The sequence below is a fragment of the Actinospineispora spinosispora DSM 44797 genome (assembly GCF_000429025.1).
Classification (GTDB): domain Bacteria; phylum Actinomycetota; class Actinomycetes; order Mycobacteriales; family Pseudonocardiaceae; genus Pseudonocardia; species Pseudonocardia spinosispora.
This window is the reverse complement of sequence record NZ_KE386835.1, coordinates 344724-400150: the sequence shown is the minus strand read 5'-3', so window position 1 is coordinate 400150 and position 55427 is coordinate 344724. Positions and strand designations below refer to the sequence as shown.

Annotated in this window: 62 protein-coding genes, 1 tRNA gene and 1 other RNA gene (2 of these 64 cut by a window edge); 37 read left to right on the top strand and 27 right to left on the bottom strand. The window is 69.3% G+C overall.

Annotation, left to right across the window (positions count from 1 at the left end; all coding sequences use genetic code 11):
• The 6 genes from G406_RS0135545 to ftsX all read left to right on the top strand — a co-directional run.
• On the top strand, positions 1-421 hold the 3' portion of the coding sequence (locus G406_RS0135545; RefSeq protein WP_028937515.1) for a PadR family transcriptional regulator. Its footprint begins 98 nt before the window's first position; the window shows 421 of its 519 coding nt (coding positions 99-519); its start codon lies beyond the left edge, outside the window; it ends in the stop codon at positions 419-421.
• Between the two features lie 35 nt (positions 422-456).
• Positions 457-1545, top strand: a complete 1089-nt coding sequence (locus G406_RS0135540) for a quinone-dependent dihydroorotate dehydrogenase (RefSeq protein WP_028937514.1) — start codon at positions 457-459, stop codon at positions 1543-1545.
• Positions 1546-1635: 90 nt separating this feature from the next.
• On the top strand, positions 1636-2751 hold the full coding sequence (gene prfB, locus G406_RS0135535; protein WP_028937513.1) for a peptide chain release factor 2: 1116 nt from the start codon (positions 1636-1638) through the stop codon (positions 2749-2751).
• A 60-nt stretch (positions 2752-2811) separates the two neighbouring features.
• Positions 2812-3033 (top strand): hypothetical protein, encoded by a 222-nt coding sequence (locus G406_RS0135530; protein ID WP_028937512.1) that lies wholly within the window; start codon positions 2812-2814, stop codon positions 3031-3033.
• 117 nt (positions 3034-3150) lie between these two features.
• Complete coding sequence (gene ftsE, locus G406_RS0135525) at positions 3151-3840, top strand: cell division ATP-binding protein FtsE (protein ID WP_028937511.1); 690 nt, start codon at positions 3151-3153, stop codon at positions 3838-3840.
• Positions 3841-4740, top strand: coding sequence for a permease-like cell division protein FtsX (ftsX, locus tag G406_RS0135520; RefSeq protein WP_028937510.1), 900 nt, complete (start codon positions 3841-3843; stop codon positions 4738-4740). It begins immediately after the preceding gene.
• On the opposite strand, the gene G406_RS54875 is transcribed toward ftsX, so the two are convergent.
• From G406_RS54875 to G406_RS54870, 3 genes are read right to left on the bottom strand one after another with little or no spacing between them, the layout of a single operon-like run.
• Positions 4737-6332, bottom strand: a complete 1596-nt coding sequence (locus tag G406_RS54875) for a serine/threonine-protein kinase (RefSeq protein ID WP_156935327.1) — start codon at positions 6330-6332, stop codon at positions 4737-4739. The two genes, ftsX and G406_RS54875, sit on opposite strands and share 4 nt — an antisense overlap.
• A 60-nt stretch (positions 6333-6392) precedes the next feature.
• Positions 6393-7229: a hypothetical protein gene (locus G406_RS0135510; protein ID WP_028937509.1), complete on the bottom strand. Its 837-nt coding sequence runs from the start codon at positions 7227-7229 to the stop codon at positions 6393-6395.
• Positions 7230-8027, bottom strand: a complete 798-nt coding sequence (locus G406_RS54870; protein WP_028937508.1) for a hypothetical protein — start codon at positions 8025-8027, stop codon at positions 7230-7232.
• Between the two features lie 83 nt (positions 8028-8110).
• On the opposite strand from G406_RS54870, the gene smpB reads away from it, so the two are divergent.
• From smpB to ssrA, 4 genes are all read left to right on the top strand, one after another.
• Complete coding sequence (smpB, locus tag G406_RS0135500; protein WP_037080241.1) at positions 8111-8584, top strand: SsrA-binding protein SmpB; 474 nt, start codon at positions 8111-8113, stop codon at positions 8582-8584.
• Complete coding sequence (locus tag G406_RS0135495; protein ID WP_037080238.1) at positions 8581-9495, top strand: amidohydrolase family protein; 915 nt, start codon at positions 8581-8583, stop codon at positions 9493-9495. The genes smpB and G406_RS0135495 overlap by 4 nt, the downstream gene beginning before the upstream one ends.
• 6 nt (positions 9496-9501) lie before the next feature.
• Complete coding sequence (locus G406_RS51945; protein ID WP_051343129.1) at positions 9502-10158, top strand: RNA polymerase sigma factor; 657 nt, start codon at positions 9502-9504, stop codon at positions 10156-10158.
• 67 nt (positions 10159-10225) lie between these two features.
• Positions 10226-10608: a transfer-messenger RNA gene (gene ssrA / locus G406_RS55310) on the top strand.
• A 1043-nt stretch (positions 10609-11651) separates the two neighbouring features.
• Here ssrA and G406_RS0135480 read toward each other — a convergent pair.
• The gene (locus tag G406_RS0135480) at positions 11652-12671 is read right to left on the bottom strand and encodes a zinc-binding dehydrogenase (RefSeq protein WP_245607329.1); all 1020 of its coding nucleotides are present in this window, start codon (positions 12669-12671) and stop codon (positions 11652-11654) included.
• 97 nt (positions 12672-12768) lie between these two features.
• Between G406_RS0135480 and G406_RS0135475 the strand changes: the two genes are divergently transcribed.
• On the top strand, positions 12769-13470 hold the full coding sequence (locus G406_RS0135475; protein WP_028937504.1) for an SDR family oxidoreductase: 702 nt from the start codon (positions 12769-12771) through the stop codon (positions 13468-13470).
• Here G406_RS0135475 and G406_RS0135470 read toward each other — a convergent pair.
• Positions 13467-14135: a response regulator gene (locus tag G406_RS0135470; protein WP_028937503.1), complete on the bottom strand. Its 669-nt coding sequence runs from the start codon at positions 14133-14135 to the stop codon at positions 13467-13469. The genes G406_RS0135475 and G406_RS0135470 overlap by 4 nt on opposite strands.
• A 7-nt stretch (positions 14136-14142) precedes the next feature.
• A complete protein-coding gene (locus G406_RS51940; RefSeq protein WP_037080484.1) occupies positions 14143-15312 on the bottom strand; it encodes a sensor histidine kinase in 1170 nt (389 codons plus the stop codon).
• A gap of 187 nt (positions 15313-15499) precedes the next feature.
• Here G406_RS51940 and mshB point away from each other — a divergent pair, with 187 nt between their 5' ends.
• The 5 genes from mshB (at position 15500) to G406_RS0135440 (ending at position 19421) form a co-directional block, all read left to right on the top strand.
• On the top strand, positions 15500-16348 hold the full coding sequence (mshB, locus tag G406_RS0135460; RefSeq protein WP_037080483.1) for an N-acetyl-1-D-myo-inositol-2-amino-2-deoxy-alpha-D-glucopyranoside deacetylase: 849 nt from the start codon (positions 15500-15502) through the stop codon (positions 16346-16348).
• Positions 16349-16391: 43 nt separating this feature from the next.
• On the top strand, positions 16392-16913 hold the full coding sequence (locus G406_RS0135455; RefSeq protein ID WP_245607328.1) for a MauE/DoxX family redox-associated membrane protein: 522 nt from the start codon (positions 16392-16394) through the stop codon (positions 16911-16913).
• Between the two features lies 1 nt (position 16914).
• Positions 16915-17598: a DsbA family protein gene (locus G406_RS54865; protein ID WP_156935326.1), complete on the top strand. Its 684-nt coding sequence runs from the start codon at positions 16915-16917 to the stop codon at positions 17596-17598.
• 148 nt (positions 17599-17746) lie between these two features.
• Positions 17747-17819 (top strand) — tRNA-Ala (locus G406_RS0135445).
• A gap of 372 nt (positions 17820-18191) precedes the next feature.
• Complete coding sequence (locus G406_RS0135440; RefSeq protein ID WP_211241367.1) at positions 18192-19421, top strand: cytochrome P450; 1230 nt, start codon at positions 18192-18194, stop codon at positions 19419-19421.
• A gap of 193 nt (positions 19422-19614) precedes the next feature.
• Here G406_RS0135440 and G406_RS57495 read toward each other — a convergent pair whose 3' ends face one another.
• The gene (locus G406_RS57495) at positions 19615-20238 is read right to left on the bottom strand and encodes a TetR/AcrR family transcriptional regulator (protein ID WP_037080235.1); all 624 of its coding nucleotides are present in this window, start codon (positions 20236-20238) and stop codon (positions 19615-19617) included.
• A gap of 83 nt (positions 20239-20321) precedes the next feature.
• Between G406_RS57495 and G406_RS51930 the strand changes: the two genes are divergently transcribed.
• Together G406_RS51930 and G406_RS0135425 are read left to right on the top strand one after the other, a co-directional pair.
• Positions 20322-21206, top strand: a complete 885-nt coding sequence (locus G406_RS51930) for an oxygenase MpaB family protein (protein ID WP_064743133.1) — start codon at positions 20322-20324, stop codon at positions 21204-21206.
• Positions 21203-22507, top strand: a complete 1305-nt coding sequence (locus G406_RS0135425) for a cytochrome P450 (RefSeq protein ID WP_051343183.1) — start codon at positions 21203-21205, stop codon at positions 22505-22507. Before G406_RS51930 ends, G406_RS0135425 begins: the two co-directional genes overlap by 4 nt.
• Before the next feature lies 1 nt (position 22508).
• Here G406_RS0135425 and G406_RS0135420 read toward each other — a convergent pair whose 3' ends face one another.
• On the bottom strand, positions 22509-23048 hold the full coding sequence (locus tag G406_RS0135420; protein ID WP_028937497.1) for a YceI family protein: 540 nt from the start codon (positions 23046-23048) through the stop codon (positions 22509-22511).
• Entirely contained in the window at positions 23045-23602 is a 558-nt protein-coding gene (locus G406_RS0135415; protein WP_028937496.1) for a TetR/AcrR family transcriptional regulator, read from the bottom strand. The genes G406_RS0135420 and G406_RS0135415 overlap by 4 nt, the downstream gene beginning before the upstream one ends.
• Before the next feature lie 55 nt (positions 23603-23657).
• Here G406_RS0135415 and G406_RS0135410 point away from each other — a divergent pair, with 55 nt between their 5' ends.
• Entirely contained in the window at positions 23658-24158 is a 501-nt protein-coding gene (locus G406_RS0135410; RefSeq protein ID WP_245607327.1) for an AAA family ATPase, read from the top strand.
• On the opposite strand, the gene G406_RS0135405 is transcribed toward G406_RS0135410, so the two are convergent.
• On the bottom strand, positions 24130-24873 hold the full coding sequence (locus tag G406_RS0135405; protein ID WP_051343126.1) for a GNAT family N-acetyltransferase: 744 nt from the start codon (positions 24871-24873) through the stop codon (positions 24130-24132). The two genes, G406_RS0135410 and G406_RS0135405, sit on opposite strands and share 29 nt — an antisense overlap.
• Positions 24874-25154: 281 nt before the next feature.
• Here G406_RS0135405 and G406_RS0135400 point away from each other — a divergent pair, with 281 nt between their 5' ends.
• The 3 genes from G406_RS0135400 (at position 25155) to G406_RS0135390 (ending at position 27125) form a co-directional block, all read left to right on the top strand.
• Positions 25155-26021: an SCO6745 family protein gene (locus G406_RS0135400; RefSeq protein ID WP_425414662.1), complete on the top strand. Its 867-nt coding sequence runs from the start codon at positions 25155-25157 to the stop codon at positions 26019-26021.
• An 88-nt stretch (positions 26022-26109) separates the two neighbouring features.
• Positions 26110-26760 (top strand): DUF899 domain-containing protein, encoded by a 651-nt coding sequence (locus G406_RS0135395; RefSeq protein ID WP_028937492.1) that lies wholly within the window; start codon positions 26110-26112, stop codon positions 26758-26760.
• Positions 26761-26825: 65 nt separating this feature from the next.
• Positions 26826-27125 (top strand): PASTA domain-containing protein, encoded by a 300-nt coding sequence (locus G406_RS0135390; RefSeq protein WP_028937491.1) that lies wholly within the window; start codon positions 26826-26828, stop codon positions 27123-27125.
• A gap of 5 nt (positions 27126-27130) precedes the next feature.
• Here G406_RS0135390 and G406_RS0135385 read toward each other — a convergent pair whose 3' ends face one another.
• Both G406_RS0135385 and G406_RS51925 read right to left on the bottom strand, forming a co-directional pair.
• Complete coding sequence (locus G406_RS0135385) at positions 27131-27790, bottom strand: TetR/AcrR family transcriptional regulator (protein ID WP_028937490.1); 660 nt, start codon at positions 27788-27790, stop codon at positions 27131-27133.
• Complete coding sequence (locus G406_RS51925) at positions 27787-28164, bottom strand: hypothetical protein (RefSeq protein ID WP_051343125.1); 378 nt, start codon at positions 28162-28164, stop codon at positions 27787-27789. Before G406_RS51925 ends, G406_RS0135385 begins: the two co-directional genes overlap by 4 nt.
• A gap of 144 nt (positions 28165-28308) precedes the next feature.
• Here G406_RS51925 and G406_RS57490 point away from each other — a divergent pair, with 144 nt between their 5' ends.
• A complete protein-coding gene (locus G406_RS57490) occupies positions 28309-29640 on the top strand; it encodes a hypothetical protein (RefSeq protein WP_156935323.1) in 1332 nt (443 codons plus the stop codon).
• 79 nt (positions 29641-29719) lie between these two features.
• Here the strand turns inward: G406_RS57490 and G406_RS51915 are convergent, their stop codons facing one another.
• The 5 genes from G406_RS51915 to G406_RS51910 form a co-directional block, all read right to left on the bottom strand.
• On the bottom strand, positions 29720-30544 hold the full coding sequence (locus G406_RS51915) for an ABC transporter ATP-binding protein (RefSeq protein ID WP_037080228.1): 825 nt from the start codon (positions 30542-30544) through the stop codon (positions 29720-29722).
• Positions 30541-31656, bottom strand: coding sequence for a FecCD family ABC transporter permease (locus G406_RS0135370; RefSeq protein ID WP_342666267.1), 1116 nt, complete (start codon positions 31654-31656; stop codon positions 30541-30543). The genes G406_RS51915 and G406_RS0135370 overlap by 4 nt, the downstream gene beginning before the upstream one ends.
• Positions 31653-32669 (bottom strand): FecCD family ABC transporter permease, encoded by a 1017-nt coding sequence (locus G406_RS0135365; RefSeq protein WP_028937488.1) that lies wholly within the window; start codon positions 32667-32669, stop codon positions 31653-31655. Before G406_RS0135365 ends, G406_RS0135370 begins: the two co-directional genes overlap by 4 nt.
• 69 nt (positions 32670-32738) lie before the next feature.
• Entirely contained in the window at positions 32739-33488 is a 750-nt protein-coding gene (locus G406_RS0135360; RefSeq protein ID WP_425414661.1) for a cache domain-containing protein, read from the bottom strand.
• Positions 33481-34251 (bottom strand): FadR/GntR family transcriptional regulator, encoded by a 771-nt coding sequence (locus tag G406_RS51910; RefSeq protein ID WP_051343123.1) that lies wholly within the window; start codon positions 34249-34251, stop codon positions 33481-33483. Before G406_RS51910 ends, G406_RS0135360 begins: the two co-directional genes overlap by 8 nt.
• A gap of 120 nt (positions 34252-34371) precedes the next feature.
• Between G406_RS51910 and G406_RS0135350 the strand changes: the two genes are divergently transcribed.
• The 5 genes from G406_RS0135350 to G406_RS0135330 all read left to right on the top strand — a co-directional run bounded on the left by G406_RS0135350 (position 34372) and on the right by G406_RS0135330 (position 39924).
• On the top strand, positions 34372-35793 hold the full coding sequence (locus G406_RS0135350) for a gamma-aminobutyraldehyde dehydrogenase (protein ID WP_028937486.1): 1422 nt from the start codon (positions 34372-34374) through the stop codon (positions 35791-35793).
• A 9-nt stretch (positions 35794-35802) separates the two neighbouring features.
• Positions 35803-36879, top strand: coding sequence for an ABC transporter ATP-binding protein (locus tag G406_RS0135345; RefSeq protein WP_028937485.1), 1077 nt, complete (start codon positions 35803-35805; stop codon positions 36877-36879).
• A 10-nt stretch (positions 36880-36889) separates the two neighbouring features.
• Positions 36890-38098: an ABC transporter substrate-binding protein gene (locus G406_RS0135340; protein ID WP_028937484.1), complete on the top strand. Its 1209-nt coding sequence runs from the start codon at positions 36890-36892 to the stop codon at positions 38096-38098.
• Positions 38099-38244: 146 nt separating this feature from the next.
• Positions 38245-39108, top strand: a complete 864-nt coding sequence (locus G406_RS0135335; protein WP_028937483.1) for an ABC transporter permease — start codon at positions 38245-38247, stop codon at positions 39106-39108.
• A 9-nt stretch (positions 39109-39117) separates the two neighbouring features.
• Entirely contained in the window at positions 39118-39924 is an 807-nt protein-coding gene (locus G406_RS0135330) for an ABC transporter permease (RefSeq protein WP_028937482.1), read from the top strand.
• A 40-nt stretch (positions 39925-39964) separates the two neighbouring features.
• Here the strand turns inward: G406_RS0135330 and G406_RS0135325 are convergent, their stop codons facing one another.
• Entirely contained in the window at positions 39965-40201 is a 237-nt protein-coding gene (locus tag G406_RS0135325; protein ID WP_028937481.1) for a hypothetical protein, read from the bottom strand.
• A 165-nt stretch (positions 40202-40366) separates the two neighbouring features.
• On the opposite strand from G406_RS0135325, the gene G406_RS0135320 reads away from it, so the two are divergent.
• From G406_RS0135320 to G406_RS0135305, 4 genes are all read left to right on the top strand, one after another.
• Positions 40367-40744 carry a hypothetical protein gene (locus tag G406_RS0135320; protein ID WP_028937480.1) on the top strand — a complete coding sequence of 126 codons (378 nt, stop codon included), beginning with the start codon at positions 40367-40369 and terminating at the stop codon, positions 40742-40744.
• The gene (locus tag G406_RS0135315; protein WP_028937479.1) at positions 40744-41301 is read left to right on the top strand and encodes a DUF6879 family protein; all 558 of its coding nucleotides are present in this window, start codon (positions 40744-40746) and stop codon (positions 41299-41301) included. Before G406_RS0135320 ends, G406_RS0135315 begins: the two co-directional genes overlap by 1 nt.
• Positions 41302-41307: 6 nt before the next feature.
• Entirely contained in the window at positions 41308-42183 is an 876-nt protein-coding gene (locus G406_RS51905; protein WP_037080221.1) for a helix-turn-helix domain-containing protein, read from the top strand.
• Positions 42184-42350: 167 nt separating this feature from the next.
• The gene (locus G406_RS0135305; protein ID WP_028937478.1) at positions 42351-43247 is read left to right on the top strand and encodes a hypothetical protein; all 897 of its coding nucleotides are present in this window, start codon (positions 42351-42353) and stop codon (positions 43245-43247) included.
• Positions 43248-43320: 73 nt separating this feature from the next.
• Here G406_RS0135305 and G406_RS51900 read toward each other — a convergent pair whose 3' ends face one another.
• The gene (locus tag G406_RS51900; protein WP_156935322.1) at positions 43321-44316 is read right to left on the bottom strand and encodes a right-handed parallel beta-helix repeat-containing protein; all 996 of its coding nucleotides are present in this window, start codon (positions 44314-44316) and stop codon (positions 43321-43323) included.
• An 88-nt stretch (positions 44317-44404) separates the two neighbouring features.
• Between G406_RS51900 and G406_RS0135295 the strand changes: the two genes are divergently transcribed.
• Positions 44405-45235 carry an MBL fold metallo-hydrolase gene (locus tag G406_RS0135295; protein ID WP_028937476.1) on the top strand — a complete coding sequence of 277 codons (831 nt, stop codon included), beginning with the start codon at positions 44405-44407 and terminating at the stop codon, positions 45233-45235.
• Here the strand turns inward: G406_RS0135295 and G406_RS0135290 are convergent.
• The 3 genes from G406_RS0135290 to G406_RS0135280 are packed head-to-tail and all read right to left on the bottom strand — an operon-like array spanning position 45218 to position 48608.
• On the bottom strand, positions 45218-47440 hold the full coding sequence (locus G406_RS0135290; protein WP_028937475.1) for a heavy metal translocating P-type ATPase: 2223 nt from the start codon (positions 47438-47440) through the stop codon (positions 45218-45220). The two genes, G406_RS0135295 and G406_RS0135290, sit on opposite strands and share 18 nt — an antisense overlap.
• Positions 47437-48318, bottom strand: coding sequence for a hypothetical protein (locus G406_RS0135285; RefSeq protein WP_028937474.1), 882 nt, complete (start codon positions 48316-48318; stop codon positions 47437-47439). The genes G406_RS0135290 and G406_RS0135285 overlap by 4 nt, the downstream gene beginning before the upstream one ends.
• Before the next feature lie 8 nt (positions 48319-48326).
• Positions 48327-48608: a metal-sensitive transcriptional regulator gene (locus G406_RS0135280; protein WP_028937473.1), complete on the bottom strand. Its 282-nt coding sequence runs from the start codon at positions 48606-48608 to the stop codon at positions 48327-48329.
• Positions 48609-48788: 180 nt separating this feature from the next.
• On the opposite strand from G406_RS0135280, the gene G406_RS0135275 reads away from it, so the two are divergent.
• Entirely contained in the window at positions 48789-49751 is a 963-nt protein-coding gene (locus tag G406_RS0135275; protein ID WP_169736857.1) for an SIS domain-containing protein, read from the top strand.
• A 126-nt stretch (positions 49752-49877) separates the two neighbouring features.
• Here G406_RS0135275 and dmpI read toward each other — a convergent pair whose 3' ends face one another.
• From dmpI to G406_RS51895, 5 genes are all read right to left on the bottom strand, one after another.
• Positions 49878-50060 carry a 4-oxalocrotonate tautomerase DmpI gene (dmpI, locus tag G406_RS0135270; protein WP_028937471.1) on the bottom strand — a complete coding sequence of 61 codons (183 nt, stop codon included), beginning with the start codon at positions 50058-50060 and terminating at the stop codon, positions 49878-49880.
• A gap of 92 nt (positions 50061-50152) precedes the next feature.
• Complete coding sequence (locus G406_RS0135265; RefSeq protein ID WP_028937470.1) at positions 50153-51022, bottom strand: LysR family transcriptional regulator; 870 nt, start codon at positions 51020-51022, stop codon at positions 50153-50155.
• Positions 51023-51177: 155 nt separating this feature from the next.
• Positions 51178-51990 carry an alpha/beta fold hydrolase gene (locus tag G406_RS0135260; protein WP_084216619.1) on the bottom strand — a complete coding sequence of 271 codons (813 nt, stop codon included), beginning with the start codon at positions 51988-51990 and terminating at the stop codon, positions 51178-51180.
• 30 nt (positions 51991-52020) lie between these two features.
• Positions 52021-52545, bottom strand: a complete 525-nt coding sequence (locus G406_RS0135255; RefSeq protein WP_028937468.1) for a hypothetical protein — start codon at positions 52543-52545, stop codon at positions 52021-52023.
• 91 nt (positions 52546-52636) lie between these two features.
• Positions 52637-53533 (bottom strand): LysR family transcriptional regulator, encoded by an 897-nt coding sequence (locus G406_RS51895; protein WP_037080218.1) that lies wholly within the window; start codon positions 53531-53533, stop codon positions 52637-52639.
• A gap of 79 nt (positions 53534-53612) precedes the next feature.
• Here G406_RS51895 and G406_RS0135245 point away from each other — a divergent pair, with 79 nt between their 5' ends.
• The 3 genes from G406_RS0135245 to G406_RS51890 all read left to right on the top strand — a co-directional run.
• Positions 53613-54452 carry an SDR family oxidoreductase gene (locus G406_RS0135245; RefSeq protein ID WP_028937467.1) on the top strand — a complete coding sequence of 280 codons (840 nt, stop codon included), beginning with the start codon at positions 53613-53615 and terminating at the stop codon, positions 54450-54452.
• 70 nt (positions 54453-54522) lie between these two features.
• Entirely contained in the window at positions 54523-54957 is a 435-nt protein-coding gene (locus G406_RS0135240; RefSeq protein WP_037080215.1) for a MarR family winged helix-turn-helix transcriptional regulator, read from the top strand.
• Positions 54954-55427, top strand: partial view of an ABC transporter ATP-binding protein gene (locus tag G406_RS51890; protein WP_051343120.1) — the beginning only. It continues 1305 nt past the right edge of the window; the window shows 474 of its 1779 coding nt (coding positions 1-474); its start codon is at positions 54954-54956; its stop codon lies off the right edge, out of view. The genes G406_RS0135240 and G406_RS51890 overlap by 4 nt, the downstream gene beginning before the upstream one ends.

Sequence of the window (55427 nt, the reverse complement as noted above, 5' to 3'; positions counted from 1 at the left end):
ATTCGGCACGTTCTTCTCGGTCACCCGCAGCCAGGTGTACCGGGAGCTGCCGGCTCTCGCCGAGGAAGGACTGCTCAAGCTGGGCGAACAGGGTCCGAGGGCGTCGCAGCAGTACGTGATCACCCCGGCCGGCAAGCGTGCGTTCAAGACCTGGTTACTCGCCGGGGACGGGGCTGACCAGCTGCGCAGCCCGTTGATCCTGCGGCTGCAACACGCCGGTTCGTTGACCACGCGGCAGCGTCGGACGCTCGTCTCGAAGGGGCTCGAGGCGTACTCGGCGCGGCTCGCCGTGGCGGAGCTGGCGGTCAAGGAAGCCGCCGAACGCAGCAAACCGGCGCCGTACGACCAGGCGATCGCCGAGTTCGCGGTAGCGCACAATAGAGCGGTACTTGCCCTGCTGGACGCGATACCGATCGACTAGCCGTCAGGCTGCTCAGGAAGCGACGAGAGAGTTCCGTGTACAGAGTCCTGTTCTCACTCGTCGTCCGGCGAATCTCCGCCGAGACCGCGCACCACTGGGGTTTCGCCCTGATCCGGTTCGCCGGGATGCTCGCGCCGCTGCGGATGCTGCTCGCCCGGTGGTTGACGCCGCGCGACCCGATCCTGCGGGTGCACGCGCTCGGCATGGACCTGCCCGGCCCGCTCGGTCTCGCCGCCGGTTTCGACAAGGACGGCGTCGGCGTCGACGGCCTCGGCGCGCTGGGTTTCGCGTTCGTCGAGGTCGGGACGGTCACCGCGCAGGCGCAGCCGGGCAACCCGCTGCCCCGCCTGTTCCGGCTCACGTCCGATCGCGCGCTGCTCAATCGGATGGGCTTCAACAACGCGGGCGCGGCAGCCGCCGCGGCGCGGCTTGCCGCCCGGGACCAGGGCCGAGGTGTCGTGGTCGGGGTCAACATCGGCAAGACGAAGGTCGTGCCGGAGGACGAGGCGGTCGCCGACTACGTGATCAGCGCGGCGATGCTCGCCGACGTCGCCGAGTACCTGGTGGTCAACGTCAGCTCGCCGAACACACCGGGCCTGCGCAACCTGCAGTCGGTCCACCACCTGCGCCCGCTGCTCGCCGCCGTGCGCAAGACACTCGACGACGCGGGGCCGCGCCGGGTCCCGCTGCTGGTCAAGATCGCGCCCGACCTGGCCGACGACGACATCGACGCGGTGGCCGACCTCGCCGTGGAGCTCGGTCTCGACGGCATCATCGCCACGAACACCACCATCTCCCGTGCCGGGCTCGCTGCCGGCGTCGAGGACCTGGGCGCGGGCGGGGTGTCGGGTGCTCCGCTCAAGGCGCGTTCGCTGGAGGTGCTGACCCGGCTGCGCGCGCGGGTGGGTGATCGGCTGGTGCTGGTCGCCGCCGGGGGGATCGAGGACGCCGAGGACGCCTTCGCCCGCATCCGGGCCGGTGCGACGCTCGTGCAGGCCTATACGGCGTTCATCTACGGCGGCCCGCTGTGGCCGCGCACCCTGCACCGCGACCTGGCCCGCCTGACCCGTGAGGCGGGCTACACCTCGATCGCCGACGCCGTAGGCACCCAGCCCACCTCGTGAGTGTTGAGTATGGCTATAGCCACACTCAACACTCACGAGCCTGAACACCGCTTGCCACTCGGCGGGACGTCGCATATACCCTGAATCGTTGTGAACCTCGATGTTTCGGCAGAACTCAAGAACCTGAGCGGCACCCTCGACGGGATCGAAGCGGTGCTCGACATCGCGAAGCTGCGTGCCGACGTCGAGGAACTCTCCGAGCAGGCCGGCGCGCCCGACCTGTGGAACGACCAGGAGAACGCCCAGGCGGTGACCAGCCGGTTGTCCAGGGCCCAGGCCCAGCTGCGGCACATCACCGGCATCCGGCGTCGGCTCGACGACCTGCCGGTCCTGTACGAGCTGGCCGAGGAGACCGACGGCGCCGAGGGTGAGTCCGCGCTCGCCGACGCCGACGCCGAGCGTGAGTCGCTGCGCAAGGACATCGAGTCGCTCGAGGTCCGCACCTTGCTGTCCGGCGAGTACGACCCGCGTGACGCGCTCGTCACGATCCGCTCCGAGGCGGGCGGGGTGGACGCCGCCGACTTCGCCGAGATGCTCATGCGAATGTACCTGCGCTGGGCCGAGCGCCACGAGTACCCGGTCGACGTCTACGACACCTCACACGCGGAAGAGGCAGGCATCAAGTCCGCCACCTTCGCCGTACACGCCCCGTTCGCCTACGGCACGTTGTCCGTCGAGCAGGGCACCCACCGGCTCGTCCGCATCTCGCCGTTCGACAACCAGGGCCGCCGCCAGACCTCGTTCGCCGGGGTCGAGGTCGCGCCGGTCGTCGAGAAGAGCGACCACGTCGAGATCGACGAGAAGGAACTGCGCGTCGACGTCTACCGCTCGTCCGGCCCCGGCGGCCAGGGCGTCAACACGACCGACTCCGCGGTCCGCCTGACCCACCTCCCGACCGGCATCGTGGTCTCGTGTCAGAACGAGCGGTCGCAGCTGCAGAACAAGGCCAGCGCGATGCTGGTCCTGCAGGCCAAGCTGCTGGAGCGGCGCAGGCAGGAGGAGCAGGCGAAGATGGACGCGCTGAAGGACACCGGCTCCAGCTGGGGCAACCAGATGCGCTCCTACGTGCTGCACCCGTACCAGATGGTCAAGGACCTGCGCACCGAGTTCGAGGTCGGCAACCCCAGCGCGGTCCTCGACGGTGAGATCGACGGCTTCATCGAGGCCGGCATCCGCTGGCGCCGCCAGCAGGACGCCGCCCGCTAACGCGTCGGCGTGAAGCCTGAGGCGAACTGAGCGCACACGCGGCGGACCTCGCCCGGAGCCGTGTCCGGACCGTCGCACAGCAGCCCCCAGGTCAGGCGCGACGGCGCATCCTGGATCAGCACCTGCACGATCGTCTGGAACGCGCCGAAACCGCACAACGGCTCCGCCTACCGAGCGTACGAGCGTTGGGGCTGGCGCAAGACGGCCACGTTGCAGCCGATGTGGGACGGTGCCCCCGTTTTTGACGTGCTGATGATGCGGCTCGGCGACACCGAGCGGTGACCTCGCAGAGTTTCATGTCGCGTCGCAGATGTTCCAACGTCTGCGACGCAGCACGAAGGTCTGCGAAGTGGGCTGGGCCCGCGGTTGCCGACAACGAGCCCAGTAGGCTCACACTCCGTGATTCGGCTGGAGAACGTCTCCAAGTCCTACAAGACCTCCACGCGCCCCGCGCTGGACTCGGTCTCGGTGGACATTGGCAAGGGCGAGTTCGTCTTCCTGATCGGCCCCTCGGGCTCCGGCAAGTCGACCTTCCTGCGGTTACTGCTGCGGGAGGACGTGCCCTCGTCCGGCGACGTGTACGTGGCCGACTGGAACGTGGCCACGCTGCCGCGCCGACGGGTCCCCAGGCTCCGCCAGCGGGTGGGCTGCGTGTTCCAGGACTTCCGGCTGCTGCCGAACAAGAACGTCGCGGAGAACGTCGCATTCGCGCTCGAGGTGATCGGCAAGCCGGCGCGCACCGTGCAGAAGGTCGTCCCCGAGGTGCTGGAACTGGTCGGTCTCGAGGGCAAGGCGAACCGCATGCCGAACGAGCTGTCCGGCGGCGAGCAGCAGCGCGTCGCGGTGGCCAGGGCGTTCGTGAACCGGCCGCTGGTGCTGCTGGCCGACGAGCCGACCGGAAACCTCGACCCGGACACCAGCCAGGACATCATGCTGTTGCTGGAACGGATCAACCGCACCGGGACCACCGTGCTGATGGCGACCCACGACCATTCGATCGTCGACTCGATGCGGCGTCGCGTGGTCGAGCTGGAGATGGGCAAGGTCATCAGGGACGAGACCCGAGGCGTCTACGGGATCGGCAGATAGATGCGCTTCAACTTCCTGTTCCGCGAGGTCGTCACCGGTCTTCGGCGCAACGTCACGATGACCATCGCGATGGTCCTGACCACCGCCATCTCACTCGGCCTTCTCGGCACCGGCCTGCTGGCCGTCCACACGATCGACCAGACAGAGCAGCTCTACGGCGACCGGCTGGAGCTGGTCGTGTCCCTCACCCTGGACGTCTCGACGCGCGACCAGGACTGCAGCCAGAGCATCTGTTCCGGCCTGCGCGACGAGCTGAAGAGCTCGCCGCTGGTCGCCGGGGTGACCTACGAGAACCAGCAGCAGGCCTACGCCCGGTTCCAGCGGCTGTTCCAGGGACAGACCCTCGCGGCGCTGGCTCGCCCGCAGGGGCTGCCGGCGTCGCTGCGGGTCAAGCTTGTCGACCCGACCCAGTCGGCGCAGCTGTCCAAGGTGCTGACCGGCAAGGTCGGCGTCGCCCGCATCACCGACCAGCGCGACGTCGTGGAGCGGCTGTTCAGCTTCCTGCGGACCATCCGGGACGTCGTGTTCACCCTCGCGCTGATCGAGGTCGTCGCCGCGGCACTGCTGATCTCGAACATGGTGCAGCTGTCCGCGTACAACCGGCGGACCGAGGTCGGTGTCATGCGGCTGGTCGGTGCGACCCGCTGGTACACGCAGCTGCCGTTCCTGCTGGAGGCGGCGACGACCGGCATCGTGGGTACCGCGCTGGCCGTGGCCAGCCTGATGCTGGGCAAGGGACTGTTCCTGGACCAGGCCATCCGCAGCGGCTTCGGCGACGGCGTGATCCCGGTGATCCAGTACGGCGACATCCTCGCGGTGTCACCGTGGCTGTTCCTGCTGGGTACCGGCATCGCGGCGATCACCGGGTACGTCACCCTGAGGCTCTACGTACGGCTCTAGTGCGCGATCTGGTCGGCGGGTGGCGGGGTGATCTCGACCGGATCGCCCCACCCCCGGTAGGTCGTCTCGCCCCGCACGGTGGACGTGTCCGTCGGGTGCGCCACCGCGAGCGTGCGCAGCGGGTGGTCGTCGGCGTCCAGCCAGACCTGCAGGTCGTCGATCTCCCGGCCGAGGGCGCGCGCCACGTCGACGCGAAGGGTGTAGCGGCGCGCACGCACGCCGTCGACCAGCTCCTCCGCCGACTCGACGATGCTCACCGCGTCGCCCATGCGGGCGACCGGTAGGACCGGGTCGACCAGATCACGGATGGCCTCGCGGCTTCCACCCAGCGCGACGTCCGAGGCGATCGGTGTCCATGCCTGGTCCGTCGAGTCGCGTATCCAGGTGTGACCGTCCACCGAGACGAACGTGGTCGCGCTGTCCGAGAGGCCGGGGGAGTGGTCACGCATGACCGATCGCGACGCGGTCCTGCCGGCGTCCAGCTGTAGCTCGGTGTCCGTCTCGGACCACATGCCGATGGCTTCGGGCGGTGCGGACGGGGCGTTCTCGACCACCGTCACGTCCCTGACCCGCACGGTGTGCTCGGTACCGACCTTCCGTTCGATGGCCGCGCTGAGGTCGCTGACCGTCGCGTAGTGCGGTACCGCCCGACCCGTCGCGGTCAGCGAGTCCACGATCCGGCCGGAGACCGCGACGAGCCCGATCACGACGAGGGCCGAGGTGACGCATGCGGCGACGGCCAGTGGTTTCTTACCCGTTCGCCGGGATGGGGCGGGGTCGGCCGGTGGCGGGCACGGCGGGGCGAACCGGGGCGGCACCCCCGGCGTCGGAGGTGTCGCGGCGACCGTTCGCGGGGTGAACGCCCGACCGGACGTCAGCGCGAGACCGCCCGCGAGGTCGGCCGCCGTCGGACGTGCCGCGGCGGTCGCGCTCAGGCAGTCCCGCAGCAACGGTCGAAGTGGCTCAGCGACCGCGGCCAGGTTCGGCGCGCCGTCCAGGATCGTCCAGATGCGACGGTCCGTCTCGAATGGGCCGTGGCCGGTGGCGGCGAAGGTGAGCACACCGCCGAGGGAGAAGATGTCGGCCGCCGGGCCCACCGGTTCGCCGCGCAGCTGCTCCGGCGCCCGATAGCCCGGCACGGGAGCCGGAACTCCGAAGAACGCGAGCCGAGGGCCGTCGGGACCGAGCAGCACGCTCGCCGGGGTGATCTCCCGGTGGACCAGACCGGCGCCGTGCAGCGCGGTCAGCGCCTCGGCGAACCGGCCGGCCAGGATGCGCACGGCCGCCTCGGGCAGTGGACCGGACCGGCTCACCGCCTCGTGCAGCGAACGACCGGGCACGTACTCGGTGGCCACCCAGGGCAGCGTCGCCGTCGGGTCGGCGGCCAGCACCGAGGCGGTCCACGACGCGTGGACCGCCCGCAGGGCGGCGATCTCGTCGGCGATGGCGTGACGGCGGCCGTCGGTCGGCAGCAGCTCGATGACCGCGAGCGCGCCGCCATCCGACCGGCCGAGGTGGACCTGCCCGAGCCTGCCGTCCCCGAGCCGACGAATCACCTGGAACGGGCCGAACCGGGCCGGTGTCGTGTCCATGGTCGCTGCCTCCGAGCTGTCGATCGTGGGATGCACGACCGGTACGACGCAGCGGCGCGGCTATCGGTTGGGTTCCGGCTCCTTCCGTCCGGCGCGGGCGCCGAGCAGCCACACACAGCCCACGACGAGCAGCCCGATACCGCAGGCGATCGATGACGCGGTCGCCGGAGCGACGACGGCTCTCTCCGGGCTCGACAGGTGGGCGCCGCTGTAGGCCTGGATGGCGACCACGGGCAGCAGAGCGACCAGGAGCAGCGCGAGCCCGGTCGTGCGGGTATCGCTCGGAGCGTCAGGGGCGAGGGACTGCCGGTAGAACCGCGCGGCGATCACGGGTCCGGCCATCAGGGCCACCGCCCCGACGCCGGTGAGGCCCGCCACCCCCGACAGGAGAGTGCCCGCGAGCATGACCAGGAACCGCAGAACGGTGACCGGCAGAGCGATGACGAACAGCCACTCCTGCCAGGTCCCCCATGACCAGTCCGCATCCCACCAGTCACGGTGACCGGCCAGGTAAGCCAGTGCGACCACGACGAGCAGGTCGGGAACGAGCCCGGCGACAACCTCGGCCGAACCCGCATCAGGCGCCGAACCGTTCGACGGGCGGACCCCGATCTCGAACGCCACCGCGCCGATCGCCATGAGCCCGGTGGCGAACGCGCAGTGCGTCCGCGAGCACGTGATGAGCGCCAGGACCGCGTAGAGCTGTGCGCACGGCATCAGCCAGATCCACAGCAGGCTGTGTGCCATCGCCGACGAGGCGAACCCGAAGGGCAGCGTCCCGAGTCCGAAGACGAGGTACAGCACGCTGGTCCCGATCGACGCGCACAGCCCGACGGACGCGACGTACCGGGCGAGGTCGAGTCGTCGATGGCGCTCCGTTGACGCCTGCGTACCCATTCAGTTGCTCTCCGAACTGGAGCCGCCGACGACACACTTACCGCCGTGCGTGATGGGCCCGGGCATCACCTTCAGCCCGGACGGGGGATTGATCGTCGCGGCCACCGGACTGCCGTCCTCGGTGGTGACCGGGTCCATGCACTTCTTCGACGCCGAAGCCGACGTGCCCTCGCCGCCGACGTAGATGTCGATGTGGTGGGCGTCGGAGTACTTCGTGGCTCCGGTGTCCTCGACGAGGAAGTACTTCTCGTATCTCGGCACGTAGATCCTGGTCCCGCACGGCGTCTCGACGCCCTGACCGGCATGACCCGGCACCGCGACGGTGATCGGGTTGTCGTACGTGCCGGTGCCGCCCGCGGTCTTGTGGATGGTCCCGCAGGAGATCGTGGCGTTGTCGCCGCCCTGGTTGTCCTGGAACGAATAGCCGGTGGTGTGCAGCTTCGTCTGCTTCGGGGCCCCGGTCAGGATCTTGTCGGCGCCCTCGAGCACGTGACCCGCCGCCGAACCGGCCTTGCGGCGAACACAGATCACCGCATCCGGCGCGGCCGAGGCGAGTACCTCGGTCAGGCTCGACTCGTCCGTGACCAGCGTGCTGCACGGCAGGCTGACCGAGGCGCCGCTCGGCTCGGCGGACTCCGAGTCCTCGGACCGCCCCTTGTGGTGTGCCCTGGTCTGGACCAGACCGAAGAAGCTCGACACGCCCGCCGGCCGCACCATCAGCAGACAGCTGAAGGCGACGAACGCGACCGCGAGCACCGCGCCGACCAGCACGGCCTTGCGGGTCAGATCGGAGTCCATCGGTACAGGCAACCAGCACCGGGTGCGTCGGCGGAGCCGAATACTCGAAACCGTGTGCGTTCGTGAACACGTAGTCTGGAGGTATGCAAGAGCGGGGCGAAAAGGTGATCGTGTCCAACAAGAAGGCACGGCACGACTACACGATTCTGGACACCTACGAGGCCGGCATCATGCTGATGGGCACCGAGGTGAAGAGTCTGCGGCTCGGGCGCGCCTCGCTCGTCGATGCGTTCGCCACCGTGGACGACGGCGAGATCTTCCTGCGCAACGTCCACATCCCCGAGTACACGCACGGCAGCTGGACCAACCACGAGGCCCGTCGCACCCGCAAGCTGCTGCTGCACCGTTCCGAGATCGAGCGGTTGATCGGCAAGACGCACGAGGGCGGCCTGACCCTGGTGCCGCTGCGGATGTACTTCACCGACGGCAAGGTCAAGGTCGAGCTGGCGCTCGCGCGCGGTAAGAAGGCCTACGACAAGCGCCAGGACATGGCGAAGCGCGACGCGCAGCGGGAGATGAGCAAAGCGTTCGGCCGTCGGGCCAAAGGCATCGCGTGAGCGTGGCCCTGCCCGCGCCACCCGTCGACGACGCCGACGTACCGCGCTGGACCGCCGAGCTCGGGCTACCCGGCCTCGTCGACATCCACGTGCACTTCCTGCCCGAACCGATGCTGCGCAAGGTGTGGGCGTACTTCGACCGGGCCGAGCACAACTACGGCCGTCCGTGGCCGATCACCTACCGGTTCGACGAGGACACCAGGGTCGACGTCCTGCGCGCGCTCGGCGTCCAGACGTTCGCGCCGCTGGTCTACCCGCACAAACCGGACATGGCGCAGTGGCTGAACTCCTGGGTGCTCGACTTCGCCGCGCGCACTCCCGAAGCGGTCCCAACCGCGACGATGTACCCGGAGCCCGGCGTCGCCGACTACCTCGGCGCGGCGCTCGACGCGGGTGCGCGCTGCATCAAGGTGCACGTCCAGGTCGGGGCGTTCGACCCGCTCGACCCGCTGCTCGACCCGGCCTGGGCGCTGATCGCCGAAGCGGGCGTGCCCGCGGTCGTCCACTGTGGACACGGCCCGCTGCGGGGTGACCACACCGGGCTCGACGTGTTCGAACAGGTGCTGACCGCGCATCCCGACCTGGTCGCGGTACTCGCGCACGCCGGCATGCCGGACTACCTGGCCGCGCTGGGCCTGGCCGAGCGGTTCGAGAACGTCTACCTCGACACGACGATGGTCGGCACCGCGTTCACCGCCGACATGGTGGCGCCGCTGCCGGACAACTGGCCCGCGCTGCTCGTCGACCTCGGTGACAAGATCGTGCTCGGCAGCGACTACCCGCAGCTGCCCTACCAGTACGCCGAACAGCTGCGCGCCATCCACGGCTGGGCCGCCGCCGATGACCGGCTCGGTGCGGGCTTCCTGCGCCGGGTCCTGCACGACACACCCGCCCGCCTACTGGGGGTCTAGCCGAGGATGACCGAGATCGCTGACGACGAGCTCACCGACGAGTTCGCCCCGCTCGGACTGCTGCTACGCCAGCTAGCCGACCGAGGCCACGGCACGGTCCTCGGCCTGGTGCCAACCGGCCGGGGCGGCATTCGCCGGGTTTCCAGGGCACTCGCGGCCGAGTTCGAACGACGGCTCGTCGAGACCTACCGGCTCAAGACCCCGACCCTGGTCCGCCTCGCGGCGCGCAAGGTCGGCGACCACAGCCGAGCCGAGGACGTCGTGCAACGCGCCTTCGAGAAGATCCTGCGTCGCCAGCAGAAGGACCAGCCGGAGATCAGCAACCTCGACGCCTACCTGGTCACCGCCGTGTGCAACGAGGTCAACCGTGAGCTGCGCTCGGTCATCCCGGAACGCGACAACGCGGTCACCGACAGCGACGGCGACCAGCCCGACCTGCCCAGCGGCCGCCCCGACGTCTCCAGCCAGGTCGCCGACGCACTGGCGGTCCGAGCCGCACTGGCCGAACTACCACCACGCGAACGCGAAGCCGTCGTGATCCGCATGCAATGGCAGCTCAGCGTCGCCGAAGCCGCCGATGTCATGCAGCTCAGCCCCGGAGCCGTGAAGCGCTACACCGCCGACGGCCTGCGCCGCCTGCGCGAACGCCTCACCGCGGCCTGACCGACGCCACCGGGATGATCCCGATGGACAGACGCGTTATGCTGGTCAGGTTGCCAAACAACACCCAGGGGGTGAACGGTTTCGACTGTGGACGTCGATCAAGGGGAAGCGTGTCGAGGAAGGCGACGATGAGCTCGTTAACCACCCGTCGCAAAACAATTAAGCGCCAACCATTCGGTGGCCGGGTCCAAGGCTTCTTACGCACTTGCTGCGTAATTAGCTAGACCCTGTTGGCCCGGGGATGTCTCCGCTCCGGTGTCCGACATCATTCAGGGGACTTACCGTTCGACCCGGTCGCGGGGTCGAACGGAACATCAAACAGCGACTGGGATCGTCACACCGGCTCGCCCGCATGACCGGTGGATCCGAGTAGAGGCAACGCGGGCTGCACACGGAGAAGCCCTTGTGAAGCGCCATAGGACCCGGGTTCGATTCCCGGCACCTCCACTCGACGCTGAGACGCCCCTGTCTGCGGAAAGCGCAGACCGGGGCGTCTCGTCGTTGTAGAGGGGGGCCGAGCCCCCCTCGCCCCCCACGGTGCGTGCTCCTCACCATCCGAGATGGTTGTTCTAGGCCTGGACCAGCGTCGCTTCGCTCGCTTCCTTCGCTTCGCTTACTTTGCAGACCCACGTGTTGTGTCGCAGATGCTGCAGTGTCTGCGACGCGACATGACGCTCTGCGAGGTGTTGCGAAAGTGGTCAGTGGGGCCAGGGGTGCGGCGTGTACGCGCGAGGGCGCAGCCCGGTGCGCAACAAACGGCGCCATCGGTTCGCCGCCACCTGCGACGGACACGCACACTGCCCCTTTCCTCGCGATCCTGGCCGCCAAGACACTGATCGGCCAGTGGGGACACGCTCCGCAGCTCACGGCGCGAGAACGACGCTTCCCTGCCGACTCGCGCCCGGCCAACGCCCGATGCGCGGCGGCGGCATCACGCTTCGGTGACTTCGCAGAGGCTGGGGTTGTGTCGCAGATGCTGCAGTGTCTGCGACGCAGCGTGGAGGTCTGCGAGGTGTTGCCGAAGTGGTTGACGGGGCGAGGGGTGCGCGCGAAGGCGCAGCCCGGTGCGCAACAGAGTGCCCTCGGTTTGCCACCACGTCGGAGTGGACACGCACACTGCCCCTTTCCCCGCGATCCTGGCCCGCACTTGGCGTGGTCGCCCGCTGTCAATCCTGGAACCTCGCCCCCGTGCGTCGGACAGCCCGTAGCAGCGCGAGGCCGGCGAAGCCGGGGATTGACTGCGGGCGGCCACGCCAAGACACTGATCGGCCAGCGGGGACAAGCTCCGCAGCTCACGGCGCGAGGACGACCTTCCCCTGCCGACTCGCGCCCGGCCAACGCCCGATGTGCGGCGGCGGCGTCACGCTTCGGGTGACTTCGCAGAGGCTGGTGTTGGGTCGCAGATGCTGCAGTGTCTGCGACGCAGCGCGAAGGTCTGCGAGGTGTCGCCGAAGTGGTAGGCAAGCGAGGACACGCCCCGCGACCACGAATGCTCACGGCACGAGAACCACCTTCCCCGTCGACTCGCGCCCGGCCAACGCCCGATGAGCCTCAGCAGCATCACGCAACGCGAACCGCTGAACGACAGGCCGCAACCGTCCGGACGCAGCCGAAGCCAGCGCCTCCTCCTCTAACGACCGCAACGACCGCCGCCGCAGCATGCCGGGCCCGATCGCCCACGTCGCGGTCAGTCCACGCTCCATCAGGTCGGTCACGGTGACCTGAGTCGGAACACCTTGCCCGGACGACCACCCGAACATGACCAGCCGACCGCCCACCCCGAGCAGCCGCATGGCGTCCGTCCCGAGCGAGCCGCCCACCCCCTCGCACACGACGCTCACCTCACGTCCGTCCAAGGCCTCCCGGACCGACGCCGCCCAGTCCGGACGCCGGTAGTCCACGACGATGTCCGCCCCGAGCTCACGGACCACAGCCACCTTCGACGGGCCGCCCGCCAAGCCCACCACGGTCGCGCCGGCCGCCCGTCCGGCCTGCACGAGCAGGCTCCCGATCCCGCCGGCCGCCGCCATGACCAGGACGACGTCCCGCTCCTCGATCCGCGCCGCGTCCAGGATGCCCATCGCCGTACGGCCCGTTCCGATCATGGCCACACCTGCGTCGAAGTCGACCGTCTCCGGCAGCAGGTGCACCGACGCGACGTCGCGCACCGCGAGCGACGCGTACCCGCCGCTCGCCGGCCCCAGATGCGCCACCACCCGGGCGCCGAGCCAGCTCGCGGCGACACCGTCGCCCAGCTCGTCCACGACACCCGCGACCTCGCGGCCCGGCGTCATCGGCAGCTCGGGCGGCGCGAACGACCCCGAGCCGATCCCGGTGCGGATTGTGGTGTCGACCAGGTGGACCCCGGCGGCGCGCACGGCGATCCGGACCTGACCGGGCCCCGCGTGCGGATCCGGATGCTCCTCGTAACGCAGCACCTCTGGTGCGCCGAACTCGTACTGGCGGATGGCGAACATCGAGTACTCCCGGGCTAGTGCGGACCTCGTCGGCACGAGCCTGCAACCTCGACATTTGTCGAGGTCAAGGAACAGCTGCACGGTCAGCTAAGTTGCACTACAGGACTAAGCTCGAACGAGAACGGAGACAACCATGCGGATCGACGGGGCAGTAGCACTGGTGACCGGCGCGAACCGGGGGATCGGGGCCGCGTTCGCGCAGGCTCTGCTGTACAACGGTGCGAAGCAGGTGTTCGCGGGAGCACGGAACCCGAGCAGCATCACGAACCCTCGCCTGACCCCGATCCAGCTCGACGTGACCGATCCGGAGCAGGTCGCGGCCGCCGTGGAGACGATCGGCGACGCGAGCATCGTGATCAACAACGCGGGTATCGCGGGCGGGACCGGGCTCCTGGAGGGTTCGCTCGACGGCGCCCGCGAGGAGATCGAGGTCAACTACCTCGGTACCTGGTCGGTGTCCAGGGCGTTCGCACCGGTCCTCGCGCGCAACGGGGGCGGGGCGCTGGTGAACATGCTGTCCGTGGCGTCCTGGCGGTCGCTCGCGGCGGCGCCGGGGTACGCGGCGTCCAAGTCGGCGCAGTGGTCGTTGACCAACGCGCTGCGGCTCGCGCTGTCCGAGCAGGGCACCCTGGTGGTCGGCGTGCACTGCGGGTTCGTCGACACCGACCTGAGCGCCTGGACCGACGCGCCGAAGATCACCTCGGCCAGCGTGGCCGAGCAGACGATGCGGGCGATCCTCGACGACGAGCCCGAGGTCCTCGCCGACGACGTCACCCGCCAGGTGAAGGCGCAGCTCTCGGCCGGTGTGCAGCGTAGCGACGCGGCGGTCGTCTAGGGTCGGGCGTCTCCCGCGTCGTGGATCAGCAGCGCGATCTGGACCCGGTTGTTGAGGTCGAGCTTGGTCAGGATGCGGGAGATGTGCGTCTTCACCGTCGGCACGCTCAGGTAGAGCGAACGGCTGATCTCGGCGTTCGACTTGCCTTCGCCGACAGCGTCGGCGATCTCCCGTTCCCGGTCGGTGAGCAGCTCGAGACGCCGTAGCGCGCGGTCGCGCCGCTCGTCGGTGTCCGAGGCCGCGACCCGTTGGATCAGCAGCTGGGTGACCGAGGGCGACAGCACCGGCTGGCCCTGCGCGACCCGGCACACCGCGGTCACGATGTCGGCGGGCGGGGTGTCCTTGAGCAGGAAGCCGGCCGCGCCCGCGCGCAGAGCACGCAACACGTGCTCGTCCGCGTCGAACGTGGTCAGTACGATCACCTCGGGAGCGTCCGGCCGTGCGCGCAACGCCTCGGTCGCGCTGAGTCCGTCCATGATCGGCATGCGGATGTCCATCAGCACCACGTCGGGTCGGTGCTGCTCGACCAGGCCGCCGACCTGGCTGCCGTCGGCCGCCTCCGCGACGATCGTGATCTCCGGGGACCCGGCCAGCATCATGGTCAGACCGGCGCGCAACAGGGCGTCGTCGTCGGCGAGCAGTACTCGCACAGCGGCGGTGGTCACTGGTTCCTCACTTCTCCCACGGTAGCCAGGCCCACAGGCACCAGCCCCCTCCGCCGTCCGCGCCGCCGCGCTGGTGGGCGAGGTACCCGCCGGCCAGCGAGGCGCGTTCGGCAAGACCGATCAGTCCACTGCCGGACCCGGAGTCGGCAGGCCCACCGGCGGGGCCACCGTTGTGGACCTCGACGGTCAGCCCTGATCCGGGCGCCCCGGACAGGTGAACCGTCACCGCCGCCGCCGGCGCGTGCTTGCGGGCGTTCGTCAGCCCCTCCTGGACGATCCGGTACGCGGTGCGGCCGAGGACGTCGGTCATCGCGGTGCTGTCGGTGATGTCCCAACGCGACGTGACCCGCATGCCGGCCCGGCGCGACTCGGCGATCAGTTCCTCCGCATCGACCAGGGTGGGCAGCGGCAGCTCGCCGCCGACCGGGGCACGCAGCACCCCGATCACCGAACGCAGCTCCTGCAGCGCCTGATGCGCGCTCGACCGGATCACCGACGCGGCGGCGGCGATCTCGGCCGGGGAGGCGTCGCGGCGGTACTCGAGGGCGCCGGCATGCACGCTGAGCAGCGACAACCGGTGCCCGAGCACGTCGTGCATCTCCCTGGCGATCTGCTCGCGCGCCTGAGCCTGAGCCTGCTCAGCGCGCAGCCGGGCCTCGGTCTCGGCCCGGCTGGCACGGTCGCGCAGCGACGCGATGAGCTGCCTGCGGTGCCGGACGAACAACGCCCAGCCGAGCACCGCCAGTGTGATCGCGGTACCGAGTGACGCCATGAGTGTGACCGAGATGTCCGCATCCGGCCTGAGCACGGCGTAGACCGGTGAGGCCGCGATCCCGACGATCGTCACGACGGCGATCTCGCGGGGTGGCCTTCGCAGCGCGACCGCGAACTGGGCGACCGCCGAGGCGCCGCCGATCGTGGTGGAGACCGCACTCAGCGCGCTCACCACGAGCGCCAGTTGGAACGGCCACCTGCGGTGCAGCCACAGCGCGGCGCAGCCGAGCGCACCGATGACCTGGTCGGCGAGCGGAACCCAGGCGGGCACCAGTGAGGCGGTCGCCTCGTTGCGCGTGACGGCTCCGAAGACGCCGAACGCGGCCGCGAGCAGAAAGGCGGCGAGATCGACGGTCCACTCCCGTCGCGTACGTCGGGGCCTCGCGGCCGTGCTGGCGGTCACGAGATCGAACCTAGCGGTCCGCTCGGCCGCTTTCGTGCGTGCGGCGGAACGCGAGACCGTGGTCGAGACGGTCAATACTTTGGTTGCATAGTTGATACCGATGGGCCGAGGACCTCGACAGTGTGGGGGATCGGAAATAAATGTCGGTGTCCTGTGGTCGACTGTCTTCATGACGCCGCGCCGCCTGTTGCTCGTTCACGCCCACCCAGATGATGAGGTCACCGGTACCGGAGCCACGATCGCCCGCTACGCCGCCGAGGGTGTGCCGATCTGTCTGGTCACGTGTACCAGGGGCGAGCGGGGCGAGGTCGTCGCCGAGGATCTCGCCTACCTGCGCACCGCGGGCCCCGAGGCGCTCGCCAAGTACCGCGAGGGTGAGCTGGCCACCGCACTGGCCGAGCTGGGCATCAGCAAGCACGTGTGGCTGGGCGGCGCCGGACGCTGGTGGGACAGCGGCATGATCGGTACGCCGGACAACGACGACCCGAAGTCGTTCTACCGTGCCGACCCGGCCGACACGCTGCGCGCGATGGTCGAGGTGCTGCGCACCGAGCGGCCCACGGTCGTCGTCACCTACGACGAGAACGGTGGCTACGGCCATCCCGACCACATCCAGGCACACCGGGTCACGATGGCCGCGATCGGCCCTGCCGCCGACCCTGGCTACGCCCCGGAGCTGGGCGAGCCGTGGCAGGTGAGCAAGGTGTACTGGGCGGTCATCCCGCGCGAGGCGGTGCTGCGGATGGCGGAGGAGGCCGGGTTCGAGATCGCCGATGACATGCCCGGTGTGCCGGACGACGTGATCACCACACGGATCGACGGCCAGGACAAGCTGGCGGTCAAGCTCGCCGCGCTGCGCGTGTACCGGAGCCAGGTCAACCTCGACGAAGGTTTCTTCGCCGCGTTCGTCCACCGGCCCGAGTTCGGGATTGAACACTTCCAGCTCGTGGTGGGTGAGCGTGGTGGGTCAGGTGCGACGCCGCAGGGCTGGGAGGACGATTTGTTCGCGGAGCCGGTTGCCGGTGCACATACCTGACCGTGCTGGTAAGGGCGTCTTGACCTATCGCTAGTCTGACCGGGTGGCTGTCGTGTCCTCGGATGGAGTAACGAGTCGTTCCTGGCGTGACGTGGTCGGAACACTCGCTCGCCTCGGTCTGGCCGCCGTCTGGCTCGTGTCCGGTGCGATCAAAGCCGCGGACCCGATGCAGACCTGGGCGGCGGTCCACGCCTACCAGGTGCTGCCGCCCTCGGCGGTCGAACTGGTAGCCGCCGTGCTGCCCTGGTTCGAGCTGGCGCTCGGCGTGCTGTTGCTGATCGGACTCGGTGTCCGGCACATCGCCGTGATCTCCGGGTTGGTGTTGCTCGCGTTCATGGCGGGGGTCACCCAGGCCTGGGCGCGCGGCCTGTCCATCGACTGCGGTTGCTTCGGTGGCGGCGGCGCCGTCGACCCCGACAAGACCAGTTACGGTACGGAACTATTGCGGGACACCGGGTTCCTGGTGCTCGCGGCTTGGTTGATCATTCGGCCACGTACCTTGTTCGCGCTCGAAAACGTGCTCACTCGAGGAACAGACCCGGACCCGGGTGGAGGAGGAACCTGACGTGGCTGCCAAGACCGGAAAGGCAAACATCGGTTACATCGTGATCGGTGTGCTGGTTGCCGTGGTGTTGATCGTCTGGCTGCTGATGACGCTGAAAGCGCCCGGCTCGTCCGACGGCGACTCCGGCCTCAACTACACGGCCACGGTGCAGGGGGCGACCGTCGTCGCCGGAAAGCCCGCGGCGAACAAGGTCGACGTGTACGAAGACTTCCTGTGCCCGATCTGCGGCCGCTTCGAAGGCCAGTTCGGTGACGACCTCGCCAAGGCCATCAACGCCGGCAAGGTCCAGGTCGTCTACCACCCCGTGGCGATCCTGAACCGCGCCACCACACCCAACGGCTACTCGCAGCGCGCCGCGAGCGCCGCACTGTGCGCCGCCCAGGAAGGCTTCTTCCCGGCCTACCACAAGAAGCTGTTCGACGAGCAGCCCGCCGAGATGTCCGCGGGCCTCACCGACCAGGAACTCATCACCAAGGGCCAGCAGGTCGGCGCACCCGCCGGCTTCGCCAAATGCGTGACCGACGCCAAGTTCAGCAAGACCGTCGGCACCGAGACCAAGCGCGCCGTCCAGGACCCCTCGATCCGCGCCAAGGGCGAAGAGGGCTTCGGTACCCCCACCGTCACCGTGAACGGCAAGTACCAGGACCTGTCCGACGGCAGCTGGGTCGACAACCTGAACAAGTAGAACCGCACGCAACACCCGAGCAGGGGCGGGTCGCCGGCATGGCGACCCGCCCCTGTTTCGTTTCCGGGCACTACCACATTGATCAAGCTCTGACCATGTCACCCCCCGATTTCAGACGTCCACGAGGGTGCTGTAGGTTTAACTTATTGGGGCTGTGGCGCAGCTGGTAGCGCATCACACTGGCAGTGTGAGGGTCAGGGGTTCGAGTCCCCTCAGCTCCACCCGACTCGGAGGCTCATGCTCATGGAGAGCATGAGCCTTTGTCGTGTGGTCATCGCATTGGGGGGCCGAGCCCCCCAAGCCCCCCACGGTGCGGTTGGTTCCTGACTCGGCCTGGTCACCCTCTGGGTGGGTTTCTGGCTGGGTCTGGTTGGCCTGTGGGGTGGGTTTCTGGCTGGGTCTGGTTGGCCTGTGGGGTGGGTTTCTGGCTGGGTCTGGTTGGCCTGTGGGGTGGGTTTCTGGCTGGGTCTGGTCGCTCTGGGGGATGGCGGCCTGGTGGGTTTTGCGCGAGTGCTGGTGCTTGTGCTGGTGTTTGTGTTGACCGGTGGGCTTTCGTCGTTAAAACTAGAACGTATTCTAGTTTTGATGGGTGGGTGTCTTCCTTGGGTGTGCGCGATGTGGGGCTGGACCTGTTCGATCCGGCGACGGTCGAGGATCCCTACCCGTTCTTCGAGACGCTGCGGCGGGAGGCGCCGGTCCGGCGGATTCCTGGGACCAACACCTTCCTGGTGTCCAGCTGGGCGTTGGTCGCTGAAGCGGCACGGCGGACCGAGGACTTCTCGTCTCACCTGACCAGCCTCGTCGTACTGCGTGACGGGGCGGCGGGAGAGTTCCCGATGGGGGCGGACGAGTCCGCCGTGCACGTGCTCGCGACTGCCGACGAGCCCGACCATGCGGCGCATCGGAAACTTGTTCTACCCAGCCTCGTTGCGCGGCGGATCCAGTCGATGCGCAGTGAGGTCGGTCAGCAGGTGGAGCAGCTGTGGCGCGACGGCCTCGTCGGCGATCGGATCGACTGGGCTCGGCACATGTCCGACCGCCTGCCGCTGACCGTGGTCGCCACCCTCATCGGGCTTCCGGCCGAGGACGTGCCGCAGCTGCTGACCTGGGCCTACGACAGCACCGAGCTACTCGGTGGCGTCGTGCCCGCCCAGCGCCTCGAACAGCTGATGGCCTCCACCGTCGAGCTCGTCGGCTACCTCACCGACCAGTACCGAGCCGCATGCGCCACCCCACCCGACGACCTGATCGGTGACCTGGCGAGAGCATCCGCGCACGGCGCGATCAGCGACGAGGTCGCGATACTCATGCTGGTACAGCTCGTCGCGGCCGGCGGCGAATCCACCGCGGGCCTCATCGCCAACGGCGCCCGGCTGCTGGCCACCCACCCGGCCGTGCAGGACCAGCTCCGGGCGGACCCGACGCGCATCGGAGCGTTCCTCGAAGAAGCACTCCGCCTCGAATCGCCATTTCGGGGCCACTACCGGCACGTACGGGCAGAGACCACGCTCGGCGGCGCGACCCTGCCGGCCGGCAGCCACATCCTGCTCCTCTGGGGCTCCGCGAACCGAGACGCGGACACCTTCGAACGCCCGGACGACCTGATACTCGACCGCCCCAACCTACGCAGCCACCTGGCCTTCGGCCGGGGCGCACATTTCTGTGTCGGGGCGAACCTCGCACGAATGGAGGCGACTGTGGCGCTCAGCACCCTGCTGGCGCAGAGCGCCACCGTGACGCTCGCCCCGGACACCGCGCCGGTCAGGACCCCGAGCATCTTCGTCCGCCGCCACGACACACTCGTCCTCGAGATCGCCCGGTGAGCGATCGGTCCCCGGCTCGGCCGGTCGCGGTGCAAGACTGACGACTCCACCGTCGTCTGCGAGGACACCGATGAGCACTCGCTGCCACGTGTGTGGTGCACCCACCACCGCGACCACCGCTGGGCGTAGCACGCATCGCCAGTGCGACACCGACGAGAGCAACCAGCCCCCACCCGATCCGGCGGCGAAGTGATCACTGCCGTGCGGGGCCGGACCTTGGTCGGGTGTGGAGCAGCGGGACCAGGTAGGTCCAGGCGAAAGTTCGCAGGTCCTCATCCGAGTCCAGGGGGATGTGGCTGCCCGGCGTCAGCCGGATCGAGCTCGCCAGACGGATGATGATCTCGGCCGCCGCATCGGGATCCGCCTCGATCGCGGGCCCCGGGGACCGGCGCAGCTGGTCGGCCAGGAACGAACGCATCAGGTCCAGCATCACGTGCGAGTGCGTCGTGAAATACGGCAGCACCGTCTCCGGCTCGGACTCCAGCAGCCGCGCCAGCAGGTCATCCGCCCGGGACTGGCGGGTGCCGAACACGAACGCCTCCACCAGCCGTTCGTCGACCGTCGGCAGAGCCTCCACCTCGCGCACCATCTCCACCAGACTGCGACGCAGCCGGCGCATCACCACCGAGCGGACGAGCTGCTGCTTGTTGAACCGCCGGTACAGCGTGGCGCGAGCCAGCCCGGCCTTGACCGCGATGCTCTCCATGCTCGCGCGGCGGATGCCGAAGGCGACCAGCTCGTCCTGCGCCGCGTCCAGCAGTCGCCTGGTTAGTTCTTCGTCGTCCGTCGCGGCGTCGACGACCAGCTCACTCAGCATGATGTCCCCGATCCTAGGTCGTTCCGCCGCACGGTACCCGTCACAGGGTTGCATCAAAGATGCAGAGAGGCAATTATGCATCTATGTCTCTCTCCGAAGCTCGGCACGACCCCGCCTCCGCACGGGGCAGGGTCGTGGAGCCGTTCGGGCCCTCCTCGTTGATCTGGCGGTACCTCGGGGACGTCCGCTACCAGGTCGGTGCGCGGGTCGCCACGACGCTGCAGGTCATGCACCCGGCGATCGGTGCGTCGGTCGCCGATCCGGACCTCTCGGTGTTCTTCACCGAGCCGATCGCGCGTGTCCGACGGTCGACCCCGCTGATCATGGGCGTCGTGTACGACGGCAAGGCCAGCCACGACACGGCCGACGAGCTGCGCCGCCGTCATGAGGGCGTCAAGGGTGTCGACGAGAACGGCAAGCGGTACCACGCGCTCGACCCGGAGGTCTTCTACTGGGCGCACGCGACGTTCGTGTATCTGCTGTTCGCCAGCATCGAGCACTTCCACGCCCGACAGCCCACCCCGGCCGAGCTGGAGCGGCTGTACCAGGAGTGTTGTGACTGGTACCGGCTCTACGGGCTCAGCGGCCGGCCGATGCCGGCCGACCTGGCCGGTTTCCGCGCGTACCTGGACCGGATGATCGCCGACGAGCTGACGGCGACCGAAACGGCGTTGCGCGGTAAGGCCATGTTCGGGAATCCTCGGACCATCCCGCAGGACGAGATGCCGGACTGGCTCTGGCGGATCGTGGCGCCACCGGCGTTCGGTTTCGTCAACTTCGTGAGCAGGGGGCTGATGCCGCCACTGGTGCGCGACAAGATGGACTACCCGTGGACCGACGCCGACCAGCGCCGGTTCCGCCGCGTCGCGTGGGTCTTGCGCACGATCCTGCCGAAGTTGCCCAGGAGACTCCGTTACGGCACGGAAGCCCGCCGTGCCTTCCAACGGTCAGGATGGCCGAGCCGATGAACCAGCGCACCGTCGCCCCCGACCCGGTCCGTCCGGGCCTGCTCGACCTCGAGTTCTGGGCGCGCCCGGAGAGCGAACGCATGGCGGTCTTCGCCGAGCTGCGCCGCCTCGACCGGCCCGCCTACCTGCCGTTCGAGTACCGCATGCCGGTCAAGCTGCGCCGAGCCGGCTTCTACGGGCTGGTGCGGCACGCCGACGTGAGTGAGGTGAGCCGGCACCCCGAACTGTTCAGCAGCGAGCCCTCGGCCAACTCGTTGATCGACATGCCTGCCTGGCTGGACCCGTACTTCACCTCCATGATCAGCATGGACGACCCTCGGCACGCCCGAATCCGCAAGGTGGTGTCCCGGGCGTTCTCCCCCCGGTTGCTCAGCAAGATCTCCGACGACCTGGCCCGCCGCGCCTCCCGCATCGTCGACGACGTGCTGCGCGACGGTGCGGACGACTTCATCACGCAGGTCGCGCAGCGTCTGCCCATCGAGATCATCTGCGACATGATGGGCATCCCGAAGGATCACGAGGACACCGTCCTGCGGCTGACCAACACGATCCTCGGCTTCAACGACCCCGAGTACACCGGTGTGCCGCGCGCGAAGCTGCTGCGGCCCGGCGGGGTGAGCCCGGCCGGCGTGGTCAAGATCAGTGCGCGGCTGGTCCGCGCGGGTATGGCGTTGACGAAGCTGGTCCGTCAACTGGGTCAGCAGCGCGTCGCCGAGCCCCGCGACGACCTGATCTCCGCGCTCGTCACCAACAACATCGACGGCGACCGGCTCACTCCTCGCGAGGTCGGCACATTCTTCATCCTGCTGGTGGTCGCGGGCAACGAGACCACACGCACCGTGCTCGCCCATGCGCTGCGGCTGTTCACCGAGCATCCCGACCAGCGAGAACTGCTCGTCTCCGACTTCGACGCACGCATCCCGGGTGCGATCGAGGAGATCGTGCGCCACGCCTGCCCGGTCATCCAGTTCCGGCGCAACGTGACCCGGGACTGTGAGCTCAACGGCTTGCGGCTGCACGCGGGGGACAAGGTGCTGCTGTTCTACAACTCGGCCAACCGGGACGAAGCGGTCTTCACCGACCCGGACCGCTTCGACATCACCCGCTCGCCCAACCCACACCTCGGGTTCGGCGGCCCCGGCCCACACTTCTGCCTCGGCGCCAACCTGGCGCGCCGCGAGATCACCGTCATGCTGCGTGAGGTCTTCACCCGGATGCCCGATGTCAGGATGGTCGGTGAGCCCGAGTACCTGCTGTCGAACTTCCTGAACGGCATCAAGCGGATGCCGTTCGCGATCTGACCTACTGCACGGCCTCGACGTCCAGGTCGATGGAGATGTGGTTGCCGGCCAGGACGCCGCGGCGGTCCAGCGGGACGGGGAACCGCACGCCGAAGTCCTGCCGGTCGATCGCGCTGGTCGCCGTGACCCGGACCCGGGGCCGACCGTCGGCGTCGGGGAAGAACCGTGTCTCCCGCACCAGCAACGGAACGGCCCGGGTCACCCCTCGGAGGGTGAGCTCGCCGTCGACCCGCCACGACTGACCGTCGACCGCGACGCCGGTCGAGCGGTAGGTCATCAGCGGGTGGCTCGCGACGTCGAACGGGTCCTTGGCCAGCGTGCCCTGGTCCCGGTGCGCGTTGCCGGTGTCCAGCGAGGCCGGCTCGATGTCGACGTGCACCGAGGACGCCGCGGGCTGCTGGTCGGTGACGATCAGGCCGGTGAACCGGTCGAACGTGCCCCTGACCTTGTGGACGAGCAGATGGCGTATCCGGAAGCTCACGATGCTGCGCGCCGGGTCGATCGTCCAGGTGCCGGGGAGGTATCCGGGGACGTGGGTCATCGGGCCTGCGCCTGGACGAGTAGCCGTTCGAGTTGGTCGAGCACGTCCGGTGCGGTACCGGGGTCGAGGATCGTCCCCTTGACCGCCGCGATGATCAGCGACGCGATCGTCGCCGGATCGAATCCCGGCGCCCACGACATCCGTGCCAGCTGGGCCTCGACGGGGCCGCGCCAGTTCTGGTCGCTGCGGTCGATGATCGCCCGGATCGCGGGGTCGCGGTTGGCGCGCAGGTTCAGCTCGCACAGTACGACGAACAGCTCGGTGCGGTCCCGCACGGCACGGCCGGTCAGCCTCAGATGCCGGGTCACCTGCTCGACGGGCGTCCCGTCGAGCCGCAACGTCTCCGCGAGCTGACCGGTCGCATAGCTGACGACCTCGCCGATCAGGTCTTCCTTGGTCGGGAAGTAGTGGTGCAGCGTCGAGTGATCGAGGCCCACGGCCTGGGCGACCTCCCGCAGCCGCAGCCCCTCCATGCCCTTCCGGGCGATGAGCTCGAACGCCGCCAGCACCAGATCGTCCCGGCGACTGCCGGTCCTCAGGACGCTCGCTGTCACGCGCACTCCTCTCAACCAAGTGGTTGGTTGGACCTTAGCAGCCTAAGGTGACCTGGTGACGGTTGTCCTGGTGACGGGTATGTCAGGCACGGGGAAGTCGGCCGCGCTGGACGGGCTCGCCGGGCGCGGCTACCGCGTCGTCGACACCGACTTCGGGGATTGGATCGCTGACCTGCCGCTTCCCGACGGCTCCGGCACGGAACCGCAGTGGCGGGAGGACCGGATCGATGCGCTCCTCGTCGAGCACGAGCGGTCGGGGGAGCCGTTGTTCCTGTCCGGCACCGTGTGGAACCAGGAGAACTTCTATCCGAGGTTCGGCCACATCGTGCTGTTCAGTGCGCCGGTCGAGGTGATGCTCGACCGCATCGCGCGGCGTGACTCCAACCCGTTCGGCAAGAGCGCCGAGGAACGTGACCGCATCGTGGCGGACACGGCGGAGGTCGAACCGCTGCTCCGCGCGTCCGCCACGATGGAGATCGACACCAGGCGGCCATTGGATGCCGTGGTCGATCAGCTGGCGGCCCTGGTCAGCGAGAGATGTGCAGGATCTCGGTGACCTGTCGATACCCGATCGCCTCGTAGAGGCACTTCTCCGGTTCGGCCTCGGGCGTCAGGAACGGCGTGCTGATCCCGGCCGCGGGACAGGACCGGGTCAGCAGCCCGGTCATGGCGGTGGCGATGCCCCGGCGACGGAACGGCGCGCGGACGCCGATCGCCGCCAGCTCGCTGACGCCCTTGTGCGGTGCGCCGCACAGACCGCCGCCGACCCCTCGGCCGGTCGCCCGGTCGGCGGCCAGCACGACGAGAGCACCGCGGTCCAGTGTCCGGCGCAGCCGGGCGACGTCGTGGTCGGTGACACCTGGCTGCAGGTACGCCTCGTTGCACGCCTCGGCGACCTCGCGCAGCTGCTCGTCGCTGTGCGCGAGCAGCAGCTCCACCTCCGGTGGCGCCGGACGTGAGCGGACCTCGGTGGGCGGACAGGTCATGATCGGTAGGCGATGTTCAACGGTGAACCCCGCCGCGAGCAGCGCCGGTTCCACCTCGGGGCACAGGTCGGGCAGATACTCGAAGCGTGGCGTCCGGCCACGTTCGGTGAACGCCGCGACCAGTTCGTCGACCTCCTTCTGGGTCGGGACGGTGGTGTCGTCGGGTACCGCGTAGTTGCGGAACAGTCCGGCGTCGTGGGCGTCGAACGACACCAGGAACGGGCCCACTCGGTGGGCCGGCGCCATCAGGGCGCGCAGGTACTCGTGCAGAAGCTGATCGAACACAGCTGGGATTGACCTTTCAGCGGGTCAGAAAAGAGCAGGACGAAGCGGGCCGCTCAGCGCAGCGGCGTCCGGCGGCCCGTGGTGGGCGCCAGCATGGCCTCAGTCCTTCAGTGCGTTCGCCAGGTGTGAACCTCTGGACCCTAGCGCGCCTGTCACCCCGATATCCCGCAGGTAGAACCTCGTGAGTGTTGAGTATGGCTATAGCCACACCGAACACTCACGAGGTGGGAAGCGGTCTCCGTTGTCAGCGGGCGGTCGGTTCCGGAGGTAGCGTCCGGCACGTGGATCACATAGTGAGTGGACGGATCGCGCGTGGGCTGGAGCCGTTCCACGCGATGACCTATTTCGCGCCGGAGACCGAGCAGTACCTGGCCGCGGCGGGACTCAAGCCGGGACGGATGTGCTACTTCGCCGGCCGGGGTGCCCCGATGGGCGCGGTCTCGGCCTCCGTGGTCGCGGCCACGTTCTACAACTTCAACCCCGACATGGTGGCCCGCCACATCCCGGCGGCATGGTCGCTGGCCACGCCATCGGCGCTGGTCGATGCGCGGTTCGCGGCCGTGGACGCCGCGCTGCGCAGACTGCTCGGTGACGAGCTGATCGCGTCGCCGGAGCTCGCCGAGGCCGCCGAGCTGGCCCGTCGCGTCGCCCAGCTGTGCTGCTGCGAGGGACGTCCGCTCGCGGCCGCGCACCTCGAGCTCGACTGGCCGGAGCAGTCGCACCTGGTGCTCTGGCACGCGATCTCCATCCTGCGTGAGCATCGAGGCGACGGGCACCTCGCCGCGCTGCTGGACGCCGATCTGAACGGGCTGCAGGCGCTGATCACCCACACCGCGACCGGCAAGGGGTTCCTGCCGTCCTTCGCCAAGGCCAGTCGTGGGTGGAGCGACGAGCAGTGGGACGCCGAGGCCGACGTGCTGCGCGAGCGGGGCGTTCTGGACAGCGGGGACGAGCCTGCGTTGACCGAGGTCGGGGAGGCGCTGCGGCAGCGGATCGAGGGCGAGACGGACCGGCTCGGCGGTGGCCCGTGGAGCGCACTGGGTGAGGACGAGGCCGTCCGGCTCGGTGAGCTCGTGCGTCCGCTGGTGCGCACCCTGCTGAAGGCAGGCTGCTTCCCGTCGGAAGGTGTTTTCACCCCCAGGGGCTGATCGGCGGGTGCGGGCTTGACTCGGCGTGTTCGCGGCCTATATTAAACCAAGTAGCTAATTAACTGTCTGGTTTAATATGGAGGTAGCGATGGGCCTGCCGAGTGTCGTGTCGGAGTCGGAATGGCGGACCGAGCGCGCGAAGCTGCTGGTCAAGGAGAAGGAACTGACCCGGGCGATGGACGCGCTCAACGCCGAGCGTCGACGGCTGCCGATGGTGGCGATCGACAAGGAGTACGTGTTCGACGGCCCGAACGGTTCGTCGACGCTGCTCGATCTGTTCGCGGGGCGGCGCCAGCTGATCGTCTACCACTTCATGATGTCGCCCGGCTCCGATCATCGCTGCCCCGGCTGCTCGCTGGTCGCGGACAACGTCGGTCACCTCGCCCACCTGCACGCGCGGGACACGACGCTCGTGTTCACCTCACCCGCGCCGCTGGCTCAACTGGTCCAGTACCGGGAGCGGATGGGCTGGTCGGTGCCCTGGTACTCGGTCGAGCGCAGCGACTTCAGCGCTGACATGGGCGCGCCGGTGTATCACGGGTTCAGCGTGTTCCTGCGCGACGGTGACCAGGTCTTTCGCACCTACTTCACCGACGGCCGCGGCGGCGACATGCTGATCGGCACGTTGCGCTACCTCGATCTCACGCCGCTCGGACGGCAGGAGGCGTGGGAGGAGCCGTCGGGACGGGGTACCGACGGCCCGGGTCACTGGTGGCGGGTGCACGACACCTATCGGTGATACCGCTGGGACTGATGAGGTCTCTACGCTGCGAATCCGGCGCGGGCTGCCTACCCTGGTTCGGCATGGGACAACGCGAAGAACTCACGGTGGTCCCGGCACTGGTGGGAATGCCGCCGGCCGTGGCCCACGACGCCGCGCTCGACGCACACCTGCTGGCGGTCGACCAGGACCCTGCTCACACTCCGACCAGCGCGGGCGTCGTCGCCGCGCAACAGCCCGAGCCCGGGCTGCGGGTGCCCACCGGCGAGCGCGTCCGCATCTGGGTGCGCACCGGCGGGCCGGACGGTGGCGGAGGGGGAGGCGGCGGCAAGGTTCCGCTGCCGACCGGGCCGAAACCTCTCGCCTCGCTCGGGACCAAGTAGTCGTCTCAGGCTCGGAGCATGCCGATCAGGTCCACGGTCTGTCGGGTCAGCGGGCGCAGCACCGGGAGCCGGGACAAGCGGACGAGTCGGGTGACCATCGGCACGGTGTGTTCGATCAGCGCGCGGGTCCGGGCGGTGTTCTCCGACGTGTCATGCACCCAGTACAGGACGATGCCCAGCTCGTAGAGCCACAGCAGCTCGGGCAGGGTGGCGCCCAGCTCGGGGCCGATCCGCATCGAGGACCCGTCGATCAGCTCGCGGAACAGGGCGATCGAGCCGTCCCTCGCCGGTGACGACGTCGTGCTGAACGGCGACAACGGGTTGTCCGGCTGTGCTGCGGTGGCGAAGAACTTGCCGGCGAACTCGTGGTACGGCTCGGCGGCGTCGAAACAGGCGTGCAGTACGCCGCGCAGGCGTTCGGCGAAGTCGGTGCTGGCGGCGAACACCGAGGCGCAGGCCCGCTGCTGCTCCGCCAGCATCTCTTCGTAGAACCCCTGGACCAGCTCGTCCTTCGAGGCGAAGTAGTAGTACGCGTTACCCACCGACACGCCGGCCTCGGATGCGACCGCGCGCATCGTCGTGCCCTGATAACCCTGCTCGCGGAACAGTCGTAGCGCGGCGGCCACGATCTGCTCCCTGGTCCGTTCCGACTTCGGACCGGTCATGAACGCGCGCGCATCGCCGAGGTGAACTCCTCGTCCAGCTCCGCGCGGCGATGTGACTCCTTGATGCGGTCGAGCACGACCAGGGTGAGGCCGTACGAGGCGGCGAGGACGAGCAGGATCACGCCGAGCCGCGTGACGATCGACTGCAGCTGCCCGTCCACCGGCGGGTCGATCGTCGAGATGATCGCCAGGATGCCGAGTGCGAACAGGTGGAACCCGACCGTGACGAGGCGCGTGATTCCCGCCGCACGTGGCGCGGAATACACCTCTTCCAGGAGCGACTGGCCGCTGCGACGGAGGATCACCCCGACCAGCGCGGTGAGTGTGACGCCGGCGACAAGGAGGACGAGATAGCTGGTCAGCTCGCTGTTCATGGGGGTCTCCCGTTGTTTTGAACGTGTTCAAATCCAGTAGACACCTCTGTGGGAACAAGTGCAAGGTCGGCGGCTGTTGACCAGATGAGTGCCCTCTAAGATTAACTTTGCTAATTAGCTGTTCTAAGCGGTATAACCGATTGTGTGAGTGAGTACGTGCCCGGCGAGCTGCGGGCGCTCGATGCGGATCTGGTTCGGGACGTGGCACTGCCACCTGTCGAGGCCGTGATCCGGCGAGCAGGCTCGATGAACTGGACCAGAACGGCCGCGACCGCGGCGGTGTTGACGGTCGGGGCACTCGGTGGGGTCACCGTGCTCGCCCAGTCGATCGCCACCGGTGGGGTTCCGCTGCCGATCCCGGTCGCGCTGTCCCCGGTACAGCGACACCCCGCGCCGATGGTGCTGGCGGCCGACCCGCCGTCGGCGCCGATCATCGCCGAGGTGCTCGCGCCCGGTCGCAGGCTTCCCCTCCCGGTTGCGCGGCCCGATGACTCCGACGGAGATCTGTCGCCGGTCGTCCACGACGACGAGGACTCCTCGGACGCCGGTCACCACTGGTACTGGAACTTCGGGGACAGAGACCGAGACCACCGCGACGGCCACCACTGGCGCCCCGGCCACGATCACGACTGGCCATGGCCAGGGACTGGGCCAGGAACAGGCCCGGGTACTGGACCGGGAACGGGCCCGGGGACCGGTCCGGGAACGGGCCCGGGGACTGGCCCCGGCACTGGTCCGGGGACTGGCCCGGGTACTGGACCTGGGACTGGACCGGGGACCGGTCCGGGAACGGGCACTGGGCCGGGCACGGGCCCTGGGACCGGTCCGGGGACGGGCCCCGGCACTGGACCGGGGACGCCTCCCGCGACCGGGGCAGGGGCAGCACCCGGAGCTGGGTCGGGTACGAACCCGGGCACGCCCTCGGGCACCGGCGCCGCGAATGCACACGGCCCGGGCACGAATCCGGGTCCGGAGGGTGGTGCGCCCGCTGGGTCGGAAACGGTCAGATCGTCGGGACAGCCGGCCCAGGACAGCTCAGCGCCCTCGGCGGGAACCGGCGGCGACTCCGGTCGCGGGCAGGGTTCGGCGACTGCCGGCCAGGGTCGTCCGACCCAGCCCGGCGACGCCGGACGGTCGCAGGGCACGAGCAGCGGGAGGCCCGATCGCGGCTCGGCGGGCGGCAAGGACTCGGGTCAGTCATCCGGTCGGTCGGACAGCCGTGGTCAGTCCGGTGGTGGTCACAGCGGTGGCTCCGGTGAGAGCCGCCAAGGCGGCGGCGGACATGGCTCGGACGGCGGACACCAGTCCCGGGGTGGCGGCGGGTCCTCCCACAGCGGCTCGGGTCACAGTTCCGGCGGCGACTCTCACGGCTCGGGCTCGCACGGCGGCGGCTCAGGTGGCGGCGGTTCACACGGCGGCGGCTCAGGTGGTGGCGGTTCGCACGGCGGTGGCGGTGGCGGAGGCCACGGGCACTGACCCACGACCTCGCATACCCAGCCTCCACCTCGCATACCGCGCAAGCTGTGCGAAGTGGGGGCTGGGTGCGCGAAGTGGCCTAGGGCTGGGCCGGGACGCGGGCCCTGTGGCGGCGGCCTATCGGGACGACCAAGGGTGTTCCTGCCACCGGGTCGGTCACGATCTGGGCGTCCAGGTCGAACACCTCTCGCAGCATGTCCTCCGTGAGGACCTCGGCTGGGGTTCCGGCCACCACGATCTTTCCGTCCTTCATGGCCACCAGCCGGCCGGCGTAACGCGCGGCGAGGTTGAGGTCGTGCAGCACCATGACGACCGTCCGGTCCATCTCCTGGTGCAGCCGCTCGACCAGGTCGAGCACGTCCACCTGGTGCGCGAGGTCGAGGAACGTCGTCGGTTCGTCCAGCAGCAGCAGGTCGGTGCCCTGCGCGAGTGCCATCGAGATCCACACCCGCTGGCGCTGGCCGCCGGACAGCGTGTCGACCGTCCGGTCGGCGAAGGCGTCCATGTCGGTCCAGCGCAGAGCCTCGGCGACGGCCGACTCGTCGTCGGTGGACCACTGCCGGTACCAGGCCTGGTGCGGGTGCCGTCCCCGCGAGACCAGGTCGGCGACGGTCAGGCCCTCGGGCGCGACCGGAGTCTGGGGCAGCACGCCGAGGATCTTGGCGACCTCCCGGGTGGGATAGCGGTCGATGCGCTTGCCGTCCAGCAGCACCTGGCCCCGGCGAGGGGCGAGCAGCCGGCCGAGCGCGCGCAACAAGGTCGACTTGCCGCAGCCGTTCGGGCCGATCACGGCCGTGACGGTCCCGTCGAGCACCTCGATGTCGAGGCCGTCCACCACGAGGTTGTCGGCATAGCCGAGCTGCAGGTCGCTCGCCTGCAGCCGGGCTCTCGGTTCTCCAGTCATGCGGTGGTCACCCCACGGTTGCGCCGAACGAGCAGGTAGAGCAGGTAGGGGGCACCGAGCACCATCGTGATGATGCCGACCGGCAGCTGGTCGCCGAACAGCGTGCGGCCGATCAGGTCCGACCCGACGGTGAGCAGCGCGCCGTAGACGGCCGAGGTGAGCAGCGGCGGTCGGGAGGCGCCGACCATGCGCAGCGAGATCTGCGGCACGACGAGCGCGACGAACCGGATCGGGCCCGCGCACGCGGTCGCCACGGCCGCGAGCAGTACGGCGAGCAGCACCAGGACCGTGCGGGACCGGTTCACCGTGACGCCCAGACCGCGCGCGGCGTCGTCGTCCAGCTGGAGTGCGTTCAGCCGGAACGTGAGGATCAGCGCTACCGGCACCAGCAGGACCAGCGCGGCGCCGACCGGGATCACGTGCTCCCAGCCCCGGGCGTTGAGCGAGCCGCGCATCCAGACCAGCACCTGACCCGCTTCGTCGATCTTGGCGATGACCAGCAGCCACGACGTGATGGACAGGCCGACGGCTTCGATCCCCAGGCCGACCAGCACCAGCCGGTAACCGTCCAGGCCGCGCCGATAGGCCAGCCCGTAGACCAGCACGGCGGCGAACAGTCCGCCGCCCAGCGCCGCCGCCGGCACCCCGAGCGTGCCCAGGCCGCCGAGCGCGCCACCGATGCCGGCGGTCGCGCCGCCGCCGAGCACGATGAACAGCACGGCGGCCGCGCTCGCGCCGTCGGTCACGCCGAGCATGTCCGGGCTGGCCAGCGGGTTGCGCGCGATGGACTGCGTGATCGCGCCCGCCACCCCGAGCGCCGCCCCGACCAGGATGCCGGTCAGGGTCCTGGGCAGCCGCAGCTCCAGCACGATGAAACGTTGCGCGCCGTCACCACCGCCGACCATCGTGCGCAGGACGTCGACCAGCGAGATCGGGTAGTCGCCCCGGCCGATGTTGAGCGCCGCGAGCAGCACGACCAACCCGACGCCGAGCAGCGTGATGAGGATCAGCCGGGGCCGCCAGACGCCGGAGAACCGGCCGACCCGCAGCGCGGGCCTGCTCGCGACGGTGCCCGGGGTGATCGTCGTGCTCCGCGTTCGCAGGTGAGTCACAGCTTCATCATCTTCTTGCGGCGGACCAAGGCGACGAAGAACGGTGCGCCGATCAGGCTGAGCACGATGCCGACCTGCAGCTCGGCCGGTCGGACCACGATCCGCCCGATGACGTCGGAGGCCAGCAGCAGCACCGCGCCGGCCAGCGCGGACGCCGGCAGCAGCCACCGGTGGTCCGGGCCGATCAGGTAGCGCACGACGTGCGGGACGACCAGACCGACGAAGCTGATCGGGCCGCAGGCGGCCACCGCGCCTCCGGTCAGCAGGGTGATCGCGACGAGACCGGTCCACCGCGCGACCTGAAGGTTCTGGCCGAGGCCGCGCGCAACATCGTCACCGAGGGACAGCAGGTTCAACGCGGGCGCGTTGATCGCCGCGAGCAGCAGCCCGACCAGCAGGAACGGTGCGACCTGTGCGCCGATACCCAGGTCGCGGTCGGCGAGCGAGCCGACCGACCAGAACCGGTAGGCATCCAGCGTGCGATCGTCGGACAGGATCATGATCGAGGTCAGCGCGACCAGCAGCTGGCTCACCGCGACACCGGCCAGCGCGAGCGTGACCGGCGTGGGTCCGCCGCGGCTGAGCGAGCCGAGCATGAAGACCAGCACGCTCGCGCCGAACGCGCCGGCGAAGGCGAACCAGACGTAGCCGTACAGGCTGCTGATGCCCAGCACGTTGATGCCGAACACGACGAGGAACGCGGCGCCGCCGCTCACCCCGAGCAGTCCCGGCTCGGCGAGCGGGTTACGCGTGTGGCCCTGCATGAGCGCGCCCGCGACACCGAGCGCCATGCCGACGCCGATGCCGAGCAGCGTCCGGGGCACCCGCAGCGACAGGATCACGACGTCGTTCTCGGTGCCGCTGGGGGAGTGAAATGCGTGCCAGACCTGGTCCAAGGGGATCGGCTTGGCGCCGACCGAGATGCTGGCGATCGCGGCCAGAATCACCAGCCCCAGCAGTACCACGACGAAGCCGATGCGTCGTGATCGCTCGCCTAGTCCGCCGCTCACCATACTTAGGAAAGACTAACAAACCTTCCCTGAACATCCCGTGAGTGATTCGGGCTGCCCTGGCAGCCCACATCACTCACGGGTGGGGTGGGTGACCAGCAGGGCCAAGGGGGTGTCGGTGCAGCGGTGCAGGGTTGTGCCGGGCCGGGGCTGTTCCGTTCCCGACCACCAGGCGGGGATGTTCACCTCACGGATCAGGGAGCCCGTCGCCTGGCGCGCCGAGGTGGACACGACGACCCTGCCCTGCGCGTTGACCAGCGCCGCCCGTCCGTCCAGCCGGCGCAGCGCGGGGAGCAGCAGGCGCTCCACGGTGGTGACGAACACGTCCGCGCCGACGATCCCGGCGAACGCCGACCGGCCCTGGACCGGGATCGTGAAGGTCAACGTGTACTCGTCGGTACACAGGTAGTCGACGTACGGACCGTTGATGTGCCTGCGGCCGGTGTCGCGGGGCACGGTGAACCAGGACTGCCTGGTGTAGTCGAGGAACGCGTCGCTGTTCGGGTCCAGGCTGATGAAAAGCTGCTCGGGGCCTGCCCGGTCGGCCGTGGTCCACCATTCGAAGCCGAAGCGCTGGTCGGCGAGGGTGTCCGGAGCCGCGACGAACCCGCCGCCGATCACCACGTCGTCCAGCATGTCGATGACCAGCGGATCCAGCCGGTCCAGGTCGGAGGCGGCGGCGGGGGCCGCGAGCAGTGACTCGGCGGCGGCGAGCACGGGCGTGAGCCCGTCGAAGATCCCCTCGACCAGCCGGGAGACCTGCTCGACGATCTCGGCAGCCGCGCTGTCGAGATCGGTCCGCGCGCTCGTCACATCACTCACCTCGAAGCGAGGAGTCTAGAGCACTCCCCGGGGATTCGATCAGCTCGAAGTGCAGCTCGACGAGCCGGTCGACGGCGTCCAGGATGTGCTCCTCGGTGAGCGTACGGGCCAGCGCGCCGTCACCGCGTGCGATCGCCGAGGTGATCTCCCGATGCGCCGTGTGCGCCTCGGTCGATCCGTCGTGCCCGACGGGTAACCACAGCAGTCCGCCCGCTTCGCCTTGCAGGGCCAGCTCCTGCTGGGTCAGGCGCGGGGACTGCGCCGCCGCGGCGACCTCCAGATGGAAGTGTCGTTCTGCGCGAGCAGCGGCCGGGCCGGTCGCGGCCCGGATGTCCTCGGTGGCCAGCTGCAGCCGGGCGATGTCCTCGACCGACGCCCGGTCGGCGGCGAGCTTGGCCGCCGCGCCCGCCACGGCGAGGTAGTGGTCGCCGACGTCGCGCAGCTCGCTCAGCGACGTGGCGCGCAGCCGGTCCTGCCATGGGCTCGCACCCGAGGGCGCGCGGACGAAGCTGCCACCGCCGCGTCCTCGCCTGGTCTCCACGAGACCCTGCTGGCGCAGTGCGACGAGCGCTTCCCGAACGGTCACCGTGGACACACCGAACTGGCTGGCCAGCTCGGTCTCGCTGGGCAGCTGTTCGGCGTCGGTCAGCAGCCCGAGGGTGATCGCGTCGACCAGGCGGCGCGTGACGGCCTCGGCGCGTCCGGTCTGTTCCAGTGGAGCGAACAGCGCGGCGCGGGCACTGTGCGGCACCCGCTTGCCCACGGCAACCCCCTCCACTCGACCGGGCAGATCTCGAGGCGAGTTTACCCCGTTGTCATTTGAAATATGGTCTTATATGTTTAAGGCTTGAGAGTGTCCCAAGTCACTGACAGGAGCGGGTTCGTGCAGCAGTTGAGGAACTTCATCGACGGCGAGTCGGTCGACGCCGCGTCCGGCGCACAGGCCGACGTGATCGACCCGACCACCGGCCTTCCGTACTGCACCGCGCCGGTGAGCAGCGCCGAGGACGTCGACCGCGCGGTCCGCGCGGCCGCGACCGCCTTCGAGTCCTGGGGATCGACCACTCCGGCGCAGCGCCAGCTCGCGCTGCTCAAGATCGCCGACGCGGTCGAGGCGAGGGCCGACGAGCTGGTCAAGGTCGAGTCGGCCAATACCGGCAAGCCGCTGGCGCTGACTGCGTCGGAGGAGCTGCCCGCCGTCGTCGACCAGCTCCGGTTCTTCGCCGGTGCCGCACGAGTGCTCGAAGGTCGCGCGGCCGGCGAGTACATGGAGGGTTACACCTCGTTCGTGCGCCGCGAGCCGATCGGTGTCTGCGCGCAGGTCACGCCATGGAACTACCCGCTGATGATGGGCATCTGGAAGATCGCGCCCGCGCTCGCGGCCGGCAACACCGTAGTGCTCAAGCCGTCCGACACCACCCCGGCCTCGACCGTCCTGCTCGCCGAGATCTGCGCCGAGTTCCTGCCGAAGGGCGTGTTCAACGTCGTCACCGGCGACCGGGACACCGGCCGCGCGCTCATCGAGCACCCGATCCCGGCGATGGCCTCGATCACCGGCTCGGTCCGCGCCGGTATGGAGGTGGCCGGCTCAGCCGCCGCCGACCTCAAGCGCGTGCACCTGGAGCTGGGCGGCAAGGCCCCGGTCATCGTCTTCGCCGATGCGGACCTGGAGAAGGCCGCCGAGGAGATCGCGGTGGCCGGCTACTTCAACGGCGGCCAGGACTGCACCGCCGCGACCAGGGTGCTGGTGGCGCGTGAGGTGCAGGACGACTTCATCGCGGCGCTGACCACGCAGGCCGCCGCCACGAAGACCGGCCTGCCGGACGACGAGGACGTGCTCTACGGGCCGCTCAACAACGCCGCCCAGCTGGAGAAGGTCAGCGGCATGGTCGGCAGGATCCCGGACCACGCGTCGATCGCCAACGGCGGCTCGCGGGTCGGGGACCAGGGCTACTTCTTCGCGCCGACAGTCGTGTCCGGGCTGCGCCAGGACGACGAGCTCAGCCAGAACGAGATCTTCGGCCCGGTCATCACCACCCAGGCCTTCGACTCCGACGACGAGGCGCTGGCCTCGGCGAACGGCGTGCAGTACGCGCTGGCCTCCTCGGTGTGGACGAAGGACCACGCCAGGGCGATGCGGTTCGCCGCGAAGCTCGACTTCGGCTGCGTGTGGATCAACACGCACATCCCGCTGGTCGCGGAGATGCCGCACGGCGGGTTCAAGCACTCCGGTTACGGCAAGGACCTGTCGATGTACGGCTTCGAGGACTACACGCGCATCAAGCACGTCATGTCGGCCCTCTAGGAGAACCGGATGCCCAACCAGGCCCCCGTCGTGCCCACCGACGACCCGCGCACGGTCGACACCGGCGAGCCCGCGATCCGGCTGCGCGGACTGCGCAAGGAGTTCGGGTCCGTCACCGCGGTCGACGGTGTCGACCTGGACATCCCGCCGGGCGAGTTCTTCTCGATGCTCGGCCCGTCCGGGTCCGGCAAGACGACCGTGCTGCGGCTCATCGCCGGGTTCGAGCTGCCCACCGCGGGTGTGGTCGAGCTGGACGGGCGGGACGTCAGCAGGCTCGCGCCGTTCGACCGGGACGTCAACACGGTGTTCCAGGACTACGCGCTGTTCCCGCACATGACCGTGCGGCAGAACGTCGAGTACGGGCTGCGGGTCAAGGGCGTGCCGAAGGCGCAGCGGCAGGAGCGCGCCGCCGAGGCGCTGCGGTCGGTGCACCTCGGTGAGCACGGCAGCCGTAGGCCGAGTCAGCTGTCCGGCGGCCAGCGGCAACGGGTGGCGCTGGCGAGGGCGCTGGTCAACCGGCCCAAGGTGCTGCTGCTCGACGAACCGCTCGGCGCGCTGGACCTGAAGTTGCGGCTGGCGATGCAGACCGAGCTCAAGGCGCTGCAGCGCGAGGTCGGCATCACGTTCATCTTCGTCACGCACGACCAGGACGAGGCGCTGACCATGAGCGACCGGATCGCGGTGTTCAACGAAGGACGCATCGAGCAGGTCGGGACGCCGGTGGAGGTGTACGAGCGGCCGGCGAGCGCGTTCGTCGCCGGGTTCGTCGGTACGTCGAACCTGCTGCGCGGGCCCGCCGCCGAAGCGGTGATCGGCCGCTCGGGTGTCTACAGCATCCGGCCGGAGAAGATCCGCCTCGATGAGCGGTTGTCCGAGCCCGCCACGGACGGCGAGACCAGCGCGACCGGCGCGGTCACGAACGTCGTGTACGCCGGCGCGACCGTGCGCTACGAGGTGTCGCTCGACGCCGGTGGTCAGCTGTCCGTCGTGCACCAGAACGTGGCCGACGCACCGCACCGGCCGGGGACCCGGGTTCGGCTGAGCTGGCGCCACGACCACAACTTCCGCGTTCCGGACGAGAACTGAAAGGCCAGTCATGAGAAGACGGAAACTGCTACTCGCCGGGGTGCTCTGCGCGAGCCTCCTGGCGGCGGGATGTGGCACGTCCGGGAGCGGCGGCTCGTCGGGCGCGGCGCCCGGTGGACAGGGGTTCACCCCGCCGAAGCTCGAGCCGCTCGCCGCGCTGGGCCAGCCGGAGGGGCAGCTGAGCGTGCTGGCCTGGCCGGGCTACGCGGAGAACGGGTCGAACGATCCGGGCGTCAACTGGGTCACGCCGTTCGAGCAGGAGACCGGCTGCAAGGTCAGCGTCAAGACGTTCGGCACCTCCGACGAGGCGCTGAGCCTGATGAAGACCGGGCAGTACGACGTGGTGTCCGCCTCCGGTGACGCGTCGTTGCGGCTCATCGCGTCCGGTGACGTCGAGCCGGTCAACACGTCGCTGGTGCCGAACTACGCCGACATCCAGCCGTTCCTCAAGGACAAGCCGTGGAACAGCGTGAACGGCACGATGTACGGCATCCCGCATGGCTGGGGCGCGAACGTCCTGGCCTGGCGCACCGACAAGGTGACCCCGGCGCTCACGTCCTGGTCGGCGATGTTCGACGCGAACTCGCCGTACAAGGGCAAGATCATTGCCTACGACTCGCCGATCTACATCGCGGACGCCGCGCTGTACCTGATGGCGCACCAGCCCGACCTGGGCATCAAGAACCCGTACGCGCTGGACGAGAAGCAGTTCCAGGCCGCGGTCGGTCTGCTCAAGCAGCAGCGTCCGCAGGTCAGCGAGTACTGGTCGGACTACCTGAAGGAAGCGCAGTCGCTGAAGAACGGTGACGGCGTCGTCGGTACCGCGTGGCAGGTGACGGTCAACCAGGTCCAGAAGGACGGCGCCCCGGTGCAGTCGGCCGTGCCCAGCGAAGGTGCGACCGGGTGGTCCGACACCTGGATGCTCGCCACCAAGTCGGCGCACAAGACGTGTGCCTACAAGTGGATGAACCACATCACCGACCCCAAGGTGCAGGCGCAGGTCGCCGAGTACTTCGGTGAGGCGCCTGCCAACTCCAAGGCGTGCGCGCAGACGTCGGACAAGAACTTCTGCGCCGGCTACCACGCGGACGACGCGGACTACGCCTCGAAGATCCACTACTGGACCACGCCGATCACCCAGTGCCTCGACGGTCGCACGGACACCAAGTGCACCGACTACGGCGAGTGGACCAGGGCCTGGACCGAGATCAAAGGCTGACCCCCCCGTGAGTGGCGAGTGGTTCTACCGCGAAGCGGCGCCGAAGGCGTAGCACCAGTCCGCACTCACGACCGCTTTTTGGTCGTGAGTGCGGAGTGGCGCTATAGGACCACTCGCCACTCACGGGTAGTAGACGGGAGCACCACATGAGGCGAGCAGCAGCCGCGTACCTGTACCGCAAGCCGAACCTGCGGCTCGGGATGCTGCTGTCCGCGCCGCTGCTGTGGCTCGGCCTGGCGTACCTCGGTGCGCTCGCGGCACTGTTCATCACCGCGTTCTGGACGGTGGACACGTTCACCGGCCAGGTCCAGGTGTCCTGGTCACTGGACAACTTCGCCACCCTGGTGACCGACTCGGTGTACCGGACGATCACGCTGCGCACCCTGGGCATCGCGGTGCTGGTGACGCTGATCGACGCGGTGATCGCGTTCCCGATGGCGTTCTGCATGGCCAAGCTCGCCTCGCCCGCCGCGCAGCGTGTGCTGGTGATCGCGGTGATGACGCCGCTGTGGGCGAGCTACCTGGTGAAGGCCTACGCGTGGCGCAGCATGCTGTCCGGCAACGGCTTCCTGCACTGGTTGCTGTCGCCTCTCGGGCTGGACAGCCCCGGCTACGGGCTCACCGCCACGATCATCACGCTGGCCTACCTGTGGCTGCCGTACATGATCCTGCCGATCTACGCGGGCCTGGAACGGCTGCCCGACTCGCTGCTCGCCGCGTCCGGTGACCTCGGGGCAAAGCCCGCGCGGACGTTCACCTCGGTGGTGCTGCCGCTCGCGTTCCCCGCCGTCGTGGCGGGCTCGATCTTCACGTTCTCGCTGACCCTGGGCGACTACATCGCCGTGACCATCGTCGGCGGCACCAGCCAGATGCTCGGCAACGTCGTCTACAGCAACATCGGCGCGGCGAACAATCTGCCGTTCGCGGCGACCGTGGCGCTCGTCCCGGTCGTGATCATGCTCGTCTACCTGGCCGCCGTGCGTCGCACCGGCGCGCTGGACAACCTGTAGGGGCGTCTCGTGACGATCTCCCGGACCACGAGGTACGTGCTGTTCGGCGCGCTGGCGCTGGGCCTTGCGGTGATCTACTTCCCGCTGCTGCTCGTACTGGTCAACTCGTTCAACGCCGACACCTCGTTCGGCTGGCCGCCCGCGCACCTGACGCTCGAGTGGTGGGAGCGGGTCACCGGCAACGCCGGCGCGCTGAACGCGCTGTGGACGAGCATCCGCGCGGGTGTCGCGGCGACCGCGATCGCGCTGGTCCTCGGCACGATGGCCGCCTTCGCACTGCAGCGCTACCGGTTCTACGGGCGCGACTCGGTGTCGTTGCTGCTGATCCTGCCGATCGCGCTGCCCGGCATCGTCACCGGTATCGCGCTGAACAACGCGTTCCGCACGATCCTGGGAATCGACCTCGGCCTGTTCACCGCGATCGTCGCGCACGCCACGTTCTGCATCGTCGTGGTGTTCAACAACGTCGTGGCCAGGCTGCGCCGCATGGGTGGCAGCCTGGAGGAAGCCTCGATGGACCTCGGCGCGGACGGCATCACGACGTTCCGCCTGGTGACCTTCCCGATGCTGCGCTCGGCGCTGCTCGCGGGCGGTCTGCTGGCGTTCGCGCTGTCCTTCGACGAGATCATCGTGACCACGTTCACCCTCGGCACCGGCATGGAGACCCTGCCGATCTGGATCCTGAACAACCTGTTCCGCCCCAACCAGGCCCCCGTGGTCAACGTCGTGGCCGCGATCCTGGTGGTCTTCTCGACGGTCCCCGTCTACCTGGCCCAGCGCCTCTCCGGCGACAACACCTCCGGCGGCCGCCTCTGACCGGGCCGGCGCGCTCGTGAGCGACGCCGACCCGGCTTGGCTATCCGCGTAGCGGTGTGACGTCTGCGTGTCGATCACACCAGGAGGCAGCCGCTCTCGCGCACGAGTAGTGCACGCACGGCCACTTCACTCCCTGCACACCGCCACAGCCGGCACAGTCGCCGTTGTCGGACCGGGTGTGCGCGGCCAGCACTCCCTCGACCATCCCCGGTTGAACCAGCATGAACTCCACCACGAAGTTCAGGTCCCCCATACCGAACCCCCCGTCGGCGGTCATCCGAGCCGCACCACAGTCCTGCACAGCGAGAGCACCGCACCATGTACTCGCTCCATCACACGTAATCTGTCCACGACCGGATCCCTCCAAGATCTAGTCACCGAGGCCTCGGCGGCCGCAATCCGCCGGGGCCTCCTCGTCGTTTCTGGCTCAGGAGTGAGTCAGGTGTCGGAGTATGCAGACTTCAGTCAACTATTACAAGCGCACCTGAAGAGGCTGAACTGCCCGAAGGTCGATGGCAAAATTCAGATAGAGGTTGACTATCCTCATGTACGCGATATATTCGATCTCAACGGCCTGCTGGGTGAGGGGACTTTTGTGGCAGAGAACGTCGACTACACGATCCGAGTGCTGTGGGGCTCCTGCGGGGACGACGAGACCTGCCCCATGCTGGGGACCGTGCCCGCACGTCCGGGGAAGGTGCAGGGAGTTGCTCGTCTGGTCACTGAGCCTGACCTACTCGCTGCCTACGCCCGGCACATCGGACCGGGAGAGGCGCTGTTCGAGATGGACGAGGGGATGATCTTCGGGGTGACCGGCTGATGATGAACGTCGTCGAGCTGCGTGACTTCATTCGTACCAACTTCACCGCAACCGCGTACCGCTGGGAACGGCTGCCGATCTATGAAGTTGACTCAGACGGCAGCGACTACGGTCGCTACCTCGCTGGAGAAGCTGAGCCGACCGTGGCGCGCAAACAGCCTTGGCTGGACCGTCTCGCCTCGGAAAGGGCGCGGGGTCTCTATCGGCATCGGGTGCGGCTTCTGCACGAGCCGATACACGACTATGAGCGGTACGAGTGTGAGTGGGCTTACGTGCTCAATGGGCGCGCGGGTGAAGACGTCCGGATTCTGCGGCAAGGGGAACATCAGCTGCCCTCGATCCTGGTTGATCACGACTATTGGTTGATCGATGACACGCATCCGGTGCGGATGCACTACGCCGAGACCGGTGAGTTCCTCGGTGCCACACTGGAGCCGTCCATGCTCGACATGTATCGAAGTAGTCGTGACGCCGCATGGGCGATGGCCGAGCCCTTCACCGACTGGTGGGGTCGGCACCCCGAACTCGCGCGGAGCAGGTACGGAAAGGTGTCTTAGCCACGAATGGCACGCGGTAGGCGAAAGGCAAGGGAGGAGCTCGACGAACTGTCGCGGCTCCTCCTTGACCTGCGCGAACGTGCAGATCTCCGCCAACCTGACGCCGCGCGCCACGCGGGTCTGACGCAATCGATGCTTTCTCGAATCGAAACCGGCCGGAAGGTCCCGGACGTGGTGACGGTCCGTGCGTTGGCCGCGCTGTACCGGTCGTCGCCCGCCGAGCGGGAGCGGCTGGTGGAGTTGGTATCGATTATGGAGCCTGCTCGGCTCGACTCCCGCCTGGTCATGCAACGCGGCAATAACCTGCATTTCCAACAGCGGATGAAGGATGTCGAGGCATCATCCGGCCACGTGCGTTCCTTCCACCCGGGCATGGTGCTGGGGGTGCTCCAGACCGTGCCTTACGCCCTGACAGTGTTTACCGCGCCGCGCCCCAGCAGACCGGCGAATGCGGATCCGCCTGCGGAACTTGCCGCCAGCCGTGCAAGTCGCTACCCACAGCTGGCCGCGGATGGCGGGCGCTCGTGGACTTTGATTCAGACCGAGGGCGCACTGAACTGGCATGTGGGTTCACCGGCTGTCATGGTCGAACAGCTGGCCCAGATCGCGGAGGCCTGCACCTTGCCGCACGTCCGTCTGGGCATCATTCCGGCACGCACGCTCTCGCCTGTGTTCGCACCGCACGGGTTCCATTTGTACGACGCGCGCGCAGCGCTGATCGCTACCAAGACCGCCACCGCACTGTCCACCGATCAGCGTGATCTCGACGACTATCTCGCGCTTTTCGCCGAGCTGGAGAAGCTGGCTGTCTTCGGCGAACAAGCCGTCGAGGTCATTCGTCGGGTATCGCAGGACTATCAGGATCTGCAGTCCTCGCAGTAGGCGCAACCACTTCGCAGACCCTCACGTTGCGTCGCAGACGCTGCAGTGTCTGCGACGCGACACGAAGCTCTGCGAGGGCTCGCGGAGTTGTGCACATCGAGCCGAGTTGTCCACAGACGTGCAGGTCAGCGCCCACAAAGCCGAAGAAATGCGGCACGGTGGTCGGCATGGATGATCTCGCGCTCCACCGGCGCCGTGGGCTGCTCGACGCCGGCTTCACCGATGCCGAGCTGAGACAGCTGCGCAAGACCGGTGAGCTGACCATGATCCGGCGCGGCAACTACCTGGCCGGTCCCGAACCGGACGACGATGCCGATCGGCACCGGCTGCTCGTCGGTGCCTCGTTGGGCGAGCTGGCGCACGGTGCCGTGTTGAGCCACGCTTCGGCCGCGGTGATGCACGGTCTGCCAGTGTGGGGGATGCCGCTCGATCGTGTGTCGGTGACCCGGGACCGGCGGTCGGGTGCCCGGCGGAGCGCGCGGGTCCATATGCACGCCGCGCCGCTCGGCCCAGACGATCTGTGCGAAATGGACGGATTCTCGACGACATCGATCGCGCGAACGGTCCTCGACGTCGCGCGATCGGCACCGTTCGAGGCGGCCATCGTGACCGGTGACGCCGCTGTACGGCTGATCACCTCGACGGAGCTGGCGAGCGCGTTGGCCGAGGCCTCCCGGCGCCCGGGATGCGCCAGGGCACGGCGGGCGGTCGGATTCATGAACGGGCTGAGCGAGAGCGTCGGTGAGTCACGGAGCCGGGTGGCCATCGCGCTGGCCGGGCTGCCACCACCGGTACCGCAGTGGGAGGTGCGCTCGCCGTCGGGACGGTTCATCGGCCGGACGGATTTCGCCTGGCCGGAGCACGGGGTTCTCGGTGAGTTCGACGGGAAGGTCAAGTACGGGCGACTGCTGGGGCCAGGTCAGGCGGCATCAGAGATCGTGTACCGGGAGAAGCTGCGCGAGGACGAGCTCCGTGCCGAGGGCTTCACCATGGTCCGCTGGACCTGGCAGGACCTGGCAGCTTTCGCCCCGGTCGCGGCCCGCCTGCGGCGTGCTCTCGGCTGACTTCGCAGAGCTTCGTGTCGTGTCGCAGACACTGCAGTGTCTGCGACACGACACGAAGCTCTGCGAAGTCGGATCAGGGTGGGCCGCCGGACGGGGGGCCCTGGTAGCCGGTGCGGGAGGAGGCGTCCATGCCCACCTCGAACTGGACGCCGGCGTGCAGCTTGTTGCCGCTGATCTTCGCGCCGCTCGTGCCGTTCTGCAGCGCGAAGGCGTGGTCCGCGCCGACGATCTCGTTGTTGGTGAGCGTCACGCGGCTGACGTCGTCGATCAGGACCGCCTGCGCGGCGCGGTTGGCGCAGTAGTTGTTCGAGTAGGTGATGTTGCTGGTGGAGCCCACACCGCTGCCGTCGCCCGCCTCGCTGTTGGGGCCCTCGACGATCAGGCAGTTGTTGTCGATGTCCTCGCAGCGGTTGTTGTCGATCAGGATCCGCTGACTGGCCGGGTTGTCGGAGTCGGTGGCGAAGGTCTGCATGCAGTCCGCGTGCGCGTGGTTGGCGTTGCGGGTGTGCGCGATCGTGTTGTGCCGGATGACGATGTTGCTGCCCCAGAACCGGATTCCGTCGCCGTCGTCGCCCTGCGGGCTCATCACGGTGGAGTTCTCCAACGTGATCGTGTTGCCGCTCAGCACCACGCCGGGCGCGGGCGGACGGATCACGTTCACTCGGGACACCGTCACGTAGTTGGCCTCGATCCCGATGCCGGTGACGCTCGTGGTGCCGTCGCCGAGCACCCGGATCGGGGCCTGGGCCGTGCCGGAACGGCTGATCGATAATCGGGCGCCCAGATTGCCGTGCAGACAGATCGTGCTGCCCGGAGTCGCCGCGGCCAGGGTCGGCCGGAGTGCGGTGCCGACGGTCACGGTGCTCGTGCAGCCGGTCGGCGCGGCGATCGGGCGGATCGCGCCCGGTGGTGGCGGCGGGACGGGTTTCGGCGGCGGTGTCGGGGACGGGCTCGGCGCCGCCGAGGTCACGGGCGGAGGAGCGACCGGCTCAGGTGCGGCGGAACAACCGGCGGCCAGCGTCACGGCGCACAGGGTGACCAGCGACAACCGGGTGATTGCACTGGGCATGCTCGTGGTTATAGCAAACCCGGGTGATTCCCGTGCCGCCGGTGTCGTGTGTCCAGGTCAGACTGGACGTACACCGTAAGCTGCTCACATGCGCATCCATCACCTGAACTGCGGGACCATGCGGCCGCTCGGCGGCACGCTGTTCGACGGCAATCCCGGTGTGCTGCGCCGGGCCGAGATGGTCTGTCACGTCCTGCTGCTCGAGACCGAGGACGGCCTGGCCCTGATCGACACCGGCATCGGCACCCAGGCCACCAGCCGGCCGAACGAGTGGCTGGGCAGGTCGTTCTGCTTGGCGATCGCCCCGACCAGGGACCGCGCGGAGAGCGCCGTCGAACAGATCGTGCGGCTCGGCCTCGACCCGGCGGACGTCCGGCACATCGTGCTGACCCACCTCGACCTCGACCACGCCGGCGGGCTCGCGGACTTCCCGGACGCCGTGGTCCACATCTACTCCGACGAGCTGGACGCGATGCAGTCGCCGCGCAACCGCGCGGAGAAGGAGCGCTACCGGCCCCAGCAGTTCGCGCACGGGCCGAAGTTCCGCGCCTACCGCACCGAGGGCGACCCGTGGTTCGGCTTCGACGCGGTGCGCGAGCTGGACGGGCTCGGGTCGGACGTCCTGATCGTGCCTCTCGTGGGGCACAGCCGCGGCCATGCCGGTGTCGCGGTGAGGAACGGCGACGGATGGGTGTTGAGCGCGGGCGACTCGTACTTCTTCCACGGCGAGCTGGAGGCGGCACCCAGCTGTCCACCCGGTATCGCGGTGTTCGAGACGCTCATGCAGGCCCAGCGTGGCCCGCGCGTCGACAACCAGAACCGCCTGCGCACGCTGGTCGCCGAACACGGTGCCGAGGTGAGCGTCTTCAGCGCCCACAGCAGCACCGAGTTCAGTCGCTCACTAGCGAAAGGAGCGTAGGCGCAGGCTGTTGGCCACGACGAATGCCGAGCTGAACGCCATGGCCGCCCCGGCGATCATCGGGTTGAGCAGGCCCATCGCGGCGAGCGGCAGCGCCGCCAGGTTGTAGACGAACGCCCAGAACAGGTTGCCCCTGATCGTGCCAAGCGTGCGCCTGGCCAGCCGGATCGCGTCGGCGGCGGCGGACAGGTCGCCCCTGGTCAGGGTGATGTCGCTGGCCTCGATCGCCACGTCGGTGCCGGTTCCCATGGCGATGCCCAGGTCGGCCTGGGCGAGCGCGGCGGCGTCGTTCACCCCGTCGCCGACCATGGCGACGACCTTGCCCTGTTCCTGCAGCCGCTTGACCACGTCGACCTTGTCGGCGGGCAGCACCTCGGCGATCACCTCGTCGATGCCGACCACGGCCGCGACCGCCTGTGCCGACGCCGTGTTGTCGCCGGTGAGCAGCACCGGCCGCAGCCCGAGATCGCGCAACGTGGCGATCGCCCGCTCCGAGCTGGGCTTGATGGTGTCCGCGACGACCAGCACGGCCCGCGCGGCGCCGTCCCACGCGACCACGACCGCGGTGTGCCCCAAGGACTCGGCCTCGGTCTTCGCGGCGTCGAGCTCGGGGGACAGCGGTTCGTCCAGCAGCGCAGGGCGACCGACGACCACCGCGTGGCCCTCGACCGTCCCGCGCACCCCGAGCCCTTCGGAGTTGGCGAAGTCGGTGACCCGGGGAAGCGGCCCGACCCGCTCCTCGGCGTCCCGCGCGATCGCGGCCGCGATCGGGTGCTCGGACGCGCTCTCCACGGCGCCGGCCAGGCGCAGTGCCACGTCCTCGTCGGTGTCGCCGCTGTGGACCGCGATCAGACTCATCCGGCCCGCGGTGACGGTGCCGGTCTTGTCGAGCACGACGGTGTCCACCCGCCGGGTGGACTCCAGCACCTCCGGGCCTTTGATCAGGATGCCGAGCTGGGCGCCGCGCCCGGTGCCGACCAGCAGCGCCGTCGGAGTGGCGAGCCCGAGCGCGCACGGGCAGGCGATGATCAGTACGGCGACCGAGGCGGTGAACGCCGTGGCCGCGTCGGCTCCCGCGCCCAGCCAGAACGCGAGCGTGCCGACGGCGAGCGCGATGACGATCGGGACGAAGACCCCGGAGATGCGGTCCGCGAGCCGTTGCACGGCGGCCTTGCCGGTCTGCGCCTCCTCGACGAGCCTGCCCATCTGGGCGAGCTGGGTGTCCGAGCCGACCCGGGTGGCCACCACCACGAGCCGGCCGCCCGCGTTGACGGTCGCGCCGACGACGGTGTCGCCCTCGCGGACCTCCACCGGCACCGACTCGCCGGTGAGCATGCTCGCGTCCACCGCGGAGCTGCCCTCCTCGACGGTCCCGTCGGTGGCGATCTTCTCGCCGGGACGCACCACGAACCGGTCGCCGACCGCGAGCTGCTCGATGCGGATCCGCTGTTCGACGACCTGGCCGTCGACGGTCCGCAGCACGGCGACGTCCTTCGCGCCCAGTTCCAGCAGTGCACGTAGCGCGGCGCCAGCACGACGCTTGGACCGGGACTCGAAGTACCGGCCGGCGAGGATGAACGTCGTGACACCCGCCGCGACCTCGAGATAGATGTTCGCGGCACCGTCACCGGGCGCGATGGTCAGCTCGAACGCGTGGACCATGCCCGGCGTGCCCGCCGTGCCGAACAGCAGCGCGTAGAGCGACCAGCCGAACGCGGCCAGTACGCCCATCGAGATCAGCGTGTCCATGCCCGCAGCGCCGTGGCGCAGGTTCATCCACGCGCTCCGGTGGAACGGCAGCGCCGCCCACACCACGACCGGCGCGGCCAGCACCAGGGAAATCCACTGCCAGTAGGTGAACTGCAGAGCCGGGACCATGGCCAGTGCGATGACCGGCACCGACAGCACCGCACTGACCAGCAGCCGGGTGCGCGCCGGGTCCGCCGCCTCGGCCTCCGGCTCGGGCGCTGTCGTTTCGGGCAGGGCAGCGTGGTAGCCGGCGGCCTCGACCTGGGCGAGCAGCGTCGACGGGTCGACACCGGTGGGCGCGAGGACGCGGGCCTTCTCGGTCGCGTAGTTGACCGTCGCGGTGACGCCGTCGAGCTTGTTGAGCTTGCGTTCGATGCGGTTGGCACAGGAGGCGCAGGTCATGCCCTCGATGGCCAGCTCGATGTCGGTGACGGTGTGCTGTTCGGTGGTGCTCACCGTGTTCCTCCCTCGGTCTCGGTGGTACTCACGGTGAACGTCGCGGTGTGCACCGCGCCGCCGTGGGAGAAGTCGAGGAACAGCCGATAACTGCCGGTGGTGGGTACCTCGGTGTCGAACCTGATGCTCGGTCCGGGGAGCGTGTGACCGTCGCCGGGCGCGCCGTCCGGATGGACGTGCAGGTAGGCGAGGTCGCCCTCGCGCAACGCGACGAGGTGCCCGTACGCGGCGAGGTAGGGCTGCAGGTCGGTGACCGCGCGGCCGTCCTTGCGCACGGTCACGGTCAGCGGGGACACCCGCCCCGGTGTCAGCGTGCCGTCGAGGCTCACCTGGTAGCCGTCCACCTCCGAGACGCGGCTCGGCTGGTGGGTGACCGGCTGGAAGTCACCGGGCACCGCGAGGTCGACACCCAACGTCAGTCCGAGCCGTCCGGCGGGCACGAAGTCGGCGAAGGCGCGATAGCTGCCGCCCGCCGGCAACGTCAGCGGAACGGTCCAGGTGCCGTCCGGCGCCATCTGAGGGTGGACGTGCTGGAAGCCGGTGGTGTCGCGGCGCACCACGATGAGGTGCATGAGCTTGTCGTGCTCGATGTCGAACGCCGTGTGCGGTGCCCCGTTCGGCCCGAGGATCCGGAAGGCGAAGGTGCCCGGTGCGGCGGCGACCGGCTCGAACGTGTAGCCGCTGCTGTGCGAGGCGAGCCCGCCCGGCAGCTGGGTGACGGCCGAGGAGGACCCGTGGCTGTGCGCGCCCGCCGAGTGCGATTCCGCCGCCGCCGGGGTGGTCCTGAGCGGACCGACGGCGGAGCCGATCGTGGCGCCGATGCCCGCGACCACCGCGAGCGCGGCGGCGTAGGTGGCGAGTCGGGTTGCGGTGTTCATCGGATCGCTCAGGACCTGACCAGGCGCGCGATCGCGGCGCTCGCCTCGGCGACCTTCCGGTCGGCGACGAGACCGCCTTCCGCGACCGCCTCGACGACGCAGTGTTTGAGGTGCTCGTCGAGCAGCCCGAGGGCGACCGCCTCGAGGGCCTTCGTCGCGGCGGAGACCTGGGTCAGTACGTCGATGCAGTACTGGTCGGTCTCGATCATCCGGGCGATACCCCTGACCTGGCCCTCGATCTTGCGCATGCGCTTGAGATACGAGTCCTTGTCCTCCGCGTACCCGTTCACGGTCCGCCCCTTCCGATCATCCGACGACTCGAACGTACCATACCCCCCTAGGGTTAATACGATACCGCGGTTGGGTATCTGATGGAGTGGACTGCTGGAGTCCCGGCGAACTGGACCTGGGCGCCGGGCCCGCCGACTCCCTACCGTCCTGCTCAGGTACCCGGACGTGAGGAGATGGTGATGTCAGCCCCAGCAGCCGCCGACAGCAGGATGTGGGCGACCATGAGCGGACAGTCCGCCGCGCTCGCGCAGCTCATCGCGGAACCCGGTCCGGTCGCGGCGGTCTCGGAACGCCTCGCCGGGCGGCGGGTGCTGGTGATCGGCACCGGCACGAGCTGGCACGCCGCGGCGCAGGGAGCCGCGTTGTTGCGCCGCTCGGGGACGACGGCGAGCGCGGCGCAGTCGGTCGACGTGGCGACCGAGGCCGCGTTGCTCGACGACGTCGACGTGGTGGTCGCCATGACCCACACCGGCGCCAAGCGGTTCACCGCCGAGGCGATCACCCTGGCCGGCGAGCGTGGCCTGGACGTCGTGCGGATCAGCGGGCTGGACGCGGCCGAGGCCGACCTGCGCACCGTGCCGAAGGAGACCTCCGCCGCATACACCGCGAGCCACCTCGCCGCGTTGCTGCGCCACGCCCAGCTCGCCGAGGCGCTCGGCGCGGACCTCGGCTCGCTCGCGGACATCCCGAAGGTCGTGCAGGCCGCCGTCGACACCTCGCCCTCGGTGACACCGCCCGAGCGGCTGATCGAGCTGATCGGCGCCGGGATCAACCAGTGGACCGCCGCCGAAGGGGCGCTCAAGATCCGTGAGGCGGCCTACGTGGCGACCGAGGGACTGTCGGTCGAGCAGTTCCTGCACGGCCCGTCGGTGGCGTTGCGGGCGAACGACCACCTGGTGTGCCTGGACGGCGGCGGCTCGCAGTCCCAGCGCACCCGGGACATCGCGAAGGCCGCCGAGCAGGCGGGCGTCCCGACCACGACGATCATGAACCACGACCTGAGCGAACCCCTGTCGATCTTCCCCCTGACGGCGGCCGTCCAACGCATAGCCCTGGACGCGGCGGGGTCCCTGGGTACGAACCCCGACACCTTCGGCAGGGACGTCCCCGGCCGAGAGCCCTGGAAGACGGTCACTCTCTGAGAGAGCACACGCCGCGCCTGGCACCCCAACAGCCCCGTTCGCGCCGCCTCGCAGAGGCTCGTGTCGCGTCGCAGACACTGCAGTGTCTGCGACGCGACGTGAAGCTCTGCGAAGTCGAGTCCGTGCCTACTTGTCGGCGATCAGCTTCCCCGCCGCTGCCCAGCTGTCCGTGGGGACCTCGTGAATCCACACCTGCACCGCCTCGGCGGGGATGGACAGCGAGCTCACGAACGCGTCGGTGACCTGCTTGACCAGCTCACGCTTAAGCTCGATGCTGCGCGGGCCCTGCTGGATGGTGACGATCGGCATGTCCTGCTCCCGGTACTCGGTGGTGTTGCTGACAGGGAGAAGTCCATCGCGGATCGACGGCCCGACCAAGGTGCACTCCGAGCTGGCAGCGATCACGAATCGTGATCGCGGCTGGCCTGGATGAGCGGGTTGAGCCACGGCGGCCTGCCCGAGGAGGGCACCGCGAGGTAGGTGGTGATCGCCAGCGCGGGGCGGGTCGGCCGGAACGCGATCATCGGGTGGCGCAGGACGCGCGAGTGCGAGTCGTACACCGGCGTCCACGACGTGGCGTCGGCACCGATCAGCGCGAGGCTGTTCTGCAGGCCGTTCGACGGCGGCCCGAGCGTCGGGGTGAACCCGGAGTCGTGACAGGCCGACATGACCTGGTCGAACAGCGGCGGGTTCGCCGTGCGGTCGGTGAGGCGCAGGGTGAGGTCGGCGAGACCGGCCAGTTCCACCGTGGCCTGCTCGGCCAGCGGATGGCCCGCCGGTAGCGCGGCGACGATGCGGTCCTCCCACACCGGGATGAGTCGCAGCTCAGGGCTCTGCGCGATCCCCCGGACGTAGGTCGCGTCCAGGCTCCCGGCGCGGACCCGGTCCAGTCTGGCTCGCGTGCTCGCGTACTCCAGCTCGACGGTCAGGCCCGGCATCAGCGTGGCCATCGAGGCGAGCACCCGGCCCAGATGGTCGCCGAGTCCCTCGCTGGTGCCGAGCTGGATGGTCGTGCCACCGGCGCCGACCGACTCACGCGCCCGCTGCGCAGCGGCGAGCGTCGCGCGCGCCTCGGGAAGGAAGCGTTCACCGTCGGTCGTCAACCTGACCCGCCGAGGGGTCCGGTCGAACAGCTCGACGCCCAGGTCGCGCTCCAGCCGCCGGATCTGCTGGCTCACGGCGGGCTGCACGATGTTGAGCCGCTCGGCCGCCCGTCCGAAGTGCAGCTCCTCCGCGACCGTGACGAAGTACCGCAGCTGCCGCAGCTCCATGCTCAGTCTCTTCCTGCCGCTACGGCGAGAAGGCTACTGGCCGCGCGGGACGCGCCGAAGGCTCAGCGCGACGACAGCGGCGAAACTGAGGGCTACGGCCGTAATGCTCAGGTTCAGGCCGAGCCGCTGGTCCGGAAGGGTGACGAGCGGGGCCCTCAGGCGTGCTTGGTGAGGAAGGCGCGCAGGTGGGGGTTCACGGCGCCCGCGTCGGTCAGGCTCAGGAAGTGCGCGCCGCCGTCGACGACGACCAGCGGCTCGGCGTGCGGCACCGACTCGACGATCTCGGCACCCCGGCACACCGGGTAGGCGACGTCCGCCGAACCGTGCAGGACCAACACCGGGCAGCGCACCTCGCCGAGCCGGTCGAGCAGCCCGTCACGGCTGACCAGGGTGTCCATGATGCGCCCGAGGCGTTCACCGGAGACCGCGCGCCACTTGGTCTTCCAGTCCCGCGCCGGCATGTCGCCGAGGCAGATCGTGGCGACCGTGTCGAGCAGCTGCTCGGCCGGGCCTTTCGCCGCCCAGGTCTTCGCCAGGCCCCGGTAGTTGTCGGCGATCTCCGCGACCTCGGCCGCGGCGGACGTGCCGAGCAGGGTCAGCGCCGAGATGCGATCCGGGGCCAGCAGCGCCATCCGCATCGCGACGAACCCGCCCTGGCTGGTGCCGACGACCGCGGCCCGCCCGATGTTCAGCTCGTCCAACAGCGCGAGGACGTCCCGCGCGACGTCCCAGTAGTCGAACGGTCCGGCGGCGGGGGTCTCGCCGTGGCCGCGTTCGTCGACCGTGATGAGCCGGAAGTCGCGGCCCAGCTCTGCGACCTGAGGGGCGAACATGTCGGTGTCCATCAGGAAGGCGTGCAGCAGCACCACGACCGGACCGGCACCACCGTGGTCCACGTAGTGCAGCCGCTGGCCGTTGTTGACGGTCACCGTCGAACCCATGATCACTCCCGTCTCACCGAACGACATCCGAAGGGAGTCTGGCACGGTATCCGGTGCTCAGGTCCCGTAGACAGGTCTTGTTGCCGAACCCTGACACTTCCGCTCGGAAGTGTCGGTGCGCGGGGCCGGAACCCGGGCGGGTCTCGGCGCTAACTCGGCCGGGATCGGTGGCGAGTACGGCACGAGCTGATGAGCGTGTGCGGTCGCGGTGTGGCCGGTGGTGAACTGGACGACGAACTCGGTCGGGCCGACACGGCCGATGACGAGTCCGAGCGCGCCGGCGCGAATGCGGCGCCAGCGGCGGCCGAGTGGTTCGGTCGTGGCCACCTTGTCGCCCAGGTCGAGCCCGGGCGCCCGACGGACGGGCCGCCGCTGAGCGGGAGGTCTGCGCCGCTCCGCGATCGCGTCCGGGGTGGGCCACGCGATGACGTCGCGCGCCGGGACCTGCTGGATTCGGCTACCGATCTGGACTCGGATCACCGGCCACGGTGCGGTCGACTGGACCTCGCCCTTGGCGATGCCGAACCAGGTGATGCCCTCGGCATCGACAAACGCGACGGTGTCTCCGGTCGTGATGCTCATGTGCGCGCTCGCTTCGTCGTGTGTCCGCGCCGGTGTTCCGTCCGGACTTTATCGAGCGTCCGAGGGGTGAGCGAGGAACCTTTGCACACGCTTAAGGCCGTTTACCGGCGTCTGCCCAGTCGGTCAGGAACCGGTGGCATCGGCGCGCGGCGGGGCCGAGCGGCCGGTCGCGCAGGTGCAGCACGCCGACCGGGCGGCTGATCGGCGACGGTGAGATCGGGTGGACCGCCACCTGCGGGCCGGGTGCTTCGGCGACCGAACGGGCCAGCAGCGCGACGCCGAGACCGTGGCTGACCAGCTCGCGCAGCTGCGGCACGATGGTCGTCTCGTAGCGCACGGTCGGGGCGAAACCGGCGGCCGCACATGCGTCGTCGAGTCTGCGGCGCAGTCCGCTCTCGGCGGGGAGGCAGGCGAACACCTCGTCGCGGACGGCGCTCAGGGGCAGCCCGTCGCGCCCCGCCAGCGGGTGCTCCGGCGCGGTGATCAGCACCAGCTCGTCGTCGAACAGCGGGTGCTCGACGATCCGGTCGAACCGTCCACCCGGCAGCGGGCCGATCGCCAGGTCGATCACGTCGTCGTCCAGGTCGGTGATCAGCTGGGCGAGGCGCCCGGCCGTCAACGACAGCTCCACATCGGGGAACTCGCGGTGGAACGCGGCGAGTGCCTCGGCGAGCCGGAACGGCCCGGTCGCCTGGATCGAGCCGATCCGGACGCGCCCGCGCAGCTCACCCGCGAGCAGCGCCAGATCGTCCCGGACCCCGTCCAGCTCCTCGAACACCCGCCGGGCGCGGCCCAGCACGAGCTCGCCCGCCCTGGTCAGCCGTACCCGCCGGGTGGTGCGTTCCAGGAGCGTCACGCCGAGCTCGGCCTCCAGCTTGCGCAGCTGCGCGGACACCGCCGGCTGCGCCACCCGCAGCTGCTCGGCCGCGCGGGTGAACCCACCGTGGCGGACCACCGCATCGAAGTAGACGAACTGGCGTAGCTCCACCGATTCATCGTTTCTGGTTATGAGTGTGAGAGCAAGACGGTCTTGGACTTCTGAGCGTTGCTAAGGACATGATGGCTGCATGACAGCTTCCGTGTGGTTCATTACCGGGGCCTCGACCGGACTCGGACGGGTTCTCGCCGAGACCGTCCTCGACCACGGCGCCCGGGTGGTCGCCACCGCCCGGGACGTCGCCAGTCTCGACGACCTGCGTGGCGACGGGCCCGACGACGTGATCCGGCTGCCGCTCGACGTGACCGACCCGGCCCAGGTGCGAGCCTCGGTCGCCGAGGCCATCGACCGGGCCGGTGCGATCGACGTACTGGTCAACAATGCCGGCCATGGCCTGGTCGGTGCGCTGGAAGAACTGTCCGACGAGCAGATTCGGCGCGTTCTGGGCACCAATGTGTTCGGTGTGCTCGCGGTGACCCGCGCGGTGCTGCCGCACCTGCGTGCGCGCCGTCGCGGCCACATCGTGCAGATGTCCTCGGTCGGCGGCGTGGTGGCCAACCCCGGCCACGCGCTGTACGGCACGTCGAAGTTCGCGCTGGAAGGGATGTCCGAGGCACTCGCGGGCGAGGTCGCGCCGTTCGGGATTCGGGTGACGATCGTCGAGCCCGGGCCGTTCCGGACCGACTTCGCCGGCCGCTCGATGGAGTTCGCCGAGCCGATCGACGACTACCGGGGCACGCCGGCCGGGTCGCTGCGGGAGCGGTTCTCGGAGCAGAACGGCAACCAGCCGGGCGACCCGAGGAAGGCGGCCGAAGCGATCATCGCCGCCGTGCGCGACGAGTCGTCGCCGCTGCGCCTGCCGCTGGGTCCGGCGGCGGTGACCCGCATCCGGGCCAAGCTGGAGTCCCAGCTCGCCGATCTGGCCGCCTGGGAGAAGGTCTCGCTGGACACCGACTTCCCGGAGCCGTGACCAACCTCGTGAGTGTCGAGTCTGGCTATAGCCACACTCAACACTCACGAGATAACGTACGCTGGTGCGTATGGAAATTGATCCGGTGGTCGAGGTGCGGCGCGCCACTCAGCAGTTGAGTCGGCGGTTGCGTGCCGAGCGCCCGGTCGACGGGTTGTCCAGTACCAAGCTCGCGGTGTTGGCTCAGCTGCTGGATTATGGCCCGCGAACATCGGGCGAGCTCGCCAGGCACGGGCGCAGTACCCCGCAGGCGCTGACCAGGTCGATCGATGGCCTGGTCCGCGACGGGATGGTCGAGCGGCAGCAGGCAGAGAACGATAAACGTCAGCATATGCTGACCATTACCGCGACCGGTCGTGCCCAGCTGGCGAAGGAGGCGGCGCCCAAGGATGTGTGGCTCGACGCGGCGATGACCGAGCTGCTCACCCCCGCGGAGCGTCAGGTCCTGACCGTCGCGGCCGGTCTCATGCGTCGGCTGGCCGACTTCGACGAGGGACGCGGGTGAGCGCCCCGGCCGGGAAATGGCGCACCGACCTGCGGATACTGCGCAGGATCGCCGGGCTGTTGGCCCCGCACCGCTGGCGGATCCTCGCGCTGGCCGCGAGCGTGAGCGTCCAGGCGCTGGCAGCCGCCGCGGCACCGTTCCTGATCAGGGCGATGCTCGACGACGCGCTGCCGCACCGCAACCTCCGGCTGCTGATCGAGCTGGCCGGCACGATCGCCGGCGCCGCCGCGCTGGGCGGTGTCACCGGGGTGCTGGCCACGCAGCTGGCACATTCCACCGGCCACCGGGTGGTGCACGGGCTGCGCACCTCGATGTTCGAGCACCTGCAGCGCATGCCGCTCACGTTCTTCACCCATTCCCGCACCGCCGAGCTGCAGACCCACCTGGTCACCGACGTGGACGGCCTGGTCGTCGTCCTCACCGTGACCGCCAGCTCGGCGATCCAGAACGGCATGATGCTGCTGGCGATC

Excerpts from the sequence above, each read along its gene's own strand:
- G406_RS0135420 (WP_028937497.1), bottom strand. The coding sequence starts at position 23,048 with ATGACCCACGTCCCCGGATACCTCCCCGGCACCTGGACGATCGACCCG.
- G406_RS0135315 (WP_028937479.1), top strand. The coding sequence starts at position 40,744 with ATGATGAACGTCGTCGAGCTGCGTGACTTCATTCGTACCAACTTCACC.
- G406_RS0135335 (WP_028937483.1), top strand. The coding sequence starts at position 38,245 with ATGAGGCGAGCAGCAGCCGCGTACCTGTACCGCAAGCCGAACCTGCGG.
- G406_RS57495 (WP_037080235.1), bottom strand. The coding sequence starts at position 20,238 with ATGCTGAGTGAGCTGGTCGTCGACGCCGCGACGGACGACGAAGAACTA.
- G406_RS0135340 (WP_028937484.1), top strand. The coding sequence starts at position 36,890 with ATGAGAAGACGGAAACTGCTACTCGCCGGGGTGCTCTGCGCGAGCCTC.
- dmpI (WP_028937471.1), bottom strand. The coding sequence starts at position 50,060 with ATGCCGATCGTCACCATCCAGCAGGGCCCGCGCAGCATCGAGCTTAAG.
- G406_RS0135365 (WP_028937488.1), bottom strand. The coding sequence starts at position 32,669 with ATGGTGAGCGGCGGACTAGGCGAGCGATCACGACGCATCGGCTTCGTC.
- G406_RS0135475 (WP_028937504.1), top strand. The coding sequence starts at position 12,769 with ATGCGGATCGACGGGGCAGTAGCACTGGTGACCGGCGCGAACCGGGGG.
- G406_RS0135510 (WP_028937509.1), bottom strand. The coding sequence starts at position 7,229 with ATGGGTACGCAGGCGTCAACGGAGCGCCATCGACGACTCGACCTCGCC.
- G406_RS51905 (WP_037080221.1), top strand. The coding sequence starts at position 41,308 with ATGGCACGCGGTAGGCGAAAGGCAAGGGAGGAGCTCGACGAACTGTCG.
- G406_RS51900 (WP_156935322.1), bottom strand. The coding sequence starts at position 44,316 with ATGCCCAGTGCAATCACCCGGTTGTCGCTGGTCACCCTGTGCGCCGTG.
- G406_RS51925 (WP_051343125.1), bottom strand. The coding sequence starts at position 28,164 with ATGAACAGCGAGCTGACCAGCTATCTCGTCCTCCTTGTCGCCGGCGTC.
- G406_RS54875 (WP_156935327.1), bottom strand. The coding sequence starts at position 6,332 with ATGGACACGACACCGGCCCGGTTCGGCCCGTTCCAGGTGATTCGTCGG.
- G406_RS0135305 (WP_028937478.1), top strand. The coding sequence starts at position 42,351 with ATGGATGATCTCGCGCTCCACCGGCGCCGTGGGCTGCTCGACGCCGGC.
- G406_RS0135395 (WP_028937492.1), top strand. The coding sequence starts at position 26,110 with ATGGGCCTGCCGAGTGTCGTGTCGGAGTCGGAATGGCGGACCGAGCGC.
- G406_RS0135295 (WP_028937476.1), top strand. The coding sequence starts at position 44,405 with ATGCGCATCCATCACCTGAACTGCGGGACCATGCGGCCGCTCGGCGGC.
- G406_RS0135240 (WP_037080215.1), top strand. The coding sequence starts at position 54,523 with ATGGAAATTGATCCGGTGGTCGAGGTGCGGCGCGCCACTCAGCAGTTG.
- G406_RS0135255 (WP_028937468.1), bottom strand. The coding sequence starts at position 52,545 with ATGAGCATCACGACCGGAGACACCGTCGCGTTTGTCGATGCCGAGGGC.
- G406_RS51945 (WP_051343129.1), top strand. The coding sequence starts at position 9,502 with ATGACCGAGATCGCTGACGACGAGCTCACCGACGAGTTCGCCCCGCTC.
- G406_RS0135275 (WP_169736857.1), top strand. The coding sequence starts at position 48,789 with ATGTCAGCCCCAGCAGCCGCCGACAGCAGGATGTGGGCGACCATGAGC.
- G406_RS0135260 (WP_084216619.1), bottom strand. The coding sequence starts at position 51,990 with ATGTCGTTCGGTGAGACGGGAGTGATCATGGGTTCGACGGTGACCGTC.
- G406_RS0135325 (WP_028937481.1), bottom strand. The coding sequence starts at position 40,201 with ATGACCGCCGACGGGGGGTTCGGTATGGGGGACCTGAACTTCGTGGTG.
- G406_RS0135345 (WP_028937485.1), top strand. The coding sequence starts at position 35,803 with ATGCCCAACCAGGCCCCCGTCGTGCCCACCGACGACCCGCGCACGGTC.
- G406_RS54870 (WP_028937508.1), bottom strand. The coding sequence starts at position 8,027 with ATGGACTCCGATCTGACCCGCAAGGCCGTGCTGGTCGGCGCGGTGCTC.
- G406_RS0135390 (WP_028937491.1), top strand. The coding sequence starts at position 26,826 with ATGGGACAACGCGAAGAACTCACGGTGGTCCCGGCACTGGTGGGAATG.
- ftsX (WP_028937510.1), top strand. The coding sequence starts at position 3,841 with ATGCGCTTCAACTTCCTGTTCCGCGAGGTCGTCACCGGTCTTCGGCGC.
- G406_RS0135285 (WP_028937474.1), bottom strand. The coding sequence starts at position 48,318 with ATGAACACCGCAACCCGACTCGCCACCTACGCCGCCGCGCTCGCGGTG.
- G406_RS51915 (WP_037080228.1), bottom strand. The coding sequence starts at position 30,544 with ATGACTGGAGAACCGAGAGCCCGGCTGCAGGCGAGCGACCTGCAGCTC.
- smpB (WP_037080241.1), top strand. The coding sequence starts at position 8,111 with ATGCAAGAGCGGGGCGAAAAGGTGATCGTGTCCAACAAGAAGGCACGG.
- G406_RS51930 (WP_064743133.1), top strand. The coding sequence starts at position 20,322 with ATGTCTCTCTCCGAAGCTCGGCACGACCCCGCCTCCGCACGGGGCAGG.
- G406_RS0135385 (WP_028937490.1), bottom strand. The coding sequence starts at position 27,790 with ATGACCGGTCCGAAGTCGGAACGGACCAGGGAGCAGATCGTGGCCGCC.
- G406_RS0135245 (WP_028937467.1), top strand. The coding sequence starts at position 53,613 with ATGACAGCTTCCGTGTGGTTCATTACCGGGGCCTCGACCGGACTCGGA.
- G406_RS0135265 (WP_028937470.1), bottom strand. The coding sequence starts at position 51,022 with ATGGAGCTGCGGCAGCTGCGGTACTTCGTCACGGTCGCGGAGGAGCTG.
- G406_RS0135425 (WP_051343183.1), top strand. The coding sequence starts at position 21,203 with ATGAACCAGCGCACCGTCGCCCCCGACCCGGTCCGTCCGGGCCTGCTC.